48 protein-coding genes are annotated in these 55,279 nt (G+C 67.6%); 21 read left to right on the plus strand and 27 right to left on the minus strand.

Annotation, left to right across the window (positions count from 1 at the left end):
- From AAG816_RS20275 to AAG816_RS20285, 3 genes are all read left to right on the plus strand, one after another.
- Positions 1 to 318, plus strand: a 318-nt coding sequence (locus AAG816_RS20275) for a hypothetical protein (protein ID WP_341991495.1), incomplete at its 5' end; no start/stop codon positions are given.
- Between the two features lie 707 nt (positions 319 to 1,025).
- Positions 1,026 to 3,053: a M23 family metallopeptidase gene (locus AAG816_RS20280; protein ID WP_341991496.1), complete on the plus strand. Its 2,028-nt coding sequence runs from the start codon at positions 1,026 to 1,028 to the stop codon at positions 3,051 to 3,053.
- Positions 3,054 to 3,158: 105 nt separating this feature from the next.
- Positions 3,159 to 4,073, plus strand: a complete 915-nt coding sequence (locus AAG816_RS20285; RefSeq protein WP_341991497.1) for a hypothetical protein — start codon at positions 3,159 to 3,161, stop codon at positions 4,071 to 4,073.
- A 106-nt stretch (positions 4,074 to 4,179) separates the two neighbouring features.
- On the opposite strand, the gene AAG816_RS20290 is transcribed toward AAG816_RS20285, so the two are convergent.
- The 9 genes from AAG816_RS20290 to AAG816_RS20330 form a co-directional block, all read right to left on the minus strand.
- Positions 4,180 to 4,566 carry a DUF305 domain-containing protein gene (locus AAG816_RS20290; RefSeq protein ID WP_341991498.1) on the minus strand — a complete coding sequence of 129 codons (387 nt, stop codon included), beginning with the start codon at positions 4,564 to 4,566 and terminating at the stop codon, positions 4,180 to 4,182.
- Between the two features lie 254 nt (positions 4,567 to 4,820).
- Positions 4,821 to 5,225 (minus strand): hypothetical protein, encoded by a 405-nt coding sequence (locus AAG816_RS20295; protein ID WP_341991499.1) that lies wholly within the window; start codon positions 5,223 to 5,225, stop codon positions 4,821 to 4,823.
- Positions 5,226 to 5,306: 81 nt separating this feature from the next.
- Positions 5,307 to 6,341: a histone deacetylase family protein gene (locus AAG816_RS20300; RefSeq protein WP_341991500.1), complete on the minus strand. Its 1,035-nt coding sequence runs from the start codon at positions 6,339 to 6,341 to the stop codon at positions 5,307 to 5,309.
- A gap of 36 nt (positions 6,342 to 6,377) precedes the next feature.
- Entirely contained in the window at positions 6,378 to 8,033 is a 1,656-nt protein-coding gene (locus tag AAG816_RS20305; protein ID WP_341991501.1) for an ABC transporter ATP-binding protein, read from the minus strand.
- Positions 8,034 to 8,043: 10 nt separating this feature from the next.
- A complete protein-coding gene (locus tag AAG816_RS20310) occupies positions 8,044 to 8,883 on the minus strand; it encodes an ABC transporter permease (RefSeq protein ID WP_341991502.1) in 840 nt (279 codons plus the stop codon).
- Positions 8,883 to 9,857 carry an ABC transporter permease gene (locus AAG816_RS20315; RefSeq protein WP_341991503.1) on the minus strand — a complete coding sequence of 325 codons (975 nt, stop codon included), beginning with the start codon at positions 9,855 to 9,857 and terminating at the stop codon, positions 8,883 to 8,885. The genes AAG816_RS20310 and AAG816_RS20315 overlap by 1 nt, the downstream gene beginning before the upstream one ends.
- A 240-nt stretch (positions 9,858 to 10,097) precedes the next feature.
- Entirely contained in the window at positions 10,098 to 11,660 is a 1,563-nt protein-coding gene (locus AAG816_RS20320; protein WP_341991504.1) for an ABC transporter substrate-binding protein, read from the minus strand.
- A gap of 110 nt (positions 11,661 to 11,770) precedes the next feature.
- The gene (locus AAG816_RS20325) at positions 11,771 to 12,538 is read right to left on the minus strand and encodes a class II aldolase/adducin family protein (RefSeq protein ID WP_341991505.1); all 768 of its coding nucleotides are present in this window, start codon (positions 12,536 to 12,538) and stop codon (positions 11,771 to 11,773) included.
- A gap of 107 nt (positions 12,539 to 12,645) precedes the next feature.
- Positions 12,646 to 14,055, minus strand: a complete 1,410-nt coding sequence (locus tag AAG816_RS20330) for an amidase family protein (protein WP_341991506.1) — start codon at positions 14,053 to 14,055, stop codon at positions 12,646 to 12,648.
- Positions 14,056 to 14,183: 128 nt separating this feature from the next.
- Here AAG816_RS20330 and AAG816_RS20335 point away from each other — a divergent pair, with 128 nt between their 5' ends.
- On the plus strand, positions 14,184 to 15,140 hold the full coding sequence (locus AAG816_RS20335) for a LysR family transcriptional regulator (protein ID WP_341991507.1): 957 nt from the start codon (positions 14,184 to 14,186) through the stop codon (positions 15,138 to 15,140).
- A gap of 86 nt (positions 15,141 to 15,226) precedes the next feature.
- On the opposite strand, the gene clpB is transcribed toward AAG816_RS20335, so the two are convergent.
- Complete coding sequence (clpB, locus tag AAG816_RS20340; protein WP_341991508.1) at positions 15,227 to 17,863, minus strand: ATP-dependent chaperone ClpB; 2,637 nt, start codon at positions 17,861 to 17,863, stop codon at positions 15,227 to 15,229.
- 344 nt (positions 17,864 to 18,207) lie between these two features.
- On the opposite strand from clpB, the gene AAG816_RS20345 reads away from it, so the two are divergent.
- From AAG816_RS20345 to radC, 5 genes are all read left to right on the plus strand, one after another.
- Complete coding sequence (locus tag AAG816_RS20345; RefSeq protein WP_341991509.1) at positions 18,208 to 18,672, plus strand: nuclear transport factor 2 family protein; 465 nt, start codon at positions 18,208 to 18,210, stop codon at positions 18,670 to 18,672.
- 268 nt (positions 18,673 to 18,940) lie between these two features.
- On the plus strand, positions 18,941 to 20,215 hold the full coding sequence (locus AAG816_RS20350) for a hypothetical protein (protein WP_341991510.1): 1,275 nt from the start codon (positions 18,941 to 18,943) through the stop codon (positions 20,213 to 20,215).
- Between the two features lie 64 nt (positions 20,216 to 20,279).
- Positions 20,280 to 20,843, plus strand: coding sequence for a TetR/AcrR family transcriptional regulator (locus AAG816_RS20355; protein ID WP_341991511.1), 564 nt, complete (start codon positions 20,280 to 20,282; stop codon positions 20,841 to 20,843).
- 114 nt (positions 20,844 to 20,957) lie between these two features.
- Positions 20,958 to 21,785 carry a type I methionyl aminopeptidase gene (gene map / locus AAG816_RS20360; RefSeq protein WP_341991512.1) on the plus strand — a complete coding sequence of 276 codons (828 nt, stop codon included), beginning with the start codon at positions 20,958 to 20,960 and terminating at the stop codon, positions 21,783 to 21,785.
- Positions 21,786 to 21,789: 4 nt separating this feature from the next.
- A complete protein-coding gene (gene radC / locus AAG816_RS20365; RefSeq protein ID WP_341991513.1) occupies positions 21,790 to 22,494 on the plus strand; it encodes a DNA repair protein RadC in 705 nt (234 codons plus the stop codon).
- Positions 22,495 to 22,819: 325 nt separating this feature from the next.
- Here radC and AAG816_RS20370 read toward each other — a convergent pair whose 3' ends face one another.
- The 3 genes from AAG816_RS20370 to AAG816_RS20380 form a co-directional block, all read right to left on the minus strand.
- On the minus strand, positions 22,820 to 23,722 hold the full coding sequence (locus AAG816_RS20370; RefSeq protein WP_341991514.1) for a TorF family putative porin: 903 nt from the start codon (positions 23,720 to 23,722) through the stop codon (positions 22,820 to 22,822).
- Between the two features lie 214 nt (positions 23,723 to 23,936).
- A complete protein-coding gene (locus tag AAG816_RS20375) occupies positions 23,937 to 24,731 on the minus strand; it encodes a protease inhibitor Inh/omp19 family protein (RefSeq protein ID WP_341991515.1) in 795 nt (264 codons plus the stop codon).
- Between the two features lie 218 nt (positions 24,732 to 24,949).
- The gene (locus AAG816_RS20380; RefSeq protein WP_341991516.1) at positions 24,950 to 25,927 is read right to left on the minus strand and encodes a 2-hydroxyacid dehydrogenase; all 978 of its coding nucleotides are present in this window, start codon (positions 25,925 to 25,927) and stop codon (positions 24,950 to 24,952) included.
- 275 nt (positions 25,928 to 26,202) lie between these two features.
- On the opposite strand from AAG816_RS20380, the gene ugpC reads away from it, so the two are divergent.
- The 6 genes from ugpC (at position 26,203) to AAG816_RS20410 (ending at position 32,150) form a co-directional block, all read left to right on the plus strand.
- On the plus strand, positions 26,203 to 27,264 hold the full coding sequence (gene ugpC / locus AAG816_RS20385) for a sn-glycerol-3-phosphate ABC transporter ATP-binding protein UgpC (RefSeq protein ID WP_341991517.1): 1,062 nt from the start codon (positions 26,203 to 26,205) through the stop codon (positions 27,262 to 27,264).
- A gap of 180 nt (positions 27,265 to 27,444) precedes the next feature.
- Positions 27,445 to 28,758, plus strand: a complete 1,314-nt coding sequence (locus tag AAG816_RS20390) for an ABC transporter substrate-binding protein (RefSeq protein ID WP_341991518.1) — start codon at positions 27,445 to 27,447, stop codon at positions 28,756 to 28,758.
- A gap of 285 nt (positions 28,759 to 29,043) precedes the next feature.
- Positions 29,044 to 29,991, plus strand: coding sequence for a sugar ABC transporter permease (locus AAG816_RS20395; RefSeq protein WP_341991519.1), 948 nt, complete (start codon positions 29,044 to 29,046; stop codon positions 29,989 to 29,991).
- A 66-nt stretch (positions 29,992 to 30,057) separates the two neighbouring features.
- Positions 30,058 to 30,954, plus strand: a complete 897-nt coding sequence (locus tag AAG816_RS20400) for a carbohydrate ABC transporter permease (RefSeq protein ID WP_341991520.1) — start codon at positions 30,058 to 30,060, stop codon at positions 30,952 to 30,954.
- Positions 30,955 to 31,142: 188 nt separating this feature from the next.
- Positions 31,143 to 31,514 carry a hypothetical protein gene (locus tag AAG816_RS20405; protein ID WP_341991521.1) on the plus strand — a complete coding sequence of 124 codons (372 nt, stop codon included), beginning with the start codon at positions 31,143 to 31,145 and terminating at the stop codon, positions 31,512 to 31,514.
- A gap of 126 nt (positions 31,515 to 31,640) precedes the next feature.
- Positions 31,641 to 32,150 (plus strand): TIGR00645 family protein, encoded by a 510-nt coding sequence (locus AAG816_RS20410; protein ID WP_341991522.1) that lies wholly within the window; start codon positions 31,641 to 31,643, stop codon positions 32,148 to 32,150.
- Positions 32,151 to 32,232: 82 nt separating this feature from the next.
- Here the strand turns inward: AAG816_RS20410 and AAG816_RS20415 are convergent, their stop codons facing one another.
- From AAG816_RS20415 to AAG816_RS20450, 8 genes are all read right to left on the minus strand, one after another.
- A complete protein-coding gene (locus AAG816_RS20415) occupies positions 32,233 to 32,535 on the minus strand; it encodes an STAS domain-containing protein (protein ID WP_341991523.1) in 303 nt (100 codons plus the stop codon).
- A gap of 95 nt (positions 32,536 to 32,630) precedes the next feature.
- On the minus strand, positions 32,631 to 34,268 hold the full coding sequence (locus tag AAG816_RS20420) for a Na/Pi symporter (protein ID WP_341991524.1): 1,638 nt from the start codon (positions 34,266 to 34,268) through the stop codon (positions 32,631 to 32,633).
- 316 nt (positions 34,269 to 34,584) lie between these two features.
- Positions 34,585 to 35,040 (minus strand): ATP-binding protein, encoded by a 456-nt coding sequence (locus tag AAG816_RS20425; RefSeq protein WP_341991525.1) that lies wholly within the window; start codon positions 35,038 to 35,040, stop codon positions 34,585 to 34,587.
- A gap of 390 nt (positions 35,041 to 35,430) precedes the next feature.
- Positions 35,431 to 36,675, minus strand: a complete 1,245-nt coding sequence (gene alr / locus AAG816_RS20430; protein ID WP_341991526.1) for an alanine racemase — start codon at positions 36,673 to 36,675, stop codon at positions 35,431 to 35,433.
- The gene (locus AAG816_RS20435) at positions 36,635 to 37,219 is read right to left on the minus strand and encodes a hypothetical protein (protein ID WP_341991527.1); all 585 of its coding nucleotides are present in this window, start codon (positions 37,217 to 37,219) and stop codon (positions 36,635 to 36,637) included. Before AAG816_RS20435 ends, alr begins: the two co-directional genes overlap by 41 nt.
- 107 nt (positions 37,220 to 37,326) lie before the next feature.
- On the minus strand, positions 37,327 to 38,349 hold the full coding sequence (locus AAG816_RS20440) for an ABC transporter substrate-binding protein (protein WP_341991528.1): 1,023 nt from the start codon (positions 38,347 to 38,349) through the stop codon (positions 37,327 to 37,329).
- Entirely contained in the window at positions 38,346 to 40,322 is a 1,977-nt protein-coding gene (locus tag AAG816_RS20445) for an MFS transporter (RefSeq protein ID WP_341991529.1), read from the minus strand. Before AAG816_RS20445 ends, AAG816_RS20440 begins: the two co-directional genes overlap by 4 nt.
- A complete protein-coding gene (locus AAG816_RS20450) occupies positions 40,319 to 41,023 on the minus strand; it encodes a hypothetical protein (protein ID WP_341991530.1) in 705 nt (234 codons plus the stop codon). Before AAG816_RS20450 ends, AAG816_RS20445 begins: the two co-directional genes overlap by 4 nt.
- Positions 41,024 to 41,227: 204 nt before the next feature.
- On the opposite strand from AAG816_RS20450, the gene AAG816_RS20455 reads away from it, so the two are divergent.
- From AAG816_RS20455 to AAG816_RS20465, 3 genes are read left to right on the plus strand one after another with little or no spacing between them, the layout of a single operon-like run.
- Complete coding sequence (locus AAG816_RS20455) at positions 41,228 to 41,932, plus strand: hypothetical protein (RefSeq protein WP_341991531.1); 705 nt, start codon at positions 41,228 to 41,230, stop codon at positions 41,930 to 41,932.
- Positions 41,919 to 42,746 carry a hypothetical protein gene (locus AAG816_RS20460; RefSeq protein WP_341991532.1) on the plus strand — a complete coding sequence of 276 codons (828 nt, stop codon included), beginning with the start codon at positions 41,919 to 41,921 and terminating at the stop codon, positions 42,744 to 42,746. Before AAG816_RS20455 ends, AAG816_RS20460 begins: the two co-directional genes overlap by 14 nt.
- Positions 42,746 to 44,791: a SpoIIE family protein phosphatase gene (locus AAG816_RS20465; protein WP_341991533.1), complete on the plus strand. Its 2,046-nt coding sequence runs from the start codon at positions 42,746 to 42,748 to the stop codon at positions 44,789 to 44,791. Before AAG816_RS20460 ends, AAG816_RS20465 begins: the two co-directional genes overlap by 1 nt.
- 74 nt (positions 44,792 to 44,865) lie before the next feature.
- Here AAG816_RS20465 and AAG816_RS20470 read toward each other — a convergent pair whose 3' ends face one another.
- Positions 44,866 to 45,834, minus strand: a complete 969-nt coding sequence (locus tag AAG816_RS20470; protein WP_341991534.1) for a hypothetical protein — start codon at positions 45,832 to 45,834, stop codon at positions 44,866 to 44,868.
- Positions 45,835 to 46,014: 180 nt separating this feature from the next.
- Between AAG816_RS20470 and AAG816_RS20475 the strand changes: the two genes are divergently transcribed.
- Entirely contained in the window at positions 46,015 to 46,641 is a 627-nt protein-coding gene (locus tag AAG816_RS20475) for a TetR/AcrR family transcriptional regulator (RefSeq protein ID WP_341991535.1), read from the plus strand.
- 297 nt (positions 46,642 to 46,938) lie between these two features.
- Positions 46,939 to 48,177, plus strand: coding sequence for an MFS transporter (locus tag AAG816_RS20480; protein WP_341991536.1), 1,239 nt, complete (start codon positions 46,939 to 46,941; stop codon positions 48,175 to 48,177).
- Positions 48,178 to 48,186: 9 nt separating this feature from the next.
- Here the strand turns inward: AAG816_RS20480 and nhaA are convergent, their stop codons facing one another.
- Positions 48,187 to 49,377, minus strand: a complete 1,191-nt coding sequence (nhaA, locus tag AAG816_RS20485) for a Na+/H+ antiporter NhaA (protein ID WP_341991537.1) — start codon at positions 49,375 to 49,377, stop codon at positions 48,187 to 48,189.
- 526 nt (positions 49,378 to 49,903) lie between these two features.
- On the opposite strand from nhaA, the gene AAG816_RS20490 reads away from it, so the two are divergent.
- Positions 49,904 to 51,172 (plus strand): DUF2254 domain-containing protein, encoded by a 1,269-nt coding sequence (locus tag AAG816_RS20490; RefSeq protein WP_341991538.1) that lies wholly within the window; start codon positions 49,904 to 49,906, stop codon positions 51,170 to 51,172.
- A 103-nt stretch (positions 51,173 to 51,275) separates the two neighbouring features.
- Here the strand turns inward: AAG816_RS20490 and AAG816_RS20495 are convergent, their stop codons facing one another.
- From AAG816_RS20495 to AAG816_RS20510, 4 genes are all read right to left on the minus strand, one after another.
- Positions 51,276 to 52,730 carry an FAD-binding oxidoreductase gene (locus AAG816_RS20495; RefSeq protein ID WP_341991539.1) on the minus strand — a complete coding sequence of 485 codons (1,455 nt, stop codon included), beginning with the start codon at positions 52,728 to 52,730 and terminating at the stop codon, positions 51,276 to 51,278.
- Positions 52,731 to 52,903: 173 nt separating this feature from the next.
- Complete coding sequence (gene sfsA / locus AAG816_RS20500; protein WP_341991540.1) at positions 52,904 to 53,617, minus strand: DNA/RNA nuclease SfsA; 714 nt, start codon at positions 53,615 to 53,617, stop codon at positions 52,904 to 52,906.
- Between the two features lie 77 nt (positions 53,618 to 53,694).
- Positions 53,695 to 54,519 (minus strand): hypothetical protein, encoded by an 825-nt coding sequence (locus AAG816_RS20505; RefSeq protein WP_341991541.1) that lies wholly within the window; start codon positions 54,517 to 54,519, stop codon positions 53,695 to 53,697.
- 104 nt (positions 54,520 to 54,623) lie between these two features.
- The gene (locus AAG816_RS20510) at positions 54,624 to 55,085 is read right to left on the minus strand and encodes a PaaI family thioesterase (protein ID WP_341991542.1); all 462 of its coding nucleotides are present in this window, start codon (positions 55,083 to 55,085) and stop codon (positions 54,624 to 54,626) included.
- Positions 55,086 to 55,279: the final 194 nt, after the last annotated feature.

The raw sequence follows: 55,279 nt of genomic DNA on the forward strand, positions 1-55,279 counted from the left end.
CCGAAGACCCAAGAGACCCGCAAGGACTCCGCCGTCCACGTTTCTCTTTCTTCTCTTCAACCTGTCAAACAGCACGAGATCCGAAGACCTCAAGGACCGAAGTCCCGCGGAGCCGAAGCTCCAAAACGTCAACACCCGAAGATCCACAAACCGACCCGACCGAAGCCCGATCCGCTCAAACCTCCTCCGCCCGAAAGCAGAACCGACAACCCATCCGCCGGTCTCTCGACCGTCTGTCACAACACCAAAGTCGTGAGGAGCGTCGGCGGCGCCGGCACCGCGTTTCGCCGCGGCCCGTCGTCGTTGGGCGGTTTATAGGACCGGCTTTCGGGACTGTCAACAGTGGCTTGAAAGGGAAACATGAAGGGGTGATGACGCTGTGCACAACTGCCCCGCTCGAGGCGGTGAAGATTGTGAGCTGGCAACGCTTCTCAGGACATTTGCAGGGCAGCATGATTTGCTGCGATGCATCGGGCGCAGCCACCGACGAGCCCTGCGGGCCGAGTCCGGCGGGAGATTTTTCTGCGAATTTTTTAGGCCAATGCCTGCTCGCGCGTCATCAGGATTGCGCCTGGAAGGTGCAAACAGCCAGAGGTTGCTCTCCGAGCGGCACGGGGAAGGGCGTGGTGGGCGCTCTCCTGATCCACCGCGATGGACGCGCGTCACCCCTTGTGTCCTGCCTTGCGACAGCGGCCCGCGCGCCCTCAGGCATCCGGACGCCCCTCGCCCATCTCTCGCTCACGTGCGTGTGCGCCGGCAGACTTCGGTGCGAACCGGGAAGCTTGCAGCGCGCGCCGCCATGTTTTCGCCTTGTCGCCCCCCTCACATCGCCGGCCCAATGGGGCGGAGATGCGCAGACAGCTCAGCTTCGTTGACGCGTGGCAGCGGCGGGGGCATTTTCATACCGAATGCCCGCGCGATCCTGCGCGCTCGGTCGTAGGCTGTGTCTCTCTGCGCAGGCAGAGGGTCAGGCGATTGGACACGGGTTCCCGCCATCCGGCGAGACCCCAGCAAAGGGACGGGATTTGCATCAAAGACGTTCCGCCGGGGATTGGCGCGACGCGACGAGTGCGGCGGGCCTCGGCGAGGATCCGCCCCTCGGCGTCGATGGCGATGAAGAAGAGATCGATCGGCGGCGCATTTCCGTGCGCTGGCTCGCAGCGACGCTTCTGACCGGCCTGTGCGGCAGTTTCCTGATGGGCGGCGCGGTCTATGCGGCGCTCGACGGCGACCACCGCTTTGCCGCCATGCCCGAGACCGTCCGCAATGCCCTGCGCGGCACGCTCGCCGTAGGGGAGAAGCCGTCCAATGCGGCGCGCAAGGGCGATCGCATGTCGCTGTTGGCCGAAGCCAGCAGCGCGCGGCAGACCTTCCGGGTCTCCACCGCCACCAAGGTGGGCGACAAGGAGATCATCCGCGTGCGCCCGTTCACCCGGGTGGCGGCGAATTTGGCCATGTCCACCACCTCGGTGTCGGTGAACATTCCCCGGTTCAATCCGGCGCAATTGGTGGCGCAGTCGGCGGATCCGCAGGAGGCAGCGCCTCAGGCGGAGCCCACCGGCGAGATCACGCTGGTGATGCGGGATCTCGCCACCGCCCCCAATCTGCATTTCGGCGCCGCGGTGCCCATGGAAAGCGTGCTGACCAAAGTACGCGAGGTCGCGGAACTGGCCCGGTCGCAGCCGGCCCTGGCCGGCTTGCCCCCGGCCATTGCCGGACGGCCCGGTCCTGTCGGCGGCAGCCCGTCTTTGGCCTATGCCACCGAGGGCCGATACGGCCTGCCCACCGGGACAGGCGCCATGGGAGCGCCCGTGGTGCCCGGGCCGCGCCCCGACGTGATGGAGAATGTCAGCTATCTGGACAAGACCTCCAGCGAGACCTCCGGCGGCAATGACTGGACCGACACCACCGTTGTGGTGAAGAAGGGCGACACCATCGTCTCGATCCTCACCGATGCCGGCGCCTCCGTGGAAGAGGCCCAGGGCGTCGCCGCCGCCTTCAAACGCGGCCGCGACGGCGTGGTGAAGGATGGCTTGCGCATCCGCCTGCTACTGCAGAGCGATGCGGCGAAGAAGATCCATCCGCTGCGGGTGTCGATCTTCAGCGATGTGGGCCATGAGGGCACGGTGGCCAGTTCCGATACCGGCGCGTTCGTACAGGTGGCGGAACCCACCGAGAATGACATGGCCGGCGTCTCCGAGGCGGCGTCCGATGACGATGATGACGACAGCGGCCCCGGCATCCGGCTTTATGAGAGCATCTATGAGACCGCCCTGCGCAACGACATGCCGCGCAGCGTCATCGCCGATTTGATCCGCATCTATTCGTTCGACGTGGATTTCCAGCGCCGGGTGCGGCCGGGCGACAATTTCGAAGTGCTGTATTCCGAAGATGCCCCCGGCGATGCGGAAGTGCTCTACACCACGCTCAGCACCAATGGCGAAACCCGCCGCTACTACCGGTTCCAGACCCAGGATGACGGGTTGGTGGATTATTACGACGTCGAGGGCAAGAGCGCGAAGAAGTTCCTGGTGCGCAAGCCCATCGCCGGCGGCATCATGCGCTCGCCGTTCGGCTATCGCCGCCATCCCATCCTCGGTATTTCCAAGCTGCATACGGGCGTGGACTGGTCCGACAGCGTCGGCACGCCGATCTATGCTGCCGGCAACGGCACGGTGATCTATGCCACCTGGAAGTCGGGCTATGGCCGGCATACGGAAATCCAGCATGCCAACGGCTATGTCACCACCTATTCGCACCAGTCCGGCTTCGCCAAGGGCCTGCGGGAGGGCATGCAGGTGCGCCAGGGCCAGCTCATCGGCTATCTGGGCTCGTCCGGCCTCTCCACCGGGCCGCATCTGCACTATGAGGTGAAGATCAACGGCAGTTTCGTCGACCCCATGCGCGTGAAACTGCCGCGTGGCCGGGCGCTGGAAGGGCGCTTCATGGCGGAGTTCAACAAGGAGCGCGAGCGCATCGAAGCGTTGCTGGCCCACGCGCCGGTGCCGCCGAAGGTGGCCTCCGCCGCCAACACCAACAGCCGCACGAAATAGCATGGACAGCAGCGAGGCTGGGTGACCGCACTTGGCTCGGAGCGTCATGGACAGCTAGACTTGGGACCTGTAGTCAAGATCCCCATCTGAACCGTGAGCGCTGCCATGAAATCCTCCGTGTTCCCCGCCGCACGGCGGATCATCGGCGCCCTGCTGGGTGCGGCCTTGCTGCCGACCGCCGCCCTCGCCGGTGCGGCGGACGACGCCTATATCGCCGCCCGCGATAAATATGTCGCCGCCCTGGCCGCAGCGGAAAAAGCCGGAACCAATCCCGATGCCGTCTACAAGCAGGATGATCGCGCCCGCGCCGATCTCAAGGCGCAGATGATGGCTTTGCTCGGCCCGCTCGCCTTCAAGGGCCTGGAAAAGGCCGGCGAATTCTCGCCCGGCACGCTGCTCAGCGGCGAGTTGGAGACCGGTCAGCCGGACGGGCTGCTGTTCCGCGACAAGAAAGATGAAACCCGCATCTTTATCTCGCCCGTGCCGGTGCTGACCCATTGGGCGCGCCAGGATGCGGACTTCAAGGCCGGCGATGGGCTTGCGACCGTGCTGGCGTCCGGCCCGTTCTATACCCAGGCGACGGGGAGCGATGCCGCCTTCGAGCCCTATGTGCCCGTGCCCCTGACGGCGGGCGAGGGCGAGGTGGTGTTCGCCTTCATCGGCCTGTTTGCCCAGGACGATACGGCCAACTACCCCCCCGCCTCCGTGGTGATCGGCTGGATGGCCAACGGGCGGGTGGTGGTCGGCACCACGCCCATGCCCGAGGCCCGCAAGACCTTCCCCGCCTGCACCAAGGCCTGGGAGGCCACCATGGCCAAGGCCAAGGCGCTCGAAGCCGCCGCGCAGAAGCAAAAGGGCGCGCGCAAGGATGAAATGATGGCGCAGGTGTTCGACCTGCATGGCCCGGTCGGCTCCGCCGCCTACCGGACCTGCTATGCCGGCGAAGTGGTCAAGCAGCCGGTGTTCGCCACCATCGTCAAGAAGACCGAAGCCCTGCTGCAGAAGATGCGCGGAAACTGACCTTCGTCCCGTGGGGGCGTGACGACGCCATGCGCGTCCGCCCCCGTCGAGGCCATGCGGGCCACAGCGCGATGCTCTCGCCGCCGCGGCCCGCCGGTGCGTATGCCTACTTGGCGTGGGCCTTCAGCCAGGCCTGCATATCGGCGATCTCCTTCTCCTGCGCGTCGATGATGGTCTGCGCCATCTTCTTGGTTTCCGGATCCTTGGCGTATTTCAGCGCCACCTTGGCCATGTCGATGGCGCCCTGGTGGTGCGGGATCATGTGGGTGCGGAAGTCCACATCAGCATCGCCGGTGTAGGGCGCGCTCATGCCCTGCATCATCTTGGCGTCGGCGGCCTTGAACTCCGTGGTGGACGGCGTATCGGCGGCCGGCGTCATCATGTGCGGGGTGGTGCCGCTGTGCATGGGCATCGTGGTTTGCGCCTGCGCTAGGCTGAAGCCAGCGGTGACGGACAGGCAGATGATCAGCGTTTTCAGCATGGGCTTGGCCATGAGATGGTTCTCCATTGGGAAGCGTGCGGCACAGCCGGCACGGTGTCTGGGATCGGTGATGAATGCCCCCCGCCGCAACGCGCGGGAGGCTGAAAGGCGTGGCACGGGCCTGACGGCGAGGCTGCCGCGGTCCGGCGCAAACGCGGGGCGATCGGCGACCGCGCCATGCCCGGCTCAGGACCGGATGGGCGTCCGACGCAACGTGCTCCCCTTGTGGATGCCCCAAGCGGGGCGATCTCCGGGGCGATCCGATCTCAGGCCGGGGTTCGGGGCGGCTTCGGCAGCGCTTCCGGTACGCGGCCGGGCGGCATGACCATGGCGCGCAGGGGCTCTTGCCGGCGGGATGTGGCCAGTGGCAGCGCCAGCACCGGATCGACCACCAGGGCTGAAAGGCAGCAGACCATTCCGGGGTTGCAGCAGTCCCGGCCGCAGGGCGGACCCGGCATCGCGGGCGCGGACCGCTCAGCGGTTGCCACCAGTGTCGGGGACGCGGAATGGGCGTGGGCGGCGGTGGATGCATGCGTCACTGGCGATGCGACCGCAGCACCAGCGGCGGCGGACAGGCCGTGCCCCTCATGCGCCTGGGCTGGCGACGGCAGGACATAAGCCGCGATCAGCATGATCGCGGCGCCCAACAACCGGGTCAGGATGTCCTGCATGCGCATGGACGCGTGTTTAGCACAATCGGGGCCTCGCTGACCCCGACTTTCCGCCGCACCCGGCTGTGCCGTGGGCAAGCCTCAGCCCTGGCGGGCGGCGTCGAAGGCGCCGAGGAAGGCCACCGCATTGTCGGACAAGGACGGCCCGAGATATCCGCCTTCCTGCACCAGCACCGTGGGCAGGCCGAGGCCCGCCACCTTGCGGGCGCCGCGCTGGAAGCCCTCGCCGGTCATCTTCACCAGCGACAACGGATCATCCTGCGACATGTCCAGCCCGAGCGAGATCACCAGCGCCTGCGCCCCGAAGGCGCGGATGATCTCCAGCGCCTCGTCATAGCGGGCAAGGATCTCCTCTACCCCGGCGCCTACTGGCAGCACCAGATTGCGCGTCGCCCCCTCCCCTTCTCCCACGCCGATCTCATCCGCATAGCCGGTGAAGAACGGGGTATAGTCGCTGGGATCGGTGTGGATCGAGACGTAGAGCACGTCGCCGCGGGTGTGGAAGATGTCCTGGGTGCCATTGCCGCCGTGGGTGTCCACGTCCAGCACCGCCACCTTGTCGAACCGCCCGCGCAGATGCTGGGCGGCGACGGCGGCATTGTTGAAGAAGCAGAAGCCCATGGTGGCGTCGATCATCGCATGATGGCCGGGCGGGCGGCACAGCGCATAGATGTGCCCCTCCGCGCCCGAGCGCACCCGATCCGCCGCCTCGATGGCGGTCTGCGCCGACCAGTAGATCGCTTCCGCCGTGCCCGGCACGATGGGGCATGAGGTGTCAGTGGAATAGAAGCCCAGCCGGCCGATCACCCCGGTGGGCACCCGCCAGTTGCGGCGGTCGGTGTGATAGTTCGGCACCGCCGGAACCGTGGTGCCGGTGGCCTCCACCCAGGCCGGCCAGGCGGACATGAGGAAGTCCACATAGGCCGGGTCATGCACCGCCTTGATGGGATCGAGGCCATGGTCGCCGGGCATCTCGCGGGTGTGGCCGGCGGCCAGCAGCGCATCGCGCAGCAGGATGGCGCGCTGCGGCTGCTCGGGATGGGGAATGAAGGCGCCGCGGCGGAAATAGAGTTCCGGATCGTGCGCCAGCTGGCGTTCGTCAAAAATGATCTTCATGGCATCCGTCTCAAACCGCTGAACAAGGATAGGCCCTCAGGCCGGCACGGCCTCGCCGCCGAAGACATCGCCCTCGGCCCGGCCGGGGATCGCGGCGATCAGGCGCCGGGTATAGTCGTGCTGCGGATTGCCGAAGATCTCCGCCGCCGGCCCCATTTCCACCACCTCGCCCTTCCGCATCACCGCCACCTTGTCGCAAATGGTGGCCGCCACCCGCAGATCATGGGTGATGAAGATCAGCGACAAATCCAGCCGCGCCTTGAGGTCCGCCAGCAGCGCCAGCACCTGGGCCTGGATCGACACGTCCAGCGCCGAGACCGCCTCGTCGGCGATGATGATTTCCGGGTCCAGCGCCAAGGCGCGGGCGATGCCGATGCGTTGGCGCTGGCCGCCGGAAAACTCGTGCGGGAAGCGTTCCACCGCGGAGGGGTCCAGCCCCACCAGGGCCAAGAGGTCCGCCGCTTTGGCGAGCGCGGTGGCGATGGGCACCCCGGCCGCTATGGGCCCTTCGGCGATGATGCGGCCCACCCGCGTGCGCGGATTGAGCGAGCCGTAGGGATCCTGGAACACCATCTGCATGCGCCGCCGCCAGATGCGCATTTCCGCCACCGACTGGCCCATGGTCTCCTGGCCATTGAGGCGGATGGAACCGGCATCCGGCTCCACCAGCCGCACCAGGCAGCGCCCGAGCGAGGACTTGCCCGAGCCGCTCTCGCCCACCACGCCCAAGGTCTCGCCCCGCGCCAGATCAAAGCTGACATCGCGCACCGCATGCACCACGCGGGCGGGGCGGAAGAAGCCGCCCGCGGAGCGATAGGTCTTGGTCAGTCCCCGCACCGCCAGCACCGTTTCGCCAGTCGCCTTCTCCGGGCCGGTGGCGAGGGCCCTGCGGCCGGAAGGAATGGCGGCGATCAGTGCCTGCGTATAGGCGTCCTGCGGCGCGCCGAGCACGGCGCTCGCACTGCCGCTTTCCACGATACGGCCCTGGCGCATCACCACCACCCGGTCGGCAATATCCGCCACCACGCCGAAATCATGGGTGATGAACATCACCGCCGTGCCGTGCTTCTCCTGCAGTTCGCGGATCAGCTTGAGGATCTGCGCCTGGGTGGTGACATCCAAAGCGGTGGTGGGTTCGTCGGCGATCAGCAGCACCGGGTCCAGCGCCAGCGCCATGGCGATCACCACCCGCTGGCGCTGGCCGCCGGAGAGCTGGAACGGATAGGCATGGATCGCCCGTTCCGGCTCGGGAATGCCCACCTCGGTGAGCAGTGCCAGGGCGCGGGCGCGCCGCTCCGGCGGGGTCAGCAGGCCGTGGGCCTCGAACACTTCGGCGATCTGCTCGCCGATGCGCATCAAGGGGTCCAGCGCCGTCATCGGCTCCTGGAAGATCATGCCGATGCGCTTGCCGCGTACCGCGCGCATGGCGTCCGCATCCAATTGCAGCAGATCGATGCCGTCCAGCTTGGCGCTGCCCTGAGCCACGCGGGTGCCCGGCGGCAGCAGGCCCATCACCGCATTGGCGGACATGGACTTGCCGGAGCCGCTTTCGCCGACGATGGCCAGGGTCTCGCCGCGGCGGATGTCGAACTCCATATGCTCCACCGCATAGAGCCGGTCGGCGCCCGGCGGCAGAGCGATGGCGAGGCCGGAGACGGAGAGGACCGGGGCGGATGGTGTTGCGTCCGTCATGGGGCGGCCCTCAATGCTGATCGCGGGAGGAGCGCGGGTCGAGCGCTTCCGCCAGCCCCTCTCCCACGAGATTGAGTGCCAGCACCGAAATGAGGATGGCGACGCCGGGGAAGACCGAGAGCCACCACGCCTGGCGCACCACCGTGCGGGCCGCGCCGATCATGTAGCCCCAGGACATGATGGAGGGATCGCCCAGGCCGAGGAAGGAGAGCGAACTCTCCAGCAGGATGGCGGAGGCCACCATGAGGGAGGCCAGCACCACGATGGGCGAGGTCACATTGGGCAGGATCTGCCTTGTGATGATGGTCCAGTGGGATTGGCCGGCGAGGATCGCCGCTTCCACATATTCGCGCTTGCGCTGGGCCATCACTTCGCCCCGCACCAGCCGCGCCACCGGCGGCCAGCCGACGATGGCAATGGCGATGGTGATGGACACCAGACTCGGCTGGAAGATCGCCACCAGCACGATGGCCAGGGCGAAGCTCGGGATGGTCTGGAAGAATTCGGTGAAGCGCATCAGCAGATCATCCACCAGACCGCCGAAATAGCCCGCCGCCGCGCCGATGGGCACGCCCACCATCAGCGCCACCAAGGTGGAAATGGTGCCGATCAGCAGCGAGATGCGGGCGCCATAGGCCAGGCCCGAGGCGACGTTGCGGCCCAAGGTATCGGTGCCCAGCGGCACCGCGCCATTGGCGAACGGCGGCAGGAACGGCCGCTGCACCATCTTCCACGGCGAGACCGGGTAGAAATAGGGCGCGGCAATGGCGATGACGATCACCAGCACCACCACCACGAGGCCGGCGACCGCCGCCTTGTGGCGGCGAAAACGGGACCAGAACGCGCCCATCACGACACCTCAATGCGCGGGTCCACCATGCGGTAGACGAGATCGGTCAGGATGTTGAACACCACCACCATGGCCGCGGAGACCACGAACACGCCCAGCAGCAGATTGTAGTCGCGCTGGATCAGCGCCTCATACATGAGCCGGCCGATGCCGGGCCAGGCGAACACGGTCTCGGTCATCACCGCCCCGCCCACCATCTGCCCGGCCTGGATGCCGGCCAGACTCACCACGGGCAGGATGGCGTTGCGCAGCACATGGCGGCGCAGGATCACCCGCTCGGACAAGCCCTTGGCGCGCAGGGTCTTGATGAAATCCTGCCGCCCCACCTCGATCATGGAGGAGCGGGTCATGCGCACATAGACCGCCATGAAGAACAGGCCCAAAGTCACCGCCGGCAGCACCAGATGGCGAGCCACATCCAGCACGCCTTCCATCAGCGAGACATTGGCCCCCACCTCCCGCATGCCAAAGGCCGGCAGCCAGTCGAGCCAGACCGAGAAGATCAGCACCGCCATCAGCGCCATCCAGAACAAGGGCGTGGCGTAGAACACCAGGGCGATGGTGGTGATGAGCCGATCCAGCGGCCGGCCCTTGTTTGCCGCCGCCCACGCCCCCATGGCCACCCCCACCGTGAGCGAGAACGCGAAGGCGGCGCCGGTCAGCAGCAAGGTGGCCGGAAGGCGGTTCATCACCAGCTCGATCACCGGCATCTGCTGGCGATAGGAGAAGCCCAGATCGAGGCGCACCACGCCCCAGAGATAGAGCCCCAATTGGGTGAGCAGCGGCTGATCCAGGCCGAATTTGGCCCGCAATTGCTGCAGGAAGGCCTCGTCGGTGGCCCCGGACTCCCCCGCCATCACCGACGCCGGGTCGCCCGGCGCCAGATGGATCAGCGCGAAGTCGAGAATGACGATGGCCAGCACCACCAGGATGCCCTTGGCCACGCGCCAGAGGAGGAAACGAAGGGTCTGCATGCGCCCCGATCTGGTTGCTGGAGCTTGGGACGGGCGGCATGCGCCCCACCCGTTGGCGTGACAGGTCCCCTCTCCCGCTTGCGGGGGAGGGGTAGGGAGGGGGCGCGCGGAGCGCGAGGACGGTGAGGGCCGAGCGAACGGCGAGGCTTCCCGCCTGCGGCGGCCCCCTCCCAACCCTCCCCCGCAAGCGGGAGAGGGCTTCGCGTTGCGCGCGGCCTGACCGCCCCCCAAAAAAAGACATCACTCGATCCAGGCGTCCTTGAAGCCGTCGTTCACGCCGATGCCGGTGGTGATGAGGTTCTTCACATTACAATGGGTAATTGTGGGGAACTTCAGGTCGATCAGCCAGGCGTACACGGCGTCTTCGCTGATCTTCTTCTGCACCGCCGAATAGGCGGTCTGGCGCACGGCATCGGGGAAGCCCACCGCGCCCTCGGCGAACAATTTGTCCACCTCCGGGTTGGAATAGCCGCCCACATTGTTGAACGGCGAGCCCTTGGCGATGTTGCTGGAGATATAAGCCCGCGCCACGCCCAGGGCCGGATCGCCATATTGGTACATGAAGGTGGTGGAGAGCTCGAAGTCCCAGTCGCCCAGCTTCTTGTTCCAGCCGGGCACGTCGGTGGCCACCATCTCCACCTTGATGCCCACGTCTTCCAGATTCTGCTTGATGGCCTCGCCCCAGCGGGTCCAGGTCTCGCCATAGGGAATGGGCATGAAGCGCACCGGCTCGCCCTTGTAGCCCATCTCCTTCAAGAGCGCCTTGGCCTTGGCCGGATCGTAATTGTACTTCACCAGCACCTTCTCATCGCGGAAGGCGGTGCTTTGGGCGAACGGGCCGGTGGACACCGAGCCCATGCCGTTCCACAGCGCATCGCGGGCGAAATCGCGGTCGATGGCGTAGGACACCGCCTTGCGGAAGCGCACGTCGCTGGACAGGCCGCCGCGATGGTTGAACCACAGGAAGGCCTGCGGGGCGAAGAACTCCCAGCCCTTGTCGGTGATGCAGGCATTCTTGGTCTTAGCCAGGCGCGGCACGTCGAAATTCTCCACCGAGCCGCCGGGCAGGATGTCCACCTTGCCGGTCTCGAACGCCACGGCGCGGGCGGCGGCATCGGGAATGACATGCCAATAGATCTCGTTGAGGTGCGGCTTGCCCTTCTCGTAATAATCCGGGTTCTTCACCAGCTTGATGTGGGAGCCCTTCACCCATTCGGCGAACTTGAACGGCCCGGTGCCGATGGGGGTGTTGTTGGCCGGATTGGAGAGGAAATCGGTGCCCTCATAGATATGCTTGGGCACCATGGGCATGGTGCCCACTTCGAACATGCGGATGAACGGGCCGAAGGTCTCCTTCAACTGGAACACCACGGTCTCGTCATCGGGGGCGGTGATGCTCTCCACATAGGCCAGCGAGGCGCGTGTGCGCGGGTTGGTCTTGCGCAGGAACACGTCGGCGGAGAACACCACGTCCGCGGCGGTGAAGGGCTTGCCGTCGTGCCACTTCACGCCCTTGGCGAGCTTGAAGGTATAGGTCTTGCCGTCCGGCGAGATGGTCCAGGAGGTGGCGAGCTGCGGCTTGGGCTGGAGCTTCTCGTCATAGCGCAGCAGGCCCTCATAGATGTTGCCGGCCACCATCTGGGTGGGGGCATTCTGGAGGATGCCCACCATCAGGCCGGGCGGCTCGGGCTGGATCACCACATTGGCCCGCCCCCCCTCCTTGGGATCGGCCGCGGCCGGACCGGCCAGGACGGCGGCCAGCACCAGGGAAGAGGAAAGGGTAGCGAGAAGCTTTGCTTTCATGACAGCCGGGTCCTCTGGAAGGGATTATTATGGAACGGCGTGTGCGGGTTACTCAGATGCGGCGAAAACTGATTCCGTGATCAATGGGACGGAGCCTGACAGCATCAGACTCAATGGTTGAAATCGGGGGCGACGGCGGCGGCGAGGCGCAGGAAGGCGGCCCATTCGGGGTCGGCCAGGCCGGACGCGGCATGGAGATCGTCCCATTTCTCGTACTGCGACGCGGTGAGATCGGCGATGGCGCGCGACGGCAGGCGCAGCGGGCGCCCGGTGCCCATGGCGGCGATCTGGGCCTGGCAGGCCCGCTCCAGATTGTGCATCAGCACGAAGGCTTCGCCCACGGTTCGCCCGCAGGTCATCAGCCCGTGATTGCGCAGCACCATGGCCTTCCGGGTGCCGAGATCCGCCACCAGCCGTTCGCGCTCGGCCGGATTGACGGCGATGCCTTCGAAGTCGTGATAGGCGATGCGATCATGGAATTGCAGCGCCCACTGGTTGAGCGGCAGCAGCCCCTCTTCCAGGCAGGCCACCGCGACGCCGGCCACCGTATGGGTATGCAGCACGCAGCCTATGTCGGGACGGGCCGCATGGACCGCGGAATGGATGACGAAACCGGCGGCATTGATGCCATGGCCGAGCGGATCGTCCAGCACGGTGCCGTCAATGTCCACGGTCACCAGTTCCGAGGCCTTCACCTCGTCGAAGCGGGTACCGTAGGAGTTGAGCAGGAAGCGCTCGTCCTCCCCCACCTTGGCGGAGATATGGGTGAAGATGCTGTCATCCATCCCCATGTGCGCCAGCAGCCGGTAGGCCGCCGCGAGGTCGGTGCGGGCGTTGCTCGCCGGCTCAATAGCGATGGAATCTACGATGGCATCCATGGACCAGGCTTCCTGTTGGGCCGCGGCGGCGCAAATCGGTGCCGCGCGGCGTCATGATGGCAACGTCGGAGACGAGGCGATAGGCGGGATGCGGCGCTGCCGCGCCCTCATTGCCCGGCCCCGGCCAGGGTGCCCTGCAGCGCGGCGGCGGCGGCCAGAACGGCGGCATCCGCGCCGCGCGCGCCGATGATCTGGAACGCGGTGGGCAGACCGGCCGGCGTCGGCGCCAGGGGAATGACCGCCGCCGGCTGCTGGCTGAGGTTGATGGGAAAATTGAACCCCGCCCACAGATGCCAGCGCGACAGCCCGCTGCCCGCCGGCACCAGATCCCCGGCGGCAAACGGCAGCACCGCCACGCCGGGCGAGACGATGAAATCGAATTGGGCGCTGAGCTGATCCATGGCCATGCCGAACGCACCACGCTCCGCCTGGGCGCTGATGAGGTCCACCGCCGAAAAACGCGTGCCCTCGGCGGCGATCTCCAGGAAACCGGGATCCACGCCGTCGCGCATGGCCTCCGGCACCCCCAGCAGGCGCTTGGCGGCGCCGGTGTACCAGTGCTTTTCGAAGATGTCCGTCACCCGGTCGGCAAACGGCAAGGTGATGGGCTCGAGGATGGCGCCCAGCACTTCGAGCCGCCGGAGCGCCGCCGCGAAGGCAGTTGCCACCTCGGGATCGACCGCGCCGCAGGGCGGCTCGGACCACACGCCGATCCGCGCGCCCAAGGGGAAGCCCGGCGGCAATTGCCCCTCCAGCGGCGCCAGGGCGCCCGCCCCCTGGGCCCAATCCGCCAGATCGCGCCCGGACATGGCGGCCAGCATGGGGATCAGATCCTGCGCATGGCGGGCCATGGGGCCGATATGGGCGACGGTGCCGAACGCGCTGGCCGGATAGGCCGGCACCCGCCCGAAGGTGGGCTTCAGGCCGGCAATGCCGCAGAAGCTCGCCGGCACCCGGATCGAGCCGCCGCCGTCGGTACCCAGATGCAGCACGCCCGCGCCGCACGCCGCTGCCACCGCCGCGCCACCGGACGAGCCGCCGGAGGTGAGCGCCGGATCATAGGGATTGCGGGTGACGCCGAAGGCGGCGCTGTCGGTGACCGCCTTCCAGCCGAATTCCGGCGAGGTGGTGAGGCCGATGAACACCGCGCCGGCGTCGCGCAGGCGCCGCACCGCGGGGGCATCTTCCGCATAGGGCGCAGCCGGCGTGGTGGCGCTGCCGTAGCGCACCGACCAATCCTTCACCCACACAATATCCTTCAGCGTGGTGGGGATGCCGTCGATGGGCGACAGCGGCGTCCCGGCCCGCCAGCGCGCCTCCGAGGCCCGGGCGGCGGCGAGCGCGCCGTCATGATCGATGGTCAGGAAGGCATTGAGCAGGGGGTTGATCGCCTCCGCCTGCGCCAGCGCCACCTGCGCCAGTTCCACCGGAGAGCGGGCGCCGGTGCGGAACGCATGGGTGAGCGCCGCCACCTGCGGGCCTTCATCCTGGGCGACAGCCGGCGACACCACGCTCATGGGACAACTCCTGCTCTAAAACAAAGCACGCGCCTTTCGTGCCGCCTTAGGAGGCAGAATGGCCTTCCCCTCGGGTTTCACAAAATGTATTAATCCGGTGAAGTTCACACATTATATGGAGGATTCCCGTGGCGCTCTCACTCCGGCAGGTGCGCTACGTGACGGAGGTCGCCCGTCTCGGATCGATCCAGGCGGCGGCGCGGGAATTGTCCATCTCCCAATCCTCCATCCTGGCGGCCATCGATCTGGCGGAAGCCGATATCGGCGCGCGCATGTTCACCCGCCGACCGTCGCAAGGCATGCGCACCACCCCCGCCGGCGAGCGCTTCGCGGCTGCGGCGCGGGGGCTGCTGGCAGCGGAGACCGAGTTCGTGCGCGAGATCGGCTCGCTGGCGGAGGGGCCACCGCGCGGCATCCGGCTCGGTTGCTTCGTGCCATTCGGCCCCTTGTTCCTGCCGGAGGTGCTCAGCCGCTTGGTGGCCCGCACCGGCCCCATGGACATCACCTTGATGGAGGCCGACCAGCACCAATTGCGCCATTGGCTCGACATCGGCCATATCGATGCCGCCGTCACCTATGAGATGGGGCCACCGTTCAATGGCGACGTCACCCGCATCTGCCGCATGCCGGCCCATGTGCTGATGCGCGCCGACGATCCGCTGGCGGCGCTGGAGGCCATCCCGCTGGCGGCCCTGTCGGAGCGGCCGCTGATCCTGCTGGATCTGCCGCAGACCGGCGCCTACCTCTCCTCCATCATCGACATGTCGGGCCTCGGCCGCCGCATCGGCTTCCGCGCCCGCACCTATGAGACCGTGCGCGCGGCGGTGGCCTCCGGCTTCGGGGTGGCGATCCTGAACATGCGGCCGATTTCCCAGGTGATGGTGGATGCGCCCTTGCTGTGCCGCCGCCCCATCGCCGATCCGCTGCCGCCGCCCACCCTGATCGTGGTCGACCCCTATGGCGACCAGAAGCCCCGCTTCCTGATCGACTTCATCGCCGAAATGCACGCGCTGTTCCGGGAACTCGGCCCCCGCCGCTTCGCCGTCTGCCGCCCGGAGCAGGAGGGCGATCTGCTTCAGGTCTGAGCCGCCACCGGCGTTCCAGACAAGAACATGGCGCGGGATCGAACCGATCCCGCGCCATGTCAGACTGCCATCTCTTCAGTGACCGATCAGGCGGCCTCGTCGACCCGCTGCTCGGGGCGGAACACCAGACGGTCGCCCTGCAGATCGATGTGCACCAGGGAGCCATCGGGCACATCGCCGGCCAGCAGCATGCCGGACAGGGGATCCTGCACCAGCTTCTGGATGGTCCGCTTCAGCGGCCGCGCCCCGTAGGCCGGGTCGTAGCCCTTGTCCGCCAGAAAAGCGCGGGCAGCGGGGGTCAGGTCGAGGACGATCTTGCGATCCTCCAGCAGCTTGGCCAACCGGCCCAGCTGGATTTCGACAATGGCGCCCATCTGGTCCCGCTTCAGGCGGTGGAACATGACGATTTCGTCGATGCGGTTGACGAATTCCGGCCGGAAGTGCCGGCGCACCGCGCCCATCACCAGTTCGTAGGCCTCTTCGTCGGACACCACCGTATCCGCCTCGTGGCCGGGCAGGCCGAAGCCCACCGGCTGGCGCGGATCCGCCAGATATTCCGCCCCGAGGTTCGAGGTCATGATGATCAGCGTGTTGCGGAAGTCCACCGTGCGCCCCTGCCCGTCCGTCAGCCGCCCGTCATCGAGCACCTGGAGCAGGACGTTGAAGACGTCGGAATGGGCTTTCTCCACCTCGTCGAACAGCACCACCTGATAAGGCCGGCGCCGCACCGCTTCAGTCAGCGCGCCACCTTCCTCATAGCCCACGTAACCGGGAGGCGCCCCGATCAGCCGGCTCACGGAGTGCTTCTCCATGTATTCCGACATGTCGATGCGCACCATCGCGGTCTCGTCATCAAACAGGAAGCTGGCCAAAGCCTTGGTCAGCTCGGTCTTGCCGACGCCGGTGGGGCCGATGAACAGGAACGAGCCGATGGGCCGGTTGGGATCCTGCAAGCCGGCGCGGGCACGGCGCACCGCGGTCGAGACCGCCGACACCGCCTCGGACTGGCCCACAACGCGCTTGGCCAGCTCCATCTCCATGCGGATCAGCTTTTCCCGCTCGCCGGTGAGCATCTTGTCCACCGGCACGCCGGTCCAGCGCGACACCACGCCGGCGATGTGATCGGGCGTCACCGCCTCGTCCACCATATTGCCGGTCTGGCCTGCCTCTTCCACCGCAGCCAGACGCTTCTCCAGCTCGGGAATGACCGCATAGGTCAGCTCGCCGGCCTTCTGATACTCGCCCTGCCGCTGCGCACTGGCCAAATCCGCCCGTGCCTGATCGAGCTTGGCCTTCAAGGTGGTGGCCTCGCCGAGCTTGTCCTTCTCCGCCCGCCATTTGGAGGTGAGCGTGTTGGAGGTCTCCTCGAGATCCGCCAATTCCTTCTCAAGCCGCTTCAGGCGGTCCTTGGAGGCCTGGTCGGTCTCCTTCTTCAGGGCCTCCTGCTCGATCTTGAGCCGCATGACGTCGCGGTCGATCTTGTCCAGCTCTTCCGGCTTGGAATCCACCTGCATGCGCAGCCGCGACGCGGCTTCGTCCATCAAATCGATGGCCTTGTCCGGCAGGAAGCGGTCGGCGATGTAGCGGTTGGAGAGCACGGCGGCCGACACCAAGGCGCTGTCGGTAATCCGAACGCCGTGATGCAGCTCGTACTTCTCCTTCAGCCCACGCAGGATCGACACGGTGTCTTCCACCGTGGGCTCGTTGACGAACACCGGCTGGAACCGGCGGGCCAGGGCCGCATCCTTCTCCACGTGCTTGCGGTATTCATCCAGCGTGGTGGCGCCGACGCAATGCAGCTCGCCGCGGGCCAAAGCCGGCTTCAGAAGATTGGACGCATCCATGGCGCCGTCGGTCTTGCCGGCGCCCACCAGCGTGTGCATCTCGTCGATGAACAGGATGATGCCGCCTTCGGCGGAGGTGACTTCCTGCAACACCGACTTCAGCCGCTCCTCGAACTCGCCGCGATACTTCGCGCCGGCGATGAGCGAGCCCATGTCGAGGGCCAGCAGGGTCTTGTTCTTCAGGCTCTCGGGCACGTCGCCATCGACGATGCGGCGGGCGAGACCTTCCACGATGGCGGTCTTGCCGACGCCGGGCTCGCCGATGAGCACCGGATTATTCTTGGTGCGACGGGCCAGCACCTGGATGGTGCGACGGATCTCCTCGTCGCGGCCGATCACCGGGTCGAGCTTGCCGTCGCGCGCCGCCTGGGTGAGGTCGCGGGCATATTTCTTCAGCGCGTCATAGGCGTTTTCAGCCGTGGCGCTGTCGGCGGTGCGGCCCTTGCGCAGCGCTTCGATGGCGCTGTTGAGGCTCTGCGGCGTCAGCCCGGCGCGGGCCAGGATCTTGCCGGCCTCGGATTCCTTCTCGATGGTCAGGGCCAGCAGCAGGCGCTCGACGGTGACGAAACCATCGCCCGCCTTCTTGGCTGCCTGCTCAGCGGCTTCGAACACCCGCGCCAAGGCGGGGCTCAGATAGACCTGGCCGGAGCCGCCTTCCACCTTGGGCAATTTGCGCAGGGCCGCTTCGGTCTCGTCGCGCACCTGGGGCAGGTTGCCGCCGGCGCGCTGCACCAGACCCGCGCACAGGCCCTCGGGATCATCCAGCAGCACCTTCAACAGGTGCTCGGGAACGAACTGCTGCTGGCCTTCGCGCACCGCCAGCGACTGGGCGGACTGGACGAAGCCACGCGCGCGCTCGGTATAGATTTCGAAATTCATCTCTTCCCTCCTCGGCGGCCCGGCGCCTTGCAAGAAGCACGCAGGGCTCGCTTGGATGCGATGCCGGTCTGCCGGCCACCGCAGCGGCCCACCCGATGGGCGAACCACTGCTGCGCATGTGGGTGCGCCCCCCGCCGGACGGAAGGGGGCAACCGCCTCGAAACGCCACTTTTCACCATCCCCGCCCGAGCGCCTTGCGCGAGGTCACGAAAACCTTCGCAATCGCACGCTCTCTGCGCCCCGCGTCACGGGGGCGCGAGCGGCGGGAGCGCGACGGGATTGACGGCCGCCGGCCCGTCTGTACTAATCGGTACACACTTTTCGCCCCGAGACAGGAGACCCCCATGGCCCGCCCGCCGCTTCCCCCCTTCACCGCCGAGACCGCCGCCCAGAAGGCCCGCATGGCCGAGGATGCCTGGAACACCCAGGATCCGGAGAAGGTGTCGCTCGCCTATACGCCTGACAGCGTGTGGCGGAACCGCTCGGAATTCCTCCAGGGCCGCCCGGCCATCGTCGCCTTCCTCACCGGCAAATGGGCCAAGGAAGTGGACTATCGCCTGATCAAGGAGGTCTGGGCCTTCAGCGACAACCGGATCGCAGTGCGCTTCCAGTACGAGTGCCATGACGGCGCCGGCAATTGGATCCGCGCCTATGGCAATGAGAATTGGGAGTTTGACGAGGCCGGTCTGATGCGCCGCCGCGAAGCCAGCATCAATGACGTGGCCATCACCGCCGCCGAGCGCAAATTCCTCTGGGAAAAAGGCCCCCGCCCCGCCGACTATCCCGGCCTGACCGCACTCGGGCTCTGATCACCAGGCTTGCCCCCGCCCCCAGGCTACGTTGACACCTTTGCGGCCGCGTGAGAAAAGTAAAGATGTGTAGTTTATAGCATACTATATTTCTACACATCTTCAAAACAGAGCGCATGAGGCGCTTTGTGCCGGCAACGACCGCAACGCCATGATGGCGAAGCGATCTCCCGTATTTTCTCATTGTGCATTGCAAGCCCCGTGCGTCAGCGCGCCCATGTCGTGCTGGAGCCGGCATTTTCATGTGCGCGTTGAATGGGAGTCCGCGATGACGTCGATACCCGCCACCCGCTCGGGCCGCTTCGAGAACGCCTTGTATCTTCTGCGGACGCAATCCGTCACGGATGAACAGACCAACGCGAATGGCACCCAGGCCACGACGGCAAATGCCGACGGACCGAAGCCCGGCAAAGTGTTTTCCACCTATGTCTTCGCCCATTTCGATGGCGCCGTCGTCCTTGGCGGCAATGGCGCCGACTATGTGGACGCCTACGACTTCGCCGCCGTCGCTGGAGGCGCGGGCGACGACGACATCAATGTGTATGGCTTCTCGCTGGTTTCCGGCGGCGCTGGCAACGACCACATCACCGCCTACCATCACGCCACCATCACCGGCGGCGCAGGCAATGACAGCATTGAAGCCTATTCCTTTGCCAATATCGATGGCGGAGACGGCAACGATACGATCGATGTCTATAGCTTCGGCTTGGTGTCCGGAGGCAATGGCAACGATGTCATCGATTCCAATGATTATGCGACCATCGATGGCGGGAATGGCGATGATCGCATCAGCACCTATTCCAACTCGCTCGTCTTCGGTGGCGACGGCAACGACAAGATCACCGCCTATGACCATCTGACGGTGGACGCCGGCAATGGCAACGATACCGTCTTTGCCTATGACCATGGTCACATCAGCACCGGGGCGGGCAACGACATCGTGGTGACCTATGGCGGCTCCTCCCAGATCCAGGGCGGCCAAGGCAATGACGTCCTGATCTCCACCGATTTCAGTGTCTATGACGGCTACACCGCCGACGGCAGCATGCTCGATGGCGGCGATGGCAACGATTATCTGCAGGCGGGCGACGATGCCCGGCTCAAGGGGGGTGCCGGTGACGACATCCTGCGCCTGACCGGAAAGAATGCCACCGTCGTCTTTGGACGCGGCGACGGTTCCGATACGATCCGCTCGACCGGCAACCTATCGGTGGACATTGGCGGCTACAGCAAGCAGGACATCTCCATTCAGACCCAGGGCCAGACCTATGTGGTGACGTTCGCGGGCACAGGCGAAACCCTGACCCTTGATCTCACCTCCGGCGTGACCGCGCGCCTGACGTTCGCCGACGGGTCGGTCGAGGTCACAGGAGCGGATGTGCGCAAGACCCTCTCCCATGTGATAACCGATGCGGCGAACTATGGCGCGATCGGCGAGGCGGATGTGGTCTATTTCGAGAAGAAGATGCAGGTGCAGGGTCCAGGAACGTCCATGGTGGTTGGGGGCCGCGCGGCCACGGTCGAAAGCCTGACCCGCCCATGACCCATGGCGCCCATCGCGCAGCCTGGGCGGATCGCATGGGCGCGGTCTTGGCGCGCCGCGGCTCATGCCCCGCCTAGTTCATACCCGTGAGGATGTGCTGCCGGCCCTGGGAGAAGTGTTCCGCGAACACGGCTTCGAGGGCGCCAGCCTCGCCCATATCACCGCCCGCACCGGGCTCGGCAAAGGCAGCCTCTATTACTTTTTTCCCGGTGGGAAGGAAGAGATGGCCACCGCCGTGCTGGACCATATCGACGCCTGGTTCGAGACCGAGGTGTTCGCGCCCCTGCGCACCGAGGCGGACGCCCCGGCCGCCATCGCCCACATGCTGGAAGCGGTGGATCGCTATTTTCGCTCCGGCAACCGCGTGTGCCTGGTGGGGGCCTTGGCGCTGGGCGTGACCCGGGACCGCTTCGCCGCGCGCCTCGCCGGCTATTTTACCGCCTGGCGCGCCGCCCTGGCGGAGGCGCTGGTGCGGGCCGGGCACCCGCCGGCGGTGGCGCAGGAGATGGCGGAGGATGGGGTCGCCGCCATCCAGGGGGCGCTGGTGATCGCCCGTGCGCTGGATGACACCGGCGCCTTCACCCGCGCCATGGCCCGCCTGCGCGACCGCCTGGGGTTGGCGCCATGAACGGCATGTGAGCGCGCCAATTGCCGTGTCTGACTTGCTTTGCGCGCCGCTTGGCCTAAATCTGACAGCAAGACTGAAAGCACACGCCGTCGGCGCGACGGACGGGATAGACAGATGACTTATGTGGAAGCGGCGAGCGCGCCGCTCAGGAAGACCGGACATATCAAGCTCTACGGCCCCGAGGGCTTCGCCGCGATGCGGCGCGCCGGCCAATTGGCGGCGCGGGCGCTGGATGCGGTGTCCGAGATGATCGGGCCGGGCGTCTCCACCGATGCCGTGGACAAATTGATCTTCGAGTTCGCCGTGGCCAATGGCGCCTATCCGGCGACGCTGAATTATCGCGGCTACCGGTATTCGGTCTGCACCTCCATCAATCATGTGGTCTGCCACGGCATGCCCAGCCCCCGCCCGCTGCGCGAGGGCGACATCGTCAATGTGGACGTCACGCTGGTGCTGGACGGCTGGTATGGCGACTCGAGCCGCATGTATGCCATCGGCGAGATTCCCCGCCGGGCCGAACGGCTGCTGGATGTGACCTATGAATCCATGATGCTCGGCATCGAGGCCATCAAGCCGGGCGGCCATGTGGGCGATATCGGCGCCGCGATCCAGAACTTCGTGGAGCCGCAGCACATGAGCGTGGTGCGCGATTTCTGCGGCCATGGCGTGGGCCAGGTGTTCCACGACGAGCCCAATGTGGTGCATGTGGGCCGCAAGGGCGAAGGCCCGATGCTCAAGCCCGGCATGATCTTCACCGTGGAGCCGATGATCAATCTCGGCCGGCCCCATGTGAAGGTGCTGTCCGACGGCTGGACCGCGGTCACCCGCGACCGCTCGCTCTCCGCCCAGTTCGAGCACACCGTCGGGGTGACCGAGACCGGCGTCGAGATCTTCACCATCAGCCCGAAGGGCTACCACAAGCCGCCGTATACGCTGGCTTGATGCCATGGCGGGGGAGCCGGACGACGGGCTGGAGGAGGCGCCGCACTTCCACGGCCATCGCGACCGGCTGCGGGCGCGGTTCCGCCAGGCCGGCGCCCAGGCGCTTGCCGATTACGAACTGCTGGAACTGATCCTGTTCCGCGCCGTGCCGCGACGGGACGTGAAGCCTTTGGCCAAGGCGCTGGTGGACCGCTTCGGCTCGTTCGCCGAAGTGATCGCCGCGCCCGCGACCCTGCTGGCGGAGATGCCGGGGGTGAAGGACGCCATCATCACCGAGCTGAAATTGGTGGAGGCGGCGGCGCATCGCTTTGCCAAGGGCCAGATGAAGGGCCGCAAGGTGCTCTCCTCCTGGAGCGCAGTGCTGGACTATTGCCGCGCCTCCATGGCGTTTTCCGACCGCGAGCAGGTGCGCGTGCTGTTTCTGGACAAGCGCAACCAGCTGATCGCCGACGAAGTCCTGCAGACCGGCACCGTGGACCACGCCCCGGTCTATCCCCGCGAAGTGGTGAAGCGGGCGCTGGAGGTGTCCGCCAGCGCGCTGATCCTGTGCCACAACCACCCCTCCGGCGACCCGACGCCCTCGCGCGCCGATATCGACATGACCCGCAAGATCATCGATATCGCCAAGCCGCTGGGCATCGAGGTCCATGACCACATCATCGTCGGCAAGGACGGCCATGCCAGCCTGAAGGGGCTGCGGCTGATGTGAGCGCGGCGGGAGGCCCGGCCTGCGCGCCGAAGGGCCCGCCGCCCTTGCGTCGCTGTCACGCCTGCGCCGTCCACCCCCGCGCGGATCCTGCACGATGAGGCGCGCGCCTGGCACACGGGCACCGCTGACATGTGCGCCACGCCTCAGCCGGCCGCCCCGCCCCAAGGGCGAGAACCACCCACGCAGTTCCATGGACGGCCGCCCCATACCCGATTGGAAGGGAAGGCCCACGCATAAAAAAACGCCGCACCCCGGAGGGTGCGGCGTCTTGTACTGGCGACGTTCGTGCTTGGATTCTGGGTCTTCGCCGAACGTCAGGTCAATCTCACTTGAGGCCGAGCAAGGTGGTGTCGAAGGACAGGCTCGCCACGTAGCGATTGCCGCACCCATTGTTCAGGCCAGTGACCGTGAAGCAGGTGTTGCCGGCGCCTTCGCTCAGCTCGCTGCCGTAATAGCGCAGGTCGAGGGTCATCGCCTTGTAGGTGAAGGCGATGCCGGCGTTCCAGGTGGCATAGTCCGGCAGGGTGTAGTTGCTGTTGCCAGCCAGCAGATACTGGTTGCTCAGGCTGGTGGTGCCGAGCCACTGGTAGCCGAGCTCGCCGGACAGGTACCAGCCGAGATCCTTGTTGGAGGTGTAGTTGGGCAGGTTGATCTTCAAAGTGCCCGACAGGTAGATGTCGTTGGCGCCCGAACCGGCATAGCTGTCGCCGTAGTACAGGTTGCCGCCGACGGTGACCACGTCGTTGAAGACATAGGTCGGCTTGAAGTAGACTTCCCAGTAATTGATCTTGTTGGACGGGAAGCCGCCGCCGTAGCTGCCGACAGCCGCCTGACCGGGATAGTAGTAGTACACGAAGCCGACGTCGCCGGTGAAGCCGCCCCAGGTGTGGCGGATACCAGCGTACAGGTCCACTTCCGCGGTCGGGTCGGTCAGGCCGGCGCTGGCGGGGAAGTCGACATTCGACATCCACACACCCGCATAGACCCAATCCCAGGCGCGCAGTTCGGCATAACCCTGAACGGCGGGGTTGCCGTCGGTCTGGGTGAGGCCGCGGAACACATAGTCGCTGGTCAGCTTCAGGCCGAACGCAACGTCAAACGGCGGGGGCTCGGGAGCAACCACCACGGCCTTCACCGGCATCACGCCCAGATCCGCGGCAGAAGCCGCGCCCACCGAAGCCACACCGGCAAAAGCAACACTCGCTGCAATGGCTGCCCACTTGTTCATACGCCAACCCCCTAGCAATAAAATCTGATGTGAAGAAATCAGCTTTCTTGATCTTGTCCAACGCGAAAAATGAGGCAAGAAATGCTTACACAATAGGCAGACCCGCATGAATGCTGGATTCTGGCGTTGCATTTTCGCCACATTCCGGACGGATTCCAATGAGGCCGCAATGCAGCGCTAGCTATGGAGCGCTCGCAGAGACGCGTTAACCGTATCAGGGCCGGGACATGAGCAGTGGACGGCCGCGCTCAGGTACCTTTGCCCACCCCCCATCTTCCTGCCGGGCGAATCGCAATGTGCTGGCGCCGGACCCGGACGTGACCAGCACATTGCCCCCCTCCAGCCGCCAGGCGACGGGGTTAAAGGCCGCCAGCCCCGGCTCGCAGCCGGGGCCGACACGGACCGCGAACGCCGCCGTTGCCACCGGCGCGTCGGTGAAGATCCAGCGGCACAGGGGGGTCCCGGCGGCCCGGCTGAGATCCCACTCCCCGAGCATCTCCTCGGGATGGACCACGTCTTCCTGCAAAGCCGTCGGCGTGGCGATGAAATAGACCCCGTCGCCCTCCCGCAGCGCCTCATAGGTCCCGGCCGCCCCTTCGGTGAATTCGACCACGGTGCGGCCCGGGGCGCTCAGGAGGCGGATCGACCCGGAGGGGTCCGGCAGCCAGGCCACCACCTGGGCGGTGAAGGGGATGACCGGGCAGCCGTCGGCGGCAAACGCCAGCGCAAAGCCCGGCCCGGCGGCCGTGGTCTTCAGCACCAGCGGGCAGGCGCGCTCGCCATCGGCGCTGGTCAGGGTGAATGTGCCCGCCCGGCGCTCCACATCGGCGCGCAAGGCCGGATCGATCACCTTGGGGGCCGGGGAGGTGGACGGCTTGGCTGCGGGCGCCGCCTTGGGCGCGCCCTTGGCGCCGCCGCCGGGAATGAGGCCCGGCGGAGGGCTTTGCGCCCATGCCGTGGCCGGCACCGCCACCAAGGCAGACACCATCACCCACCGCAGCGCGACCATCGTGGCCCAGATCCCACGCTGCGCACCGCGTGCGGTGCGGCCCGGAGCGAGACCGAAAGCCAGGGAACGCAAGAAAGTGCAGCGCATATGTCTTGCCCATTGCCCGTCGCCGCGATGGCGCGCCGCCCGTAGGCACGCGCTGTTCGGGGCGAAAGTCAACCGGCGGACATGGCGCGATCAGTCCCCCGAGGGGCGAAATCCGCGCGGGGCCGAGCGCCTCAGGGGCGCGGAAACGGCGTCTCGGCCACCGGCGTCACCGGCCCCTTGCCGGCGAACCAGGACACCAGATTGTCCACCACCAATTGGCCCATGGCGTTGCGGGTATGATGGGTGGCGGAGCCCACGTGCGGCAGCAGCACCACATTCTCCAGGCCGAAGAAGGCCTCGGGCACGCGGGGCTCGTCCACGAACACGTCGAGGCCGGCGGCGAGGATGGTCTTGTCCTGCAACGCCTTCAGCAGCGCCGGCTCGTCCACCACGGTGCCGCGGGCCACATTGATCAGGATGCCGCGCGGGCCGAGCGCCGCCAGCACCTCGGCATTGATGAGATTGCGGGTCGCCGCGCCGCCGGGAAGGATCAGCACCAGCGTATCCACGGCCTTCGCCATGGCCAGCAGGTCGGGATAATGGGTGAAGGGCACGTCCGCCTGCGGGCGGCGGGTATGATAGACGATGGGCAGGCCGAAGGCCTCGATGCGCTTGGCGATGGCCTTGCCGATGCGGCCCATGCCGACGATGCCCACGGTGCGGTCGCGCAAGGTGGCGCTGAGCGGGAACGCCCCGGTCGCCCAGGAGCCGGCGCGCACGAAGCGATCCGCCTGCGGCAGGTTCCGCACCGTGGCCAGCAGCAGGCCGAGGGCGAGGTCCGCCACCTCTTCATTGAGCACGTCGGGGGTATTGGTGACGACGATGCCGCGCGCGGCGGCGGCGGCGGCGTCCACGGTGTCATAGCCGACGCCGAAATTGGAGATGATCTCCAGCTTCGGCAGGCGATCCATCAGCGCCCCATCCACCCGCAGCTTGCCCTTGGTGGCCAGGCCGCGAATCGCGCCGGCGTGGGCGGCGATCTGGGCATCCAGGTCCTGCGGCCCCAGCAGATCGAACCGACCCGCCAACTGGCGCTCCACCACATCTTCCATGATCGCTCCGGTGAGGAGCAGGGTCGGGCGGGCGGAAGCAGCGGGAGCGGAAGTCATGGCGGCGAACTCGCGGGCAAGCGATGGATCAAGCGCCACCAGGCCGGGGACGGCCCGGGGCCGGGCCTGGATAAGCGTCATTATGCTTTGGTTCAATCGTTTTAATCTCTGCTTGATCGCGGGGCGCAGCCGCACCATGATCGCGCCACGCCCTGGGCTAAGGGGCGACGGCGCCACAGGCGACGCACGAAGGTACCGACGGCGGCGATCCGCTGAACGGAGCCTCATACGGGTGGAACACGCAGCCCTCGTGGCTGGACAAGGAGCAGGACGCGATGGCGACGGTTGACATCCGCGCGGTTAAGAAAGCCTACGGCTCGACGGCCGTCATTCACGGCGTCGATATCGACATCCAGGATGGGGAGTTCGTTGTCCTGGTGGGACCGTCGGGCTGCGGCAAGTCGACCCTCCTGCGGATGATCGCCGGGCTCGAGAACATCAGCGGCGGCGAGATTCGAATCGGCAACCGCCTGGTGAATGATGTGCCGCCCAAGGAGCGGGACATCGCCATGGTGTTCCAGAATTACGCGCTCTATCCGCACATGACGGTGGGCGCCAACATGGGCTTCTCGCTCAAATTGCGCGGCGGGCCGCAGGCGGAAATCGACAAGCGGGTGAACCGCGCCGCCGACATCCTCGGCCTGACCCAGCTGCTGGATCGCTTTCCCCGCCAGTTGTCCGGCGGCCAGCGCCAGCGCGTCGCCATGGGCCGCGCCATCGTGCGCGATCCGCAGGTGTTCCTGTTCGACGAACCGCTCTCCAACCTCGATGCCAAGCTGCGGGTGCAGATGCGCACCGAGATCAAGGAACTGCACCAGCGGCTGAAAACCACCACGGTCTACGTCACCCATGACCAGATCGAAGCCATGACCATGGCCGACAAGATCGTGGTGATGCACGACGGCGTGGTGGAGCAGATCGGCGCACCGCTGGATCTCTATGACCAGCCGGCCAACCAGTTCGTTGCCGGCTTCATCGGCTCGCCCTCCATGAATTTCATCAAGGGCAAGATCGAGGTGAATGGCAGCGCTGCCTTTGTGACGCCGGACGGCCAACGCCTGCCGGTGGACCGGGTGCCGGAAGGGTCCGTGGGCAAGCCCGCGGTCTATGGCATGCGGCCGGAGCATATCCGCATCGATCCCAACGGCGTGCCGGTGGAAGTGATCGTGGTGGAGCCCACCGGCTCGGAAATCCTGGTGATGGCGCGCCTGGGCACGCAGGAGATCGCCTGCCTGTTCCGCGAGCGCCTCACGCTCAAGCCGGGCGAGATCTTCCACATCTCGCCCCAGCCGGGCCTGACCCACATCTTCGACGGGGCCACCGGCCAGCGTCTGTGAGGCCGCGCGCCGCTGGACGGCGCGCCGCTTTTGGCATTCCGGCTCGTGCCGGACCGCCGCGACTTATGCATAATAAAGGACCCGAAAGACTGCGCGGCATCGCCGACGCGGCAAGGGTGGACGCCAACCGACCCGCATCGGCACAGACCGGGCGGGGCGCTCAAACGGAGGAACGCCAAGATGACGATTTCCAGACGCAACGTGCTGCTGGGCGGCGCCGGCCTCGCGGGAGCGGCCGCATTGCCCGTGATGGGCAGCGCGCCGAGCTTCGCGCAGGCCATGCCGAAATTCGAGCCGGAGCCCGGCGCCAGCCTGCGCATGCTGCGCTGGTCGCCGTTCGTGAAGGCCGAGGAAGAGGCCTGGATCGCCAATACCAAGAAGTTCACCGAAGCCACCGGCATCGAGGTGCGCATCGATAAGGAAAGCTGGGAGGACATCCGCCCCAAGGCGGCGGTGGCCGCCAATGTGGGCTCCGGCCCGGACATCGTCTGGGTGTGGTTCGACGATGCCCAGCAATATCCCGACAAGCTGCTGGACGTGTCCACCCTGGCCAAGGGCCTGGGCGCCACCTACGGCGGCTGGTATCCGGCCCCGGAAGCCTATGCGCTCAACTCCGGCAAGTATGTGGCCTTGCCGCTGGCCACCATCGGCAATGCGATCATCTATCGCGACAGCTGGGTGAAAGACGCCGGCTTCAGCGAATTCCCGAAGGATACCAAGGCGTTCCTGGAACTGGGCAAGGCGCTCAAGGCCAAGGGCCATCCCATGGGCTTCACGCTGGGCCACGGCGTGGGCGACGGCAACAATTACTGCCATTGGATCCTGTGGAGCCATGGCGGCGAGATGGTCAACGACAAGGGCAAGGTGACCATCAACAGCCCGGAGACCATCGCCGGCCTGAAATATGCCCGCGAACTCTACCAGACCTTCATTCCGGGCACCGAGAGCTGGCTGGACGTGAATAACAACCGCGCCTTCCTGGCCGGTGAAATCTCGGTCACCGCCAACGGCGTGTCGCTCTACTATGCCGCCAAGAACGATCCCAAGCTGGCGGACATGGCCGCCGACATGCGTTCGGTGAACCTGCCCATCGGCCCGGTCGGCAAGTCGGTGGAACTGCATCAGACCACCTCGGCCTGCATCTTCAAATACACCAAGTATCCCAAGGCGGCGCAGGCCTACCTCGCCTTCATGTTCGACGCGCCGCAGATGAACGCCTGGATCCAGGGCTCCAGCGCCTATTGCTGCCAGACGCTGAAGGCGTTCGCCAGCAATCCGATCTGGACCTCCAACCCGATCAACGTGCCGTACGGCAAGGCCTCGGAAACCCTGCGGCCGAACGGCTATGCCGGCCCGCTGGGCCCGCAGTCCGCCGCCGCCATGGCCGACTGGATCGTGGTGGACATGGTGGCGGAAGCCGCCACCGGCCAGCGCACCCCGGAAGAGGCGGCCAAGCGCGCCGAGCAGCGCGCGTCCCGCATCTATCGCGGCTGAGAACCTCATGCCCGCAGCGCCGGACGGCGCCGCGGGCATGGCATTCCCGGTGGGGAAGGATGGGTGGAAGCTCAGGCGATGCTTCGCCGGTCACATTGACTGGGCTTCCCCCTGTTCCCCCGGGCACCGGCGGCCGCCGCGGCGGCGCCCCCGCAGGCCGGCATGGCCTGCCTTCATCGTGAGATTTCGTCGGCATCGCGCGCCTTGGGGCGCCGGCCTGACCCAGCCTGACATGGCCTTTGCGCCGCAGCACCGGCCGAGGGCCGCTTTCGGAGATTTGCGTTCATGGCTGATATCGCGGCGCCCCGAGCGTCATCCTCCCCCTTCCGCGCCTGGCTGTCCGGGGTCGGGCAGGGCCGTCACATCCTGGGGCTGCTGTTCATGCTGCCCGCGGCGGTGTTCCTGCTCCTGTTCCTCACCTATCCGCTGGGGCTCGGGGTCTGGCTCGGATTTACCGACACGCGGATCGGCCGCGACGGCGTGTTCATCGGGCTGGAGAACTACCAGTCGCTGTTCGATGACAGCCTGTTCCTGCTCTCGGTGTTCAACACCCTGCTCTACACCATCGCCGCCTCGATCCTGAAGTTCGCCCTCGGCCTGTGGCTGGCCATGCTGCTGAACCAGAATCTGCCGTTCAAATCCTTCTTCCGCGCCGTGATCCTGCTGCCGTGGGTGGTGCCCACGGTGCTCTCGGCCATCGCCTTCTGGTGGATCTTCGACGCGCAGTTCTCGGTGATCTCCTGGGCGCTCATCAAGATGGGGCTTATTGAGCACAACATCAATTTTCTCGGCGACACCACCAATGCCCGGGCCTCGGTGATCGCGGCCAATGTCTGGCGCGGCATCCCGTTTGTCGCCATCTCGCTGCTGGCGGGCCTGCAGACCATCCCGCAGTCCCTGCACGAGGCCGCCACCCTGGATGGCGCCAACGGCTGGCAGCGGTTCCGCTTCATCACCTTGCCCATGCTCTCGCCGATCATCGCGGTGGTGATGACCTTCTCGGTGCTGTTCACCTTCACCGATTTCCAGCTGATCTATGTGCTGACCCGCGGCGGCCCGCTCAATGCCACCCAGCTCATGGCCACCCTGTCGTTCCAGCGCGCCATTCCCGGCGGGCAATTGGGCGAGGGCGCGGCCATCGCCGTGGCGATGATCCCGTTCCTGCTGTCGGCGATCCTGTTCTCCTACTTCGGCCTGCAGCGGCGCAAATGGCAACAGGGCGGGGCGGACTGATGCGCCCGCGCCTGCCCTGCCCTTCCCCCTCGCCCTTTTCCTTTTCCCTGTGGGGACGTTGACGCCATGACCGATCATTCCATCGCCAAACCCGGCGCCGCCGACAATTCCACCGGCATGAGCTATCTGGACAGCCTGCCGCGCCGCATGATCACGGTGTTCCTGCCGCTGCTGGTGTTCGTGTTCGTGCTGCTGTTTCCGTTCTATTGGATGACGATCACCGCCATCAAACCGAACTACCAGCTCACCGACTACGCCAATTACTCCCCGCTCTGGGTGGTGGAGCCGACGCTGGACCACATCAAGTATCTCCTGTTCGAGACCTCCTATCCCTACTGGCTGTGGAACACGATCTACGTCTCGGTGGCGGCCACCTTCATCTCGCTGGTGGCCTCGGTGTTCGCCGCTTATGCCATTGAGCGCCTGCGCTTCAAGGGCGCGCGCTGGGTGGGGCTCGGCATCTTCCTGGCCTATCTGGTGCCGCCCTCGATCCTGTTCATCCCGCTGGCGCTGATGGTGTTCAAGCTCGGCATCTATGACACCAAGCTGGCGCTGATCTTCACCTATCCCACCTTCCTGGTGCCGTTCTCCACCTGGCTGCTCATGGGCTATTTCCGCTCCATTCCCTATGAGCTTGAGGAATGCGCCTTGGTGGACGGCGCCTCGCGCTGGCAGATCCTCATCAAGGTGCTGCTGCCGCTCTCGGTGCCGGGGCTGATCTCCGCCGGCATCTTCTCGTTCACCCTGTCGTGGAACGAGTTCATCTATGCGCTGACCTTCATCCAGTCGTCGGAGAACAAGACGGTTCCCGTGGGCGTGCTCACCGAACTGGTGCGCTCGGACGTCTATGAATGGGGATCGCTGATGGCCGGCGCGCTGATCGGCTCGCTGCCGGTGGTGATCCTCTATTCCTTCTTCGTGGACTATTACGTCTCGTCCATGACCGGGGCGGTGAAGGAATAGCGCCGCCCATCCCCCGCTCACGCCCCGGCCCGCTGCCCCGCAGCCGGCCCGGGTGCGGGCCGGACCATGACCGCCGCCGCCTTCGGCTACCTCTTTCCAAATGACAACCGCCGGTTAGAATGGCCGCGGAGCGCGTCACCAGGGCTGCGCCGGATCCGGAGCGGAGGGGCGCGTCCATGAGGCGGTGTTTGACGGCGATCGCGGTGGCGATCACGCTGTGTGTGGGCGTGCTCGGGTCATTCGGCAGCGCCAAGGCGGATTCGCTCACCTTTCAGATCCGCAGCTTTCACAAGAATGCGGTGGATGTCGCCTTCTACTCGCAGAACCGCAAGCATGTCTGGCCAGCATCGGACCGGGTCTACGTGATCCGCGACTTCAATGTCGCGCAGTATAAGCTGAGCTGCGTCCGGGGCGAGACCATCTGCTATGGCGCCGCCGTGAAGGGCAATTATTCCTTGTACTGGGGGGTGGGCATCAACGGCAAGAAAGCCTGCAAGGGCTGCTGCCAGACCTGCGGCGGCGACACCGTGACGGTGGTGCATAACCTCAACGAGCGCTAGCTGCCGGCGGCGTCTCCCGCGGCCGCGCCCCGCATGTTGGCGATGAAAGCGTCGTGTACAATGTGGTAGAGAGCCCGAGGCGCTCCCCGGCCGCACGGCATGGGGCAGGCTCAACAGGAAGACCCAATGCTCGAACGGGCCATCGAAAGCATTCTGTTCCGCAGCCGCTGGCTGATGGCGCCGTTCTATCTCGGGCTGGTGGTGGCGCTGCTGGTGCTGCTGTTCAAGTTCGGCCGCGAACTGCTGCACTTCGTCTCCATCGCCCTGTCGGCCACCGAGAGCGATATCATCCTGGGCATCCTGGCGCTGGTGGATCTCACCCTGACCGGCAATCTGGTGCTGATCGTCATCTTCTCGGGCTATGAAAACTTCGTCTCGAAGATCGACCCGGCAGGCCATCCGGACTGGCCGGAATGGATGACCAAGGTGGATTTCGCCGGCCTCAAGCAGAAGCTGCTGGCCTCCATCGTCGCCATCTCCGCCATCCAGCTGCTGAAGGCGTTCATGAACCTGACCCCGGAGGCAAACCAGACCACGCTGATGTGGCTGGTCGTCATCCATGTGGTGTTTGTGGGCTCCAGCCTGGTGCTGGCGTGGTCGGACAAGATCAGCGACAGCAAGAGCGGCGGGCACTGAGCCCCGCTGCTACTGAACAGCGGTGCCGTGGCGCGCGGGGCCGACGCGGAGGGGAAAGCGACCGCGGGACGGTCGCCGCCGCTCAGGCAATCTCGAACAGCGCCGAGAAGCCGGAGATGTCGAACACTTCCTGGATCTGCGGCTGAAGCGACTTCAGGCGCAGCTTGCGCTTGTGGGGCGTCATGGCCTTGCCGGCCACCAGCAGCGCCCGCAGGCCGGACGAGGACACATAGTCGACGCCGGTCAGGTCGACGATGATGCAGCCATTGGACTGCTTCACCGCTTCCAGCAGCTTGCCCTCGAACGGCTTGGCATTCAGCGTGTCCAGCCGTCCGCTGACCTTGAGGACGGTATCCGCGCCGTTTTCTTCAGTCTCGATCTGCATCCGCACTTTCCTCGAGCATTGCGGCCCATGGTTGGGAACCGGATCCGGCAGGTTGACGCTTGGTCGGCGACCTGAACCGTCACTCCGAGAGCACTTTACATGTCAGCTGGCGACAGCAGCCGATCTGACTCCGCACTGGGCGGATTATCCTCATTTGGCCCTGGACGCAACGCCAAGGACAACCGGCGCACCAGCCAGATGGCGCGTTCGAACAGGCTGGTGGCGCGCATGAGGTTGCGCACCTCGTCGCCGCCGGTGGCGCAGGAGGCGGCCAGTTCCCGCCGGATCCGGTCCAGCAGGCCGCTGCGATCGGCGGTCAGGGCGTCCAGGACATCGAGATCCGCCGGGCTGGCGTCCGCGGGCACCGCGTCGGTGAGCACCAGCAGCAGCGCGCGCAGGGATTCCGACAGGTTGAAGATCAGCGGCGGCGGCGGATTGAACGCGTCCACCACGGTGCCGAATTCGTGCAGGGTCTCCTGCAGCGCCCGCACCAGTTCCACCTGGGTCTGCGCCCGCAAGGTGATATGCAGGTCGGCGCGCGTCAGATGCTGGTCGATCAGGTCCACCAGGAAGCGGTCGGTGGCGGCGGCGATGGCATCGGCGCCGCGCCAGGCCGCATCCCGGGCCTTGGGGTCGTCGGCGGCGCGCTGGTCCAGATCGGGCAGCAGGCGCGGCAGGCGGGTCACCAGCCGGGCCGTTTCCCGCGCCACCAGGTCGAGGGCGGTGGAGGGGTCCTTCACCGCCTGGTCGTGGATGAAGCGCGGCCGCGACAGGTGGTCCTCGCGGGTGGGCGGGCTGAAGCGGGCCGAGATCGCCTCGCTGACCCCGATCATGATCACCACCAGGGCGCCGCCGGAGAGTTGCAGCGCGAAGAACACCACCGAGATGGCGAAGGCCGGATCGCCGCCGCCCAGATAGCGCAGCAGCTCATCCAGATTGTGCCCCAGCAGGATCGCCGCCAGCGCCGCCGCGCCGACCATGACGCAGCCAGACACCTTCACCAATATGGCGGAGATGCACAATTGCCGGGCGCTGCCCTTCAGATCGCCGGCGGAGAGCAAGGTGGCGAGGCCCGAGCCGAGATTGGCGCCCAGCACCACGAAAATGGCATCGCCCAGCCCCAGCACCTGGGTCTGCACCACCGCCACCGCCAGGATGGTGGGCGTGGAGGCCGACTGGGTGATGACCGCCAGCACCATGCCGAGGAAGAAGCCGCGGGTCGGGGTCAGCACATCGCCGATGACACGGGCGGTTTCGGCCAGGTTCAGGCCCGCCGGGGCGGACTTGATGAAGTCCAGCCCCAGGAACAGCAGCGCCAGCCCCAGCGCCACCCCCATCCACTCCCGCCATGCGGGGCGGGCATGCATGCGCAGATGGAACCCCATCCCCACCAGCGCCACCAGATACAGCACCGCCACCTTCATGTTGACGGAGGCGATGAACACCAGGGCCGAGGTGCCCACATTGGCCCCGGCCACCACCGGAATGGCATCACGGGGGGAAAACACCCCGCCGCGCACCAGATTGGCGCAGATCAGGGTGACCGCATTGCTGGACTGGGTGATGGCCCCGGCGACCGTGCCGCACAGGAAACCGGCGGCCCGCGACACGGTGGCGGCGCGCAGCAGCCGGCGCACCCTGCGCCCCATGGCGTGCTGGAGGTGCGATCCCATCAGCTTCAGGCCGACAAACAGCAGCCCGAGACCGGCGAAAAGTTGGGCGAGGATCAACACGGCGGACGCTCCATCAGGCCGCAGCGCTTAAGGCGTGATGCCGAATGGGAAAACCGGTTTTCCGGCGACACCATGCGCGATTTCTCAGTGCGGAAGGCAGATTCTGGTGTCAGGCCGCAGCGACCTGACACCGTTCGAGGGCCGGGGATAGAACATGACATTGTGTCGCAAATGTCATGTCATTTGCGACGCCGCGATCATTATTTTCGAGATTGCGGTCCCCGCCCGTCCGGGAGGCGGCCTATGGAAACCGCGTTTGAGGTGGTGTGTCGCGTTTTCTTCTCGCGAACCGGTATCCACTTCGCTCGAAAACGGGCTAAGCGGCGCCCTTCTTGGGATCGGCCACCAGGGTGAAGCGATTTTCGTCCCCCACCCGCTCATAGGCCAGATCCGCCAGGAAGTGACGCATCAGCTGGACGCCATGGCCGCCAACGCGCGCGTCTTCGATGGAGGTGGGCACATGCGGCGGGCCGACCGAGATGGGATCGAACGGCCGGCCGTTGTCGACGATCCGCATGGCCACATGCCCGGCCGGGAGGTGGAAATACTCCAGCCGGATCTGCGGCGGGCGGTCAACGCCCTCGAAGCCGTAGGAGATGACGTTGGTCACCGCCTCCTCCACGCTGAGGTCAAGCCCGAACCGCATCCGGTCCGGCCAGCCGTCCTGCTCCGCGAGGTCGGCGAGCCACGCCGCCACCTTCAGCAGGTCGTCGAAATCGGCGGCGATCTCGCAGGTGGACATGATCTGCGCGGTCTCGAGCAGCGCACTCATGCGGCTGCGCTCCAGGGCGCTGTCACACGCTTTGCGGCGCGGCACGACATCGTCAGCATTTTGCGCCTCTCCCGAGCCCCGCGCCGTCCCGTGCAAACCCTTTGCAAGCTTGCTCACAGTTCAGGACGGTTAGCAGCTTTCCACCGGTGTTCGAAGAGGCAAAGTCAACCTTGAACGGCCCGCCCCACAGAACGTCGGGCGATGCGTCCAGGCCTCTGTGCAAAGTCACGCCTCTGAGCAAAGTCTCGCCCCTGCGCAAAGTCATGCCCCTCCGCAAGCCGCGCTTTGCCGCGCGCCTTTGCCGGCCCAGGCTATATCGATCCGGGGACAACCGGCAATCCGTCCCGCCCGGCGTGGTAAAGCCGCCCGCGCCCCGCCAGCGGAACCGCCTCAGAGCGCGGCGCGCCCCTGTCCCTGCATCATGCGACGGTCATCGTCCTGGGTAACGGCGCCGGCGCCGCGCACGGCCATGGGCGGCAGGCCGTCGCTCCGGCCGGCGGCAATCTCTGGCGGCAGGGCGTCGGCGGGGATGAATTCGGCGGTGTCGCGATAGATCCGCCGGGTGCGATGGCCGGCGGCCACCATGACCGCGTTGGGGGCGAGGCCCGCGGCGGCGGCCAACTGGTCCACCGGCAGCGCCGGGCCGAACAATTCCGCCCGCGCGCCGGGCACCGCGAGCCCCGGCGGCAGGTCGGTCACGTCGATGGTCATCATGCTCATGGCCACGCCGCCCACCACCGGCACGCCATGTCCGCCCAGGCGCACCTGGGCGGGATGGCGGAAGGAGAACGGCACGCCGTCCCCATAGCCGGCGGCGAGATGGGCGAGGCGGCGCGGCTGGGTGGTGCGATAGACGCCGCCATAGCCCACTTCCACTCCGGCCCGCACATCCGCCACCCGCAGGATCGGCGCCGTCAGGCGCGCGGCCATCTGGATCGGCTGCGGCCGCGCGGGCGTGGTCTCCACCCCATAGAGCGCGCTGCCGACCCGGGCATGGCTGCAATGACGCTCCGGCGGGCCGAACACGCCCGCGGAGGCGCAGAAGCTGAGGGGGGCGTCCGGCAGCGCCTGGGCCCAGGCGCGGAACCGCCGCCATTGGTGGGTGTTGCGCCGGGCCTGCGGATCGGCGAACCGCGCCAGATGGGTGATCAGGGTCACGAGGCGCAGGCCGTCCAGGGCGGTGTCGTCGGCGCTGAGGCGCTTGACGTCCGCCAGGGTGAACCCCAGCCGGCCGAGGCCGGTATCCAGTTGAATGCCGATATCGAACCGGCCCGCCCGCGCCGCCTCCGCCCGCGCCAGGGGCAGTTCGGACGGGTCCATCAGCACCGGCACCAGATGGCGGGCGCGGAACTCCGCCGCGGGCGCCCCGGCGAGGCCGTGCATCACATAGATCCGGGCCTGCGGCAGCAGGGCGCGCAGGCTCAGTCCCTCGTCGAAGTCCGCCACCCAGAAATCGCGGCACCCCAGGTCGGACAGCAGCGGCGCCAGGGTCGCAACCCCGAGGCCATAGGCATCCTGCTTGACCACGGCGCCGACGGTGGCGCCGCTGAAGGCCGCCCGCACCGTGCGCCAATTGCGCCGAATGGCCCCAAGATCAATTTCCAGGACTGCCCGGTCCTTGGGAAAATCGGTCATCTTCGCCGCCGAAAACATAGAGAATGCGAATCCCGTCCGAGGTGGGCCGAGCCGCCACGCCACGCCAGCCGGTGGCCAAGCAGGCGATTTGCTGCTCGGTGTCCCCTGGGGCGATGCGTTTTTCGTCCCGCGGCGCGAGCTCGGTTCCATCGCGCACCATCAAATACCGCAGATGGCCGCCATAGTAAGGGACTAAAGCGCGGATCGAAAAACCTTCGGACAGCAAATTCATCCAACTGGGCTGATTTGCCGGTGCAGACGTCGCAAACAAGATGTCCGTTTGGTACACCAATCCCACCCGCGCCGCAATCAGCGCCCGTTGCAGGCCGCGGCCGCGAAACGCCGTCGCCACCGAGGCGCCCGCCAGCTTGGCCACGGGCGCGTCCGGCGCAGCGCCGATGAACGGCCGGGGATCGTCATAAGTCGGCAGCACGGTCTGCAGCACGCCGTAGGCCACCAGGGCACCGTCGGCGAACACGCCCTCCACGCGGCCGCGCCCGGCCAGGATGCCGGCGAAGAAATCCTTCGTCTCCGGCTTGACCACCTCCGGCCGCACCGCCTCGCCAATGGCCAGGCGGTGGAGCGCATAGATCGCGTCCAGGTCGGCAGGCGCCAGCGTCCGCCAACTCAAGGCCCCCTCGGTTCCTGCACTCATCCGGTGACCAGTTCGGCATAATTGAGCATGGCGATGGGCGGATAGATGCCCAGCGACTTGGCGATGCGCATGTTGATGATCAGCGAGAAGCGCTTCAGGGTCTCGATGGGGATGCGGCTCGGCGGCGTGCCGTGGCTCAGAATGTCCACCGCCTTGGTACCCGCCAGCTGGCCCACGGAATAATAGCGGCTCACAAGCCCCACCAGTGCCCCGCCCTCGCGGATCGCCAGTTCCGCCGCGCCGAAGGTGGGCAGGCCGGCAGCCAGCGCGGTGGGCGTCACCCGGTCATAGATGGTGCCGAGGAAGGTGTCCGGCAGCAGATACAGCCAGTCGGCCTTGTCCGCCCGCAGCTGGGTGACCATCTCCTCCACCCCGTCGGCCACCGGACGGCCGTTGGCGTCGGTATTGAACGGGCGGGCGATCACCTTGGCGCCGATGCTCTTACAGAAGGTCTCCACCTCGCGCACGATGGCCACCGAGTTCTGCTCGCCGGTGGAATAGAGAATCCCCACCGTGGAGAACTCCATGTAGGACTGCATCGCCTTCATCTGCACGTCGGTGGGCACCACATGCACCGCGCCGGTGACGTTGCGCCCCGACGAGGCGAAGCTGGGGGCGATGCGGGCCTGCACCGGCGCCGCCACCAAAGCGAACACCACCGGAATGTTGCGGATGAATTTGGGATCCTGGGAATCGTACGGCCCCACCACCCCGAGCGTCAGCGGCGTGCCCCAGGTGTAGATCAGGTCCGGCTTCAGCGTGTCCAGGTCGGCGATCATGGACGGCAGGTTGGCGATGTCGCGCCTCGCGTCCCGGGTCACGATCTCGGTCTTCAGGCCGGCGGTGTCCAACAGGTCGCGGAACCCGCGCTCCACCTCGGTCTCACCGCGGAAGGTGAGCATCAGGATCTTGAAGGTGCGCTCCGTGTTCGCCGCCGCCAGGCCCGGCAGAGCCAGCGCCGTCCCGGCCCCAAGGCCGAGCGAGAGCAGGGAACGTCGGTCGAGCAGGGTCTTTGTCATTGCACCGAAGCCTCCTCGGACGCGGCATCAGACGACGGCCCGGTCGTCTCCGTGTTGCGACCGGACAATGCGAACGCCGCCGCGCCGATTACCACTATGGCACCGACGCTCATCATGGAAGTTACGAAACCGAAAGCCCCCAGCATGAGGCCAGCGGCCGCAGGCCCCAGCGCATTGCCGCTGCGCTCGATCAGTCGAAACAGACCAAGAACGCCAGCGGAATGGCCGCCGGGCACATGGCGGGCGCTATCGGCCACCAAAGCCGACTGCGGCGCGATGGACATGGCCTGGCCGATGCCCAGCACCGCCAGCACGCCGGCCAGCACCAGGGGCGTGGTGCCGAACGCCACCAGCAGCGCCCCGGCCCCCGCCAGGGTGCCGCCCGCCGCCACGAAGAAGGAGCGGGCGGAATAGCGATCCGCCAGTCCGGCGAAGATCGGCACCGCCAGCACCATGATCACCGGATAGATCATCTGCAGCCGGCCCACCGCGGCGGAACTGTAGCCGCTCCGCTGCAAGGCCACCGGAATGAGAAAGAAGCACAGCGCCGCCAGGATGAACTTGGCCGGGAAGGCGCAGCCGAACAGCAGCGGCGCCAGCCGCGGCGCCTGGATCGCCGCCTTCAGATCGCCCAGCCCGAGGCCATGGCCATGGGGGCGGCGGACGGAGCGCGGCAGGCTGGCCGCCGCCAGCAGCAGCGCCGCGCCGGCCAGGCCCGCCGAGAACAGGAAGGCCACGTTGCCCCCCAGCCGGTCCGCCACCACCCCGCCGATGGGCGGGCCGCACAGCGCCGCCACCATGATGGCGCGCACGAACACCGCCAGCCCTTCGGCCCGCTCGTTCGGCGCCGAGCGATCCACCACATGGCCCTGGGCGGAGACGAACACCAGCGCATAGCCGATAGCCGACACCACGCGGGCGGCGAGGAACACATAATAGCTGCCGGTGAGGCCCGACAGCGCATAGCCGCACGCCGCCAGGGCGGCGCCGAGCACGAAGCCGTTGCGCCGGCCCAGCCATTCGGAGGCGGCGGCAAACGGCAATTGGCACAGGGCCACCGCCGCCATGAAGGCGACGATGGGGAGGCTGATGGCCACATCGGCGCTGAACGGCAGGTTGGGCGGAGCCAGCGCCTGCACGTAGCGCGGCAGGAACGGGCGGGTGAACTCCTCCGCCAGCATGAACAGGAACAGGGCCGGACGCACCATGGCCGCCGCCTGGTTCGCCCCCGCCTGGGTGGAGCCGAGGCCGGTCTTGGCCGCCACCGCGTCCAGCGCCGTCACCGCCGCTTCATCGCCGCGCGCCTGCGCCAGCGTCCGCGCCGCCGCGTGGCGCTGCGCCAGCGCCGCCATATGGCGATCGATGGGGGCGATGAGATGGTCGGTGGCCGCGTCCCCGGCCTGGTGCAGCACCAGCCGGCCGCGGGCCAGCGCCCGCACCCGGGCCTCCACCGCCGCAAGCACCGTCACCCCGCGGGTGCCCACCACCAGCGCCACCAGTTCCAGCGCGATCAACAACGCCACCACGCCGATGAAGGCGACGTCGATCAGCACCGCCGCCACCTGCTCGGACACCAACCGGGGATCGATGGCGATCACCAGGGTGGCCACCGGCGCGCCGTTGCGCGCCACCACGGCGGTGTGCACCTCCGGCCAATCGGGGCCTTCGATCTCGCCGGACTCCCACAGCACCACGCCGCCGCGCACCAGGCGCATATGCGCCAATTCTTCATTCTGCCGGATCAGGGCCTCGAAATAGGGCTTCACGCCCACCAGCCGATCCACCGGAATGCCCGCCTGGGTGGCGGTTTCCACCAAAGCGGCGGCCGAGCGCCCCACCGAATCCGCCTTCGCCATGATGGTGGGCACGATGGTGCGCACCGCCGCCTGCTGCGCGCCCCAGGCGATCATGCCCAGCGCGGCGCAAAGGATGACGACGATGGCGGCCGATATGCCGCCGCGCAGGCCGATCATGACTTCGCTCCCGGACGGTCGGCCCCGGGCGCGGCAACGATGCGCAGGGCGGGCGTGGAGGGCGGCACCGGCGTCGCCGCGGCATAAGCGGCATCGGCACTGGCCAGAGCGGCACGGGCGGGCGCGGGCCAGGAGGCCGGATCGGCGGCGCGGCGCACCGCCCGCTTCAGGCCCGCCGCCAGAAGAAGGCCCACGGCCACCGTGGCCAGGGCCGCCGCAATCAGGGTCGGCAGGGCGATCACCCGCAGATCGCGCGCCAGCGCCTCGGCGCCCTCGGCGAGGACGCCGGGATTATAGTGCACCACCACCCAGCCGATGCGCTTGCCGATATCATTCTCGATGACGCGGGCGACGGTGGCCGCGGCGCGGGCGGAATCGCCGTGCCCGATTCGCTTCGGATCGCTGCTGAACAGCACCAGATCGTGCTCGTCGGCTACATCAATGGTTGTCACCGCCGCATCGATGCGCGCTTCGCGCTGCAATAATTCGGTGAGGGTCTGCTGCGACGACAGACCGATGCCCAGGCTGCTGGCCAGTTCCGCCGTGCCGGCGATGCGCTGCGCGGTGATGGCAAAGCGCGCCTCCACCGCGGCGCGGTTGGCGTTCAGCAGGGTGGCGTAAGAAAAATAGGCGCCGAACGCCACGCAGGCGGCGGCAATCAGGGCGAACAGACCGATCAGGACGGCGGTGGTGCGGGTCATCGGGGCAGGACTCGCAAGAGCGGCGCAACGGGAGAGCTCACGGGATACGATAAAAAGCGGCTTGGTGCTGATCGTTTTTTTGGTTGCCGGTCGGATTTTGCTCTGGTTTGCCGCGGCGCGGGCGGCTAACGTCCCGCCGGCCTGCACACCACCGTCTGCTTCATGACATTTGTCGGTCGACTCGTTCTCATCGTTGCCGCCGCCGTGCTCGCGATTCTGATCGTGGTGGCGGCTGGAGCCTACTTGGCCGGCCAAAGGGTCACGGCCGAGATCGAGCGGGCACGCGTGTCGCATCTGCTCGGCAATCTGCGCAGCACCACGGAAGCCAATCTCTCCATCGGCCTGGCCCTGGACCAGGTGTCCTCGCTGCAGACCCGGATCGAACGGGAAAAGGCCGGCGACTCCTCCATCCTGGCCATCGACATCTTCAACCTCAGCGGGCGCTCCATCTACAGCACCGACCGTGGCGCGGTGGGCGAGGCGGTGCCGGACACCTGGAGCAAGCCGTCCGGCACGGACGAGATCTGGTCGCAATCCGCCCGCGGCGAGACCGTATTCGGCACCCGCTTCGACAATGACCTCGGCCCGGCCGGCGGCATTTCCGTCTCGGTCTCGGATTCCGCCCGCTCCGGGCGCAACGAGCGCCTGCTGGCCGACCTCCTCGGCCGCACCGCCGCCGCCGCCCTCGCCGGAGTGATCGTGGCGGGACTGCTGGCCTGGACCTTCGCCGCCGCCATGACCCGCCCGTTCCGCAATGTGGCCAGCATCCTGCGCGGCGAGGATGCGGCGGTGGTCCCGGGCCGGGGCATGGAGCACCTGGCGAGCCAGACCCGGCGCGCCTGGACCCGCAGCGAAGAACGCATCGACGCGGGCACGCGGCAGTTGGAGGCCCTCGATGACGACGCCTGAGGCCCATCCTCTCGGCCGCGGTCATGGGCGCCTCGTGACCGGCCTGTTCGCCTTCGCCCTCACCCTCCTGGTGGGCGGCATTGCCGGCGCGCTGCTCATTTCCGGCTTCAAGGCGCGGGTGGAAGAAACCGCCCGGCGCGACGTGACCGTGATCGGCGCTTCGCTCGCCCGCTCGCTGGCGCAGCAGTTCGAGAAGGCGGCCCGCTTCGGCATTCCGCTGAAACTCATTCCCGGCGTCGAGAGCTATCTCAGCCAGACCCTCAACCAGACGCCGGGCATCGCCCGCATCGTGCTGCGCGGCCCCGACGGGCGCGAAGTGCGCAGCGCCATCGGCCCGGCCGCCGGACAGGACATGACCACCGCCGCCATCAGCGTGGACGGGCTGGCGGTGGGACAGGTGGACGTGACCACCAGCCCCAGCGCCTTCAGCGGCGCCTTCGGCGATGTGGGCCTCCAGGTGGCGGGAGCGGTGCTGGTCTGCGCCGCGCTCGCCGGGATCATCGCCGGCACCGTGGCCGGCGGGGCGCTGGATCGCCGCCGCCGCCGGCTGGTGGTGGCCATGGCGCGCAATGTGGCCGGCGAACTGGATGGCGGGCCGCAGGCGGCGATGCTGGGCCACGGCCCGGTGGGCCAGGCGTTCGACGCCTTGGCCCGCGGTGCCCGCCGGGTGGGGGAGAAGTGGGCCGGCTTCCAGGCCTATGCGGAGGAATTACTGGCGGTGGATTTCGACGGGCGCCTGCGGCCGGAAGTGGAGCGTATCCGGCGGGAAGCGCTGCCGCGCGGCGGCCGCCAGCCCAGTGATCGAGCCTCCTGATGCAATTGCGCACCCGTATTACTCTCCTGGTCGCGGCCGGCTTCCTGCTGCTGCTGGGCTGCTTCATCGCCGTGTTCGTCATGCGCGACCGGATGGAGGAGGAGCGCGTCTCCAACATCGTCATCGGCGGCCAGGCGGCGCTGTGGCGCGAGATCGTCGCGGTGCAGACCTCCATGCTGGAAAAGAGCCTGGATGCCATCGCCAGCTCCGGCGCCCTGCGCGCCGCGCTCCTGGCCTCGGACCGCGGGGCGGTGATGGCGGCGCTGAAGGGCGTGGAAGTGCTGTTCGACGAGCCCCCGGTATTCGAGGCGGTGGGCGCCGATCGCGAAGTGCTGTTCGCCCAGGGCACCCAGCCCGGCCGCACCTTGCTGGATGCCGGCAGCATCGACCGGGTGCTGGCGGGCGGCACCGTCTCGGGCCTGCGCCAGGTCTCGGCCAACCAGATCCTGGTGGTGGCCGCGCAGATGATCACCTTCTCCGACGGCCAGAAGGCGGTGCTGGTGCTGGGCCGCAATGCCTCGGGCGCCGTGCGCCGCTTCGCCGCCAGCATCGATGCGGCCACCACCCTGCTGACCTTGCGCGGCGCCCTGGCCGCCACCACCGACGCGGAAGTCTGGCGCGCCGCCGGCCTCGTCATCACCCCGCGCCATCCGCTGCGGGACATGCTCACCGTGGGCGATCGCATCTATGCGGTCACCAGCATTCCGGTGCCGGACATCAGCGGCGGCACGGTGGGCGCCCTGGTGAGCCTGGTGGATAACACCACCGCCCGCGCCACGGCCGACGCCATCCGCCATTTCGGCCTGGCGGTGGCTTTGGGGCTGGCCCTGTGCGGCATCGTCGGCGTCAATGTCTTCCTCTGGTACAGCTTCCGCCCCCTGGAACGGGCCATCGACGTGCTCCAGGCGCTCTCCCGCGGCGACACCTCTGTGTCGCTGGAGGCCAGCGGCAAGGATGAGATCGGCCGCATCGCCCAGGCGGTGGGGGCGTTCCGGGCCAATGTGCATGCGCTGGCCGAGAACCGCCGCCAGCGCGAGCGGGTGCGGCGGCGCCAGGAAAGCGTGATCTCCGGCGAGTTGCAGGCCCTGGCCGACGCCATCGACCCCACCGACCGCGAAGAGGTGCTGGCGCTGCTGGCCTCCGATCCGGACCGCGACGAGGACGAACTGCGCCGGGTGGCAAGGGTGCTGCACGATCTGTCCCGGCGCATCGTCGAGCAGCACAACCGGCTGTCTTCGATGGTGGTGGAACTGCGCGAGGCTTTGATCACCAAGACCAAGCTGGCCGGCCTGCAGCAGGAACTGGAGATCGCCGCGCAGGTGCAATTGGCGATCCTGCCGAAGGAATTCCCGCCCAATCCGCGCATCGCGGTGCATGGCCACATGACCCCGGCGCGGGAAGTGGGCGGCGATTTCTACGATTATTTCCTCATCGACGAGCGCACGCTCGGCTTCGTGGTGGCGGATGTGTCCGGCAAGGGCGTGCCGGCGGCGCTGTTCATGGCCATCTCGCGCACGCTTTTGCGCTCCACCGCTCTGTTCGAGCGTTCCCCCGCCGGCTGCGTGCGGCGCCTGAACGACCTGCTGGCGCTGGAAAACGAGCAGATGCTGTTCGTCACCTTGTTCTACGGCGTCATCAATCTGGAAACCGGCAAGGTGAACTACGTCAACGCCGGCCATAACCTCCCCTACAAGATCACCCAGGACAATGTGGTCACCACCGTGCCCACCACCCGCGGCATGGCGGTGGCGGTGATGGAGGGCTTCATCTATGAGGAGCACGAGCTTCAGCTCAATCCGGGCGACGCCTTGTTCCTCTATACCGACGGCGTCACCGAGGCGTTCGACATCGACGACGCGGTCTATGGCGATCCGCGCCTCACCGACCTGCTGAAGAGCGGCGCGGCGGAGTGGTCGGTGACGGAAATGTCGGAACAGGTGCTGGCCTCCGTGCGCCGGTTCGAGCGCGGCGCGCCGCAGGCGGACGACATCACCTGCCTGACCCTGCGCTATTTCGGCGGCAGCAGCCGCCGCCACGGGGCGTAGGGCGCCCGACCGACGCCGGGACCGGCGCGGCCCGTAGGCGCATACGGGCCGTTTGAGGGCCGGGTTCGCGCCTTCTACTTCTGCGTGACGTGCCCGTGCATCCCGGCGTGGTCAGCCAGCGCCGTGCACGCGTGCGCCCAGGCCGGGTCCCCGGCATACAGCGCCGAGCGCAGGTAAGCCCAGGTCATGCGCTGGGTCACTGCAAGGCGTTCAGGGTCCTCATCATCGGTTTCCTTGGCATCATAGCCGGCGATGCCGCCCAGCCCGTGCTTGCCGCCGATGAGGGTCAACAGCCCGTCGCTGCCGGGACCGTGGTGATAGGCATCCCCATGCCAATCGGCACCGCGCACGGTCAAATGCGGATTGACGTCTTGGTCCCCGACAACCACCAGCGTCCGCGTGGTGAGATGGGCATAATCCGGGTTCAAGGCCGTATAGTTCGCCCGCGCAAAGGCGCTCAGGCTGTCGCCGCCATTGCCCGGGGCGGCGAGAAGCACACCAGCCTTGATGCGCGGCTCGATCAGGCTCACGTCCGTCGCGGCCGGATCCTGGGTATCGGTCAATCGGGCCCCGAGCAGGAGCGCGACGGTCTGGCCGCCCAGGGAGTGCCCGACAGCGGCAATGCGGCTTCGATCCAGACGACCGGCCATCGTCGGAACCGCCGCTTCGATGTCGTCGAGCCGGTCCAGGATGAGCGTCATGTCCTCCACCCGCGACCGCCAGAAGAAGGGGGCGCCCGGCGCCTGCGCATCCAGGCCCGCCACCTTGGAATTGGCATGGGTGGGCTGAATGACCGCGAACCCGTGTTCCGCATAGAAATTCACCAGCGGCCCATAGCCATCCTTCGAGGGGAGATAGAGCGAGGGGCCATGGCCGTGGGACAGCAGGATGATGGGCAGATCGCGTCCGGTGACCGGCGCGGTGATGCGAAGTTCAAGGGGCATCCCGCGGCGTGGCGCCGGCAGCGTCACCGGGCTGACGGAAAGAGTGGGCATCGCCTGAGGGATGGGCAGGTGGCTGGCGTGGGTGATCAGCTTGTTCATGGACGTTCGCCTGGATTTGAATGGCGAAGCTGGCGCGGCTCGCCTATACGGCAGAAACGGAACCATGCTCCAATTTAAACGGAACATAGTTCCATTTATCGACCCGATATACGGAACACCACTCCGCTTATCAAGAGCGAAGGGGTGCGCCAGTACACGCGATCGGCGCAGGAGGCGCTTTTGACCCAGGCACCGCCCAAGGCCCAACCGGAGAATCCCCTCCCCCAGCGGCGCCCGCGTGCGGATTCTCAGCGCAACGAAGAGGCGGTGCTGGAAGCGGCAAAATGCGTCTTCGCCACTTCAGGGGTCGATGCCCCGGTGCGGGAGATCGCCGCCAGGGCCGGGCTCGGCATCGGCACGCTGTATCGCCACTTCCCCAACCGGTCCGATCTGATCGCCGCCGTGTTCCGCCGCGAGGTGGATGCCTGCGCCGAAGAGGCACAGCGTCTGGCCGCAGAGCACCCGCCCGGCGAGGCCTTGATGCGCTGGCTGCACCGTTACACCGCCTTCATCGCCACCAAGCGCGGCCTCGCCGCGGCGCTGCACTCCGGCGATCCGGCGTTTGATGCGCTGCCGGCCTACTTTCAGGCCCACTTCGAACCGGCGCTCGGGGCGCTGCTGGCTGCGGCCACGGCCACCCACGAGATCCGCCCCGATGTGGCCCCCTACGACCTGTTGCGGGCCATTGGCAACCTCTCGACCGCCTCCGGCGCGGATGGCGCTGACCATACCCGGCGCATGGTCGGTCTGCTGCTCGACGGGCTGCGCTATGGCGCGGGCGCGCCGCCGCCGAAGGCGGCGCCTTAGGGGTTCGGGCCTGCGCGCGGGGGGGGGGGAACCCGCGCTGGTCGAACGACAACGCCGTGATCTGGGCGGTCAACCGCGCGCAGCGGATGGGGACCATCCGTTCGGTGATCCACGAGACACCTGTCCGATTCCCGCAGACCGACCGCCGGCCTGCCCGCAGGTCGCCATCCGCTGTGCGCGCGGGGCGCGAAGCCATGTGCCGGACGCAGAGCTAGACCCGTTCCAAGCGCCTGAGAATACAGATACATACCCTTAAGCCGGTCCGCCCCCCAAAGAGGCCGGCTTCGGGAGAGCGCCGTGTCCGTTGCCGCTGCCACCCTGCCGCCGCCCTCCCGCGAGGTGGCGACCATCTCCGCCGTGGGCGTGGCGCATTTCACCAGCCATTTCCTGCAACTGGCGTTTGCCCCGCTGTTCCTGTTCATGCGCGAGGATCTCGGGGTCTCGTTCACCGAGCTGGGGCTGATCCTGTCCAGTTTCTATCTCGCCTCCAGCGCCGGGCAGGTGCTGGCGGGGGTGCTGGTAGACCGCTTCGGCGCCCATCGGCTGCTGCTGGGCGGCATGGCGCTGCAAGCCGGCGCCGTGGCCGCGCTGGGCCTCGCGCCGGCCTATTGGGTGATGCTGCCGCTGGGCGCGCTGGCCGGTCTCGGCAATGCGGTCTACCACCCGGCAGACCTGTCCATCCTCAGCCACCGCATCCGCCCCGAGCGGCTGGGCCGGGCGTTCGCCGCCCATGTGATCGCCGGGAATCTGGGCTATGCCGCCTCGCCCTTGGTGTCGGGCGCCATCGCCATCAGCTTCGGCTGGCGGGCGGCGCTGATCGTCATGGGCGTGGCCTCGCTGGGAGCGACCCTGGCGCTGGTGCTGGCGCGCCCGGTGCTGCACACCCCCTCCAGCCACGACCAGCCGGCCACCGCCAGCGGCGAGGCGCCGCCGCTCTCCTTCCTCGGCGTGCTGATGACGCCGGTGGTGCTGCTGGCGTTCGGCTATTTCCTGCTCTCCTCCATCTCGCTGGTGGGGATCCAGAACTTCTCCATCGCCGCTTTGCAGGAAGGCTTCGGCATTTCCGTGGGCCTCGCCACCCTCACCGTCACCCTCTACCAATTGGCCACCGCGGGCGGGGTGTTCGTGGGCGGCATTCTGGCGGACCGGGTGCGCCAGCATCATCGGGTGGCCATGACCGGCCTTGCCGCCGCCGCCCTGTGCGCCATCCTCGCCTCGGTGACCTCGCCGCCTGCGGCGGTCACCGTGGCCCTGGTCTCGGCCATCGGCTTCGCGGTGGGCATCACCACGCCGTCCCGCGACGTGCTGGTCCGGCGGGCGACGCCCGCAGGGGCCACCGGCAAGGTGTTCGGCGTGGTCTATTCCGGCTTCGACGTGGGCGCGCTGATGGCCCCCCTGATCTACGGCGCCCTGATGGATGCCCATCTGGCGCATCTGGTGTTCCTGGTGGCGGCGGTGCCCTTGGCGGTGGGTGTGTTCACCGTGCTGGGCGTGCGCCCCCGCCCGCCGCAGGTGCGCACGCTGCGGGAGGCCTGAGCCGGCGGCTCAGGCCGTGGCCCGGCGCGGGCCGGGCAGGCGCAGCAGCGCGTAGCCGGAGACGCCCGCCAGCAACGAGCCGGCCAGAATCCCGTATTTGATCCGCACCTGCAGGGCCGGATCCTCGAACGCCAGCAGGCCGATGAACAGGCTCATGGTGAAGCCGATGCCGCAGAGCAGGGAGACGCCCAGCATCTGCCGCCAGGTGGCGTGCGCCGGCAGGTCGGCCAGGCCGCTGCGTTCCGCCAGCACCACCGCCCCGAACACCCCGATCAATTTCCCGAACAGCAGGCCGGCGGCGACCCCGAGCGCCAGCGTATCGCCCAGGATCGCCGGCGTGACATGGGCGAACGAGACCCCGGCATTGGCGAAGCCGAAGATCGGCACCACCAGGAAGGCGACGGGCAGGTGCAGCGTGTGCTCGAGCCGATGCAGCGGCGAGGATTCCGGCTTCGCCTTCGCCTCCGCCGGTGCGGCGCGCAGCGGGATGGTCAGCGCCAGCAGCACGCCGGCGATGGTGGCATGCACGCCGGACAGCAGCACCAGCACCCACAGCGCCGCGCCGAGGGCCAGATAGACCGGCAGCCGGCGCACCTGGAGCGCGTTCAGCGTGCACAGCAGCGCCAGCACCGCCGCCGCGCCGAGCAGGGCCGCGAGGTTGATCTGCGCCGTATAGAACAGCGCGATGATGATCACCGCGCCCAGATCATCGATGATGGCCAGGGTGGCGAGGAAGATCTTCAGCGAGGCCGGCACCCGGCGGCCCAGCAGCGACAGCACGCCCAAGGCGAAGGCGATGTCGGTGGCGGCCGGGATCGCCCAGCCGCGCAGCGCGCCGGGATCGGCGGCATTGAACGCCACATAGATCAGGCCGGGCACCACCATGCCCCCCAGCGCCGCCACGCCGGGCAGCGCGCGGCGCGCCCAGGTGGAGAGCTGGCCGGCCAGCATCTCGCGCTTGATCTCCAGGCCCACCAGCAGGAAGAACACCGCCATCAGGCCGTCATTGATCCAGTGCAGCAGGCTGAGCGGGCCGATATAGACCTTCAGCACGGCGAAATAGCTGGATGCCAGCGGGGAATTGGCGACGATGATGGCCAGCAGCGCCACCGCCATCAGCACCAGCCCGCCCGCCGCCTCGCTCTGGAGAAACGCGCGCAGGGCGACGATGGGCCGGGACCGGATCACCTGCTCGCGCATCAGACCGCCTCCCCAGACCAGAGGGCGCGCAGAGCCGGGACGGGCACGAAACGGGCGACAGCGGGATGAGGGATTGCGGCACGCCGGACTGCGGATCGGGCGCTATCGACAGCAACAGAAAAAGGGGGTGTCCCCAGAGGCAAGAGCATCAGAAAAGGTCTCCGCCCTTGGCGGCCCGACCAAAGCTTACACCTGCCCATAGCCCCATCCGGCTTGAGCACCCAACGCGCAACATTGCATCGATGAGAGCGTATCGCAAGCCTAGCAGCATTGGTAGTACGACGAATCTATTGCCAATAGATGCGCGCCTGCGGTGGGATTTGCTATTGTCGAACACCGCCTCACGCAGTCTTGACTGCGCTTCATTTCGGCCCGCCCCCGAGGATCCGCGGCCTCTCGCGGCCCCTGTCCCGCCTCCGAGTGCCGTCCCACCGACGCCGACGTCCAAAGATCGGCGTCGCGCGATGGAACCAACGGCGCCTCCACAACATAGTCTCCGGTCGGACAGCGAACCCCGGAAGGCCGAATGTCGAAGTGGCAATGGATCCTGCGTCAGTTCGGCCGGAGTCTGTGGGTGCGGGCCACACTGATCGGCTTCCTGGGTGTGGCGGCGGCCGGTCTCGCGGCGATCGCTGAACGCTTCCTGCCCTGGCAGTTGCGCTACGACATCAGCGCCGATGCGGTGGACAGCATTCTCTCGATCATCGCGTCCAGCATGCTCGCGGTCACCACCTTCTCGCTCAGCGTGATGACTTCGGCGTACAACGCCGCCGCCAGCAATGTCACGCCCCGCGCCAAGCGGCTGCTGGTGCAGGACCGGGTCACGCAGAACGTGCTCTCCACCTTCATCGGTGCCTTCCTGTTCGGCATGGTCGGCCTCGTGGTGCTGAAGACGGGCGCCTACGGCCCGCAGGGGCGGGTCGTCCTGTTCATCGTCACCGTGGGCGTCATCATTCTGGTGGTCGGGGCGCTGATGGGATGGATCAATCATCTCACCACGTTCGGCGGCGTGGGCGCGACCACCGATCGCGTGGAAAACGCAGCCCATGATGCCCTCGTCGCCCGGCTGGACCTGCCCTTCCTCGGCGGCGTTCCCGCCGCTGCCGATGACCCCGAGCTGCCGCTGCCCGTGCTGTCGTCGCAGACAGGATATGTGCAGCACATCGACCTGCCCGCCATCGCCGGCTGCGTCGAGGCGCTGGATGTGGATGCGCACGTGTGTGTCGTGCCGGGTGCATTCATCTATGAGGGCACGCCATTGGCGCGGCTGGATCGCCCGGCGCTCGACTCGAAAAAAGAAGACGCCGCCGACACCGCCATGGACGAGGTGCGCCGCGCCTTCACAATCGGCCGGGAACGCAGCTACGATCAGGATCCCCGCTTTGGCCTTGCGGTGCTTAGCGAGATCGCGCAGCGGGCACTGTCGCCGGCGGTGAACGATCCAGGCACCGCCATCGACGTGATCGGCCGCTGCACCCGCCTGCTGACGCTGTGGGCGAACCGGACCACCGAGGGCGAGACCATCGAGCCGCGCCACAAGCGGGTGCGGGTTCCGCTTCTGACAGCGGCCGATCTGTTCGATGACGCCTTCCGCCTGATCGCGCGCGACGGCGCCGCGCTGGTCGAGGTGCAGTTGCGGCTGCAGAAGGCACTGCGGGCCCTGGCGGAGATGGGCGACGACGCCTTCAAGGACGCCGCCCGCGCCCAGGCCGCGCTGGCGCTCCAGCGCGCGGAACAGGCCATGACCCAAGACGCCGACCGCGACAGGGTACGCGCGGTCGCGGCCAGTTGGTGAGGGCTCGGCGGTTGGCATGAGCAGGATGGGGCCGAGATCCGGCTTGGTAAGCCCACCGCACCTTGATCAATGTCGGATTCGAAGAGGGCGCACGCTCGCCCCCTCACCCCTTCCCCACCAACACCTTACCCGGATTGAGCAGCCCCGCCGGATCCAACGCCGCCTTCAAGGACGCCATCACGTCCAGCGCCACCGGGTCCTTGTACAGCAGCAGTTCCTCGCGCTTCAGCAGGCCGATGCCGTGCTCGGCGGAGATGGAGCCGTCGTAGGAGGCCACCAGATCGTGCACCAGGCGGTTGAACGCCTCCCAGCTGTCCAGGAACGCGGTCTTGTCCATGCCGATGGGCTGGCTGAGGTTGAAGTGGATGTTGCCGTCGCCCACATGGCCGAAGGCGCACACCCGCAGCCCCGGCATATGCGCCTCGCAGGCGGCGGTGGCGGCGAGCACGAACTCGGCCACCTTCGACACCGGCACCGAGACGTCATGCTTGATGGAGCCGCCCTCGAACTTCTGCGCCTCGGACAGATCCTCGCGCAGCTTCCACAGCGCGTGGGACTGTGCCTCGCTGGAGGCGATCACCGCGTCGGCGATTTCTTCGGCTTCCAGCGCCTCGCCCAGCACGCCTTCCACCATGGCGGCCAGATCATCGTCGCGCCGGGTGGAGGTGAGTTCGGCCAGCACATAGAAGGGCTGCCGGTCCTGGATGGCGCGCACCGCGCCGGGCATGTGCTTGAGCACCATTTCCATGCCCACGTCGGGCATCATCTCGAAACCGGTCAAGGCATCGCCCGCCACCGCCCGCAGGCGGCGGAACAGCGCCAGCACCTGATGCGGATCAGATAGGCCCGCCAGCACCGTGGCGCGGGCCTTGGGCTTGGGGAACAGGCGCAGCACGGCGGCGGTGATGATGCCCAGCGTGCCTTCCGAGCCCACGAACAGATCGCGCAGATCGTAGCCGGTATTGTCCTTGCGCAGGCGCGACAGGCCGTTCCAGATCCGCCCGTCCGCCAGCACCACTTCCAGGCCCAGGGTCAATTCGCGGGTGTTGCCATAGCGCAGCACGGCCGTGCCGCCGGCATTGGTGGCGAGATTCCCGCCGATCTGGCAGGTGCCTTCGGAGGCGATGGAAAGGGGAAACAGGCAATCGGCCTCGGCGGCGGCGGCCTGCACCTGATGCAGGGTGCAGCCCACTTCGGCGGTGAGCGTCAGGTCGGTGGCATCCAGCGCCCTGATCTTGTTGAGCCGGCCCAAGGACAGAAGAATGGCGCCGAACGGCACCTGCCCGCCCACCAGCCCGGTGTTGCCGCCCTGCGGCACCAAAGGCAGACCGGCGGCGGCGCAGGTTTCCACCACGAAGGCCACTTCGGCGGTGGAGCCCGGCCGCACCACGGCGGGGGTCTCGCCCCGATAGAGGCCGCGCGGCTCGGTCAGATACCCTTCGGTATCGCCCGGCTGGGTGATGACATAAGCCGGCCCGATGCGGGCGGCGATACGCGCCAAAGCCGCGTCCAAATGGTCGGCGGCGAGGTGCAGGGGGGTGGGGGCGTGGCTCGACATGGCGCGGGACAGTGCCTCAGCGGCGCGCAGGCGGCAAGCGGCGCACCGTCGCAATCCGCCGCGCATTTCAGATCTCGCGCGGCCGAGCCGCGCATCCCGGCGTTTCTCGCGGCTCAGCCACGCATGGGGCTTTCGCGCGGCCTCAGCCGCGCATCCCGGCGTTTCGCGCGGCCTCAGCCGCGCATGGGGATCTCCCCCGCCACGGCGATGCCCTCCACATCGATGCGGCAGACCAGGCCGATGGCCTCCACCCCCGCCGCCCGCGCCAGGTCGAAGGCGCGGCCATAAGCGGGGTCGAGATCGCGGGCGAGGCTGATCTCGCGGGCCGAGGCGATCTGGCTGAGATAGACCATCACCGCCCGATGCCCCGCCGCCACCTGCGCCGCCAGTTCCACCAGATGCTTGGCGCCGCGGGCGGTGACGCAATCGGGAAACTCCGCCGAGCCCGGACTGCGCATGAGGTGGACATTCTTCACTTCCACATAGCAAGGCGGGCGCCCCTCGGCCTCCAGCAGCAGGTCGATGCGGCTATTGACGCCATATTTCACCTCCCGCCGCAGGGAGGCATAGCCGGCGAGCGCGCCCACCTGCCCGGCGCGGATGGCATCGGCCACCAGCGCGTTGGGATGCATGGTGTTCACCCCCACCAGTTCGGCGCCGCTGCCGAAGTCCGCTTCCACCAATTCCCAGCCGAAGGGGAGCTTGTGCGCCGGGCCGGTCTTCGGCGCCAGCCACACCCGCGCGCCGGGGGTGTTGAGCCCCAGCATGGCGCCGGAATTGGCCACATGGGCGGTGACCTCCCGGCCATCGTCCAGCACCACATCGGCGAGGAAGCGCTTGTAGCGCCGCAGCAAGGTGGCCGGGACGAGCGGCAAGGGAAAACGCATCAGGAGGATCGCCGGCACGGGATAAGACTGCCGGCTTGGAGCATCCGCCGCCCGGTGGTGTCCAGGCTTTTCGCGCCCTACGGCCGCGGCGCGGGGCCCGGCGCCGGGCGGGCCTCCACCGCGGCGATGATCTGGATCTGCGCCGCCTCATAGCTGAGCACCGCGCCGCGATTGTCCACCAGCGTGGTGCGGAAGCTCTTTACCCGGGCGGGATCCTGCACCTGGGTGTTGAGATCCACCTGGATCATCAGCTCGAACCCGTCCGCCACCGCGGCGCGGTAGGCGTCCAGCCGGCCGATGGACACCGCCGCCGACACGAACGGACAGACCGGCTTCTTGCCGCCGCAGGCGCGCGCCTTGCCGTCGCCGAACAGCCAGATCAGCGTCACCGCCCCCGGCCCGGTGCCGGGACGGCGCACCGCGGGCGGGCCGTATTTTTCCGTGACCTGCGCCACCAATTGCGCCACCGGCGGGGCGGCGGGGCCGTTGGTGAATTCCATGCGCCGGGCGATGCCCAGCACCGGGGCCTGGCTGGTGGGCAGGCCGAAATAGACCGTCATCTCGTCCTGCACCGCCGCGCCCGCCTGCCGCACGGCGATCTGCGCCAGCAGCGCCTTCGAGCGGAACATCCGCCCCTCATTCACATAAGTGACGCTGGCCTTGGTCGCCTCCGGCCGGCCGCCGGGATAGAGCTTGGCCAGTTCCGCGCGCACCGCGTCCTCACCCATGCCGGGGGCGATGCCGCGCACATCCGGCTCCACGTCCTTGAGCACATAGGGCACCGGCGCGGCCACCGGCGTCAGCACCAGATCCTCGGCGCGGGCGGTTCCGGCCAGGAGGGAGATGAAGAGCGCAGCCGCCACGATCACCGCGCGGGCCGGGGCCGGAGAGAGACCTCGCATCCGCTCCCCCTCCCCTCTGCGCCGGGCGACATGGCGCGCGCCGCCCCGATCTAAACCCCGCTCATCTACCGGCGGCCACCTTGTCTCGGGCTTGCGGCCGGCCGTCAGGCGCGGGTATCGGCGCGGCCCACCAGGCACATGAGGGTCTGGGTGGCGGTGGCGCAATGGGTGCGGGTGGTGCCGGTCTCGCCATAGACCTCCACCCGGGCGATGGTCAGGGTGCGCCCCGAGCGCACCACCTCGCCCACCGCCACCAGCCGCTCGCCCCGGCCGGGGGCCATGATGTTGATCTTGTATTCCACCGTCAGCACGGTGGCGTCGGCGGGAAACAGCGAGAAGGCCGCATAGCCGCCGGCGGTGTCCGCCACCGCGCCGATGGCGCCGCCATGGAAGAAACCGTGCTGCTGGGTCAGGTGATCAGCGAACGGCAGCACCAGTTCCACCCGCCCCGGCGCCACCGCCCCCAGTTGCGCACCCATGGTGGTCATGAACGGCTGGCGGGCAAAGCTCTCGCGCACGCGGGCCTCATAATCCCCATCGAACGGCGTGAAGGCGGGCGCGGACATGATGGCAGATCCAGGGTGGGAGGAAGGGCTGGCGATCATAGGGGCATGGCGGGAGCGGACGGAAGCGGCCTTGGGGCCGGCGGCCGACCGCCCGGCCCCGGCCGTTTCACCCCCCTCCCTGCCCTCCCCCGCAAGGGGGGAGGGTTGGCCGCCTGCGGGGCGACGGCCTTACGCAAGGCGCCCACATCACCGCC

This window comes from Azorhizobium sp. AG788 (genome assembly GCF_943371865.1).
In the GTDB taxonomy this organism is placed as follows: domain Bacteria; phylum Pseudomonadota; class Alphaproteobacteria; order Rhizobiales; family Xanthobacteraceae; genus Azorhizobium.

Excerpts from the sequence above, each read along its gene's own strand:
- AAG816_RS20510 (WP_341991542.1), bottom strand. The coding sequence starts at position 55,085 with ATGTCCGCGCCCGCCTTCACGCCGTTCGATGGGGATTATGAGGCCCGC.
- AAG816_RS20325 (WP_341991505.1), bottom strand. The coding sequence starts at position 12,538 with ATGGATGCCATCGTAGATTCCATCGCTATTGAGCCGGCGAGCAACGCC.
- AAG816_RS20315 (WP_341991503.1), bottom strand. The coding sequence starts at position 9,857 with ATGCAGACCCTTCGTTTCCTCCTCTGGCGCGTGGCCAAGGGCATCCTG.
- AAG816_RS20450 (WP_341991530.1), bottom strand. The coding sequence starts at position 41,023 with ATGACCCGCACCACCGCCGTCCTGATCGGTCTGTTCGCCCTGATTGCC.
- AAG816_RS20370 (WP_341991514.1), bottom strand. The coding sequence starts at position 23,722 with ATGAACAAGTGGGCAGCCATTGCAGCGAGTGTTGCTTTTGCCGGTGTG.
- AAG816_RS20345 (WP_341991509.1), top strand. The coding sequence starts at position 18,208 with ATGGCCCGCCCGCCGCTTCCCCCCTTCACCGCCGAGACCGCCGCCCAG.
- sfsA (WP_341991540.1), bottom strand. The coding sequence starts at position 53,617 with ATGCGTTTTCCCTTGCCGCTCGTCCCGGCCACCTTGCTGCGGCGCTAC.
- AAG816_RS20355 (WP_341991511.1), top strand. The coding sequence starts at position 20,280 with ATGCCCCGCCTAGTTCATACCCGTGAGGATGTGCTGCCGGCCCTGGGA.
- AAG816_RS20440 (WP_341991528.1), bottom strand. The coding sequence starts at position 38,349 with ATGACAAAGACCCTGCTCGACCGACGTTCCCTGCTCTCGCTCGGCCTT.
- ugpC (WP_341991517.1), top strand. The coding sequence starts at position 26,203 with ATGGCGACGGTTGACATCCGCGCGGTTAAGAAAGCCTACGGCTCGACG.
- map (WP_341991512.1), top strand. The coding sequence starts at position 20,958 with ATGACTTATGTGGAAGCGGCGAGCGCGCCGCTCAGGAAGACCGGACAT.
- AAG816_RS20305 (WP_341991501.1), bottom strand. The coding sequence starts at position 8,033 with ATGACGGACGCAACACCATCCGCCCCGGTCCTCTCCGTCTCCGGCCTC.
- AAG816_RS20285 (WP_341991497.1), top strand. The coding sequence starts at position 3,159 with ATGAAATCCTCCGTGTTCCCCGCCGCACGGCGGATCATCGGCGCCCTG.
- AAG816_RS20380 (WP_341991516.1), bottom strand. The coding sequence starts at position 25,927 with ATGACTTCCGCTCCCGCTGCTTCCGCCCGCCCGACCCTGCTCCTCACC.
- AAG816_RS20495 (WP_341991539.1), bottom strand. The coding sequence starts at position 52,730 with ATGTCGAGCCACGCCCCCACCCCCCTGCACCTCGCCGCCGACCATTTG.
- AAG816_RS20465 (WP_341991533.1), top strand. The coding sequence starts at position 42,746 with ATGCAATTGCGCACCCGTATTACTCTCCTGGTCGCGGCCGGCTTCCTG.
- AAG816_RS20505 (WP_341991541.1), bottom strand. The coding sequence starts at position 54,519 with ATGCGAGGTCTCTCTCCGGCCCCGGCCCGCGCGGTGATCGTGGCGGCT.
- AAG816_RS20400 (WP_341991520.1), top strand. The coding sequence starts at position 30,058 with ATGACCGATCATTCCATCGCCAAACCCGGCGCCGCCGACAATTCCACC.
- AAG816_RS20295 (WP_341991499.1), bottom strand. The coding sequence starts at position 5,225 with ATGCAGGACATCCTGACCCGGTTGTTGGGCGCCGCGATCATGCTGATC.
- AAG816_RS20375 (WP_341991515.1), bottom strand. The coding sequence starts at position 24,731 with ATGGTCGCGCTGCGGTGGGTGATGGTGTCTGCCTTGGTGGCGGTGCCG.
- alr (WP_341991526.1), bottom strand. The coding sequence starts at position 36,675 with ATGACCGATTTTCCCAAGGACCGGGCAGTCCTGGAAATTGATCTTGGG.
- AAG816_RS20460 (WP_341991532.1), top strand. The coding sequence starts at position 41,919 with ATGACGACGCCTGAGGCCCATCCTCTCGGCCGCGGTCATGGGCGCCTC.
- radC (WP_341991513.1), top strand. The coding sequence starts at position 21,790 with ATGGCGGGGGAGCCGGACGACGGGCTGGAGGAGGCGCCGCACTTCCAC.
- AAG816_RS20390 (WP_341991518.1), top strand. The coding sequence starts at position 27,445 with ATGACGATTTCCAGACGCAACGTGCTGCTGGGCGGCGCCGGCCTCGCG.
- AAG816_RS20445 (WP_341991529.1), bottom strand. The coding sequence starts at position 40,322 with ATGATCGGCCTGCGCGGCGGCATATCGGCCGCCATCGTCGTCATCCTT.
- AAG816_RS20410 (WP_341991522.1), top strand. The coding sequence starts at position 31,641 with ATGCTCGAACGGGCCATCGAAAGCATTCTGTTCCGCAGCCGCTGGCTG.
- AAG816_RS20330 (WP_341991506.1), bottom strand. The coding sequence starts at position 14,055 with ATGAGCGTGGTGTCGCCGGCTGTCGCCCAGGATGAAGGCCCGCAGGTG.
- AAG816_RS20415 (WP_341991523.1), bottom strand. The coding sequence starts at position 32,535 with ATGCAGATCGAGACTGAAGAAAACGGCGCGGATACCGTCCTCAAGGTC.
- AAG816_RS20320 (WP_341991504.1), bottom strand. The coding sequence starts at position 11,660 with ATGAAAGCAAAGCTTCTCGCTACCCTTTCCTCTTCCCTGGTGCTGGCC.
- clpB (WP_341991508.1), bottom strand. The coding sequence starts at position 17,863 with ATGAATTTCGAAATCTATACCGAGCGCGCGCGTGGCTTCGTCCAGTCC.
- AAG816_RS20350 (WP_341991510.1), top strand. The coding sequence starts at position 18,941 with ATGACGTCGATACCCGCCACCCGCTCGGGCCGCTTCGAGAACGCCTTG.
- AAG816_RS20490 (WP_341991538.1), top strand. The coding sequence starts at position 49,904 with ATGTCGAAGTGGCAATGGATCCTGCGTCAGTTCGGCCGGAGTCTGTGG.
- AAG816_RS20290 (WP_341991498.1), bottom strand. The coding sequence starts at position 4,566 with ATGGCCAAGCCCATGCTGAAAACGCTGATCATCTGCCTGTCCGTCACC.
- AAG816_RS20470 (WP_341991534.1), bottom strand. The coding sequence starts at position 45,834 with ATGAACAAGCTGATCACCCACGCCAGCCACCTGCCCATCCCTCAGGCG.
- AAG816_RS20300 (WP_341991500.1), bottom strand. The coding sequence starts at position 6,341 with ATGAAGATCATTTTTGACGAACGCCAGCTGGCGCACGATCCGGAACTC.
- nhaA (WP_341991537.1), bottom strand. The coding sequence starts at position 49,377 with ATGCGCGAGCAGGTGATCCGGTCCCGGCCCATCGTCGCCCTGCGCGCG.
- AAG816_RS20395 (WP_341991519.1), top strand. The coding sequence starts at position 29,044 with ATGGCTGATATCGCGGCGCCCCGAGCGTCATCCTCCCCCTTCCGCGCC.
- AAG816_RS20310 (WP_341991502.1), bottom strand. The coding sequence starts at position 8,883 with ATGGGCGCGTTCTGGTCCCGTTTTCGCCGCCACAAGGCGGCGGTCGCC.
- AAG816_RS20425 (WP_341991525.1), bottom strand. The coding sequence starts at position 35,040 with ATGAGTGCGCTGCTCGAGACCGCGCAGATCATGTCCACCTGCGAGATC.